The sequence below is a fragment of the Bacillus paranthracis genome (assembly GCF_024296885.1).
GTDB classification, from domain to species: Bacteria; Bacillota; Bacilli; order Bacillales; family Bacillaceae_G; genus Bacillus_A; species Bacillus_A paranthracis.
Genome location: NZ_CP101135.1, coordinates 2,796,305 through 2,853,975 on the forward strand (window position 1 = coordinate 2,796,305; position 57,671 = coordinate 2,853,975).

Sequence of the window (57,671 nt, forward strand, 5' to 3'; positions counted from 1 at the left end):
TGGTTCAATCTTTCCTTCATATCATCTACTAAATGCGGCGTGCTTCGGTTTGTCCAAACGATATCCGCTGGGAATGTCATTGCTGCATATAATGAGTACAGTTTCCAAAAATGAAGTAATGGTTCCCCTCCGCAATAACCATGGACTTGTCCAACCGCAAATGGTTTGCTTATTCTTGTAGTAAAAATCGCTACGTTATAAAAATCGTGTATCGGATCGCCAAAATCATATCCACCAAAATCGATAACGATAAATTCCTTATTATGAATCATACTATTTGCTGGATGGAAGTCATCGTGTAAAAATGTGATTGGACGATTTTTTAATAAGTCTTTATGATTTTCTACAAAGGTTAATACTGGCTTCAAATCTATAAAATTCACTTCGTAATCTGCTAATGCCTCTATGTATTTTTCGTATTTATTCCATCTAGATGTTTCCCATTTATCACTTGCACTTTCTCTTTCAATTGAGTGAATTCGCTTTAATACTTCTCCAGCTTTTCTTCCTGCATGATACTGTTCTTCCGCCGATAGCTTACTTAAGCCCTCTTCACCATTTACACCTTGGGCCCATTCAAATACTTGAACACATTTATTTAATTCCTCAAGTTTTATGAAATGAATTAACTTAGGCGTTGGAATATGTAATGACTCTAATTGTTTCATATACGTATATTCTTCTTGTTTACGTTCAAAATGAACTGCATCACATACTTTTACAAAATATGTTACTTTGTTTTCTAATTCTATTTTATATTTCTCTTCATGTGAGAAACCTTTTGAAATAGCTGTACACTTTATAATACGAGGGCATTCTAGTTTTCTCTCTATCTCTCTAAGTATTTCATTCACAACGTTCACCTCTATTAATATATGTACAAACTACCTAACACTTCATGCTCTCGTTTATTTTCTCCTTTACATTCCACTGCAAATGGATATTCACCATAATTCTTTATGTATTCTTGTACTAGACCTTCTCCAATCGGTTCACAAAACTGTACTTGAATGTCACCAAACGATACACTTTGACACTCCGCATTCCATTCTTCATTTTTCATGACTGGAGTTGCAGTTAGCTCCATGACTGCTTTCCATTTCCGTACTGTTTCTCGAACATTTTTCACTGCGTAATGAATCGTTTCAATTTGTTGTACTTTGTTTTTATGTTCAGTGATCGTGCCAATGTTACGTAAATCATTTCTTCTTTCTTCGTCCGTTTCATTCCACTGTATAAAGAAAGGTAATTTCGGTCCGTTCTTATCTTGCTTTACAAATAACATTTTCCATTCTAAAAGACGGCCATCTTTTCTCATACGTTTCCCTTCAAATGGTCCTATCGTATGTAAACCGTGCTTACTAAACTTTACTGCTAGCTCTTCAATTGCATCTGTTCGAATTGCGATTTGAAGCATACCCTCACCGTCTTGTAATTTCACTACCGTTTCTTGTACTAATGGATTATCTGCTTTCTTCGCTTTTTCTTCATGTTGAACTGCTAAAAATTCTATATATGATAAATCAAAATAACATAAACTATTCCAAGTACCCCAAGTAGTATGCTCTCCGCCTAGTGCAGTATGAAATCCACGCTCCTGCATTTGTTTTGCCGCTTCCTCCGGTGTACAGTTCACTGCATGTACGAGGTGATCAAATAATAACATGTCTTTCTCCCCTTTCTCTCCATCCTTTTATTGTATATTTTATTTTTCTTTCATTCAATTCAAAAAACTTTAAAACCTAGTTGATTTATACGATTAATGTGTATTATAATGAAACAAATTTCATTATTGCTGATTGGAAAAACCAAAGGCACTTTTCTCACACGGGAAAAGTGCCTTTTTCATTTACTATTACAGGGGGATTATTTATGCAGAAATTAATTGTCTTTGCTATTATTGGATTTTTCGCTCAATTGATCGATGGAGCACTTGGAATGGCGTACGGGGTAACATCTACCTCGCTTTTACTAATGTTTGGTATCGCACCAGCTGTCGCTTCCGCTTCTGTTCATTTAGCTGAAGTCGTTACAACCGCCGCTTCTGGTGCATCTCACATCAAATTTGGAAACGTTGATAAATATACTGTTTCCAGGCTTACATTACCAGGAGCAATTGGCGCATTTATTGGAGCATGTTTTTTAAGCAATTTACCTGGGGATGTAATTAAACCGTACATTTCTGTATTTTTATTTACTTTAGGGGTTTATATTTTATTACGATTCATTATTCAAAAACAAGTTGTTACTTCAAAGAAACGTATGTCTGCTAAACAACTTGTTCCGCTTGGCTTATTCGCTGGATTCGTTGATTCAACTGGTGGTGGTGGCTGGGGGCCGATTACGACACCTGTACTTTTAGCAAGAGGAAATGAAGCTAGAAAAGTTATCGGATCTGTAGATACGAGTGAGTTTCCTGTTTCACTCGCTGCAACAATTGGTTTTTTCATCTCACTCGGTTGGGAACAAGTAAGTTGGGTTTGGGTATTTTCGTTAATGCTTGGCGGTATTGTCGCAGCTCCAATCGCTGCATGGTTAGTGCGCATCGTACCTTCTCATTTACTTGGCGTATTAGTTGGTGGCCTTATTATCTTTACAAACATTCGTACACTACTTACTACATTTAAAGTGGATCCAACGATTATTTCCCTTTCTTACGTGGCAATTGGTCTTGTCGTTATTATTTCTATTTTCATTGCTGTTCGTAATCATTCCAAGCATTCTAACACACCGACAGCCGGATATCCGAATGATCAAAAACAAATGCTACCTTAACGATAAAAATACCGCCCGATATACTTCGAGCGGTATTTTTTATTTTTCTATTTTCCAATTAATCATTGTTTCTGTAGTGCCAGTTCTCTTCATATGTAATTTCTCTAATACACGAATCGAGCTTTCGTTTTCAAGAAGTGTCTCCGCAATAATTGTTTCTACCTCTCCAGTTTGAAAAGCCCAATTTATTAGTTCTCTTACAGCTTCTGTCGCATACCCTTTATTCCAATATTTCTCAATAAAACCGTAACCAATTTCTACTGTATGCTCCTCATTTGGTTTCCCTTTAAACCCTATATCACCTAGAACGATGTCATCTTCTTTTCGAATGACATACCACGCGCCCCAAGGTAATAAATCCTTATCCTGTTTTACATTTTCTACATGCCCTACAACATGAGGACCACTATTATATCCTTGCTCGTTAGCAACGTGAATACTCTCTTCTGTACACGGCACTATATAGAGCCTTTCTGTTTCTAATTTCATTTTGATTTCCCCTTTTTTACTTACACGTTACTCTAATTATATCAAAAAATATGACCTGATTATGAATGTCGAATTATATTTTCTGAATTTTCTTTTAATTTTTGAAGGGTTTTTCAATATTTTTTGCGAAACATTTGTATAACAATTTTTTCTTTGCTTATTGTTACATAATAGTAGGTTCGGGTGGAGTTTTGCAAGCGTTTCCTATACAATAACCGATATTTTTTGATTTTTTCCTACAAAATATCTTGCAATATATTCAGAAACTCATTACAATTGCCATATATTAAAAATCTTAGCAATATATCAAATCCTCATCAATCCGATGAGGTAGAGGTTGCGACTTTTAAGAGTAAAACGGACGAGACACAGAGAAAGTCACCGACTCCGTTTGAAAGGAAAAGTTGCCGAAGTTTATATTTCTTCTCTGGAAATATGAGCTGGGGCTGTCTCCGAAAGGAACAGAACTGTCACGTTTACAAAATTACCGTGTAAACGTGGGGTGCTATCTTAACGGAAGGGTATGATGGGGTGGTTATTTGTGAAACGTTCCGCCAAATTCCTTTGGCGGTTTTTTGTATTTTTCTCCCCCGCTCCTTCCTATCTTACAAGAAAAGGAGTGTTGAACATGAATAGCGCAACGAATCAAGCTACCTCTAAAACAGAAGCTACAAAAGGAAAAGGTGAATTAAGACGCGGTCTAAAATCAAGGCACCTTACGATGATTTCTCTCGGCGGTACAATTGGTACCGGACTATTTCTTGCCAGCGGTGGTGTCATCCATTCAGCTGGACCTGGCGGGGCATTAATTGCATACGCCGCAATTGGAATTATGGTTTACTTTTTAATGACAAGCTTAGCTGAACTCGCAGCTTACATGCCTGTTACTGGCTCTTTTAGCACGTACGCAACAAAATTTGTTGATCCATCACTTGGCTTTGCACTTGGATGGAACTATTGGTATAACTGGGCCATTACGATTGCTGCTGAACTAGCTGCAGTAACATTAATTATGAAATTTTGGTTTCCAGATACTCCTTCCCTCATTTGGAGCGGATTATGTTTAGCTATTATTTTCCTTTTAAACTACTTATCTGTTAAAGGATTTGGTGAATCTGAATATTGGTTTGCACTTATTAAAGTAGCTACGATTATTATCTTTTTAATTGTCGGGTTTATGATGATTTTCGGAATTATGGGCGGCGAAACGGTTGGATTTAAAAACTTCACTGTTGCAGATGCACCATTTAACGGTGGTATCATGGCAATTATCGGAGTATTTATGGCAGCTGGTTTCTCCTTCCAAGGAACTGAATTACTTGGGGTAGCTGCTGGTGAAACTTCTGATCCAGAGCGTAATATTCCGAAAGCAATTCGCTCGATCTTTTGGCGTATCCTTTTATTCTATATCCTTGCCATTCTCGTTATCGGTTTATTAATTCCTTATACAACTGAAAGTCTTGCCGCAAGTGATGTAACAGTAAGTCCATTTACACTTATTTTTGAAAAAGCGGGCGTTGCCTTCGCTGCTTCTGTTATGAACGCTGTTATTTTAACGGCAGTACTATCTGCTGGTAACTCTGGTATGTATGCATCAACTCGTATGCTTTGGGATTTAGCTCGCCAAGGGAAAGCACCGAAGTTTCTTGGTAAATTAGATAGCCGCGGCGTACCTGTTAACGCATTAATCGTAACATCGATTGTCGGTAGTATCGCTTTCATTGCTTCTTTATTCGGTGACGGTGTTGTATACATTTGGTTATTAAATGCATCTGGAATGTCTGGCTTTATCGCATGGGTTGGAATCGCAATTAGTCATTACCGTTTCCGTAAAGCATATATCGCACAAGGAAAAGATTTAAATGACTTACCTTATAGAGCAAAATGGTTCCCATTCGGACCAATCTTCGCATTTGCACTTTGCGTCATCGTAATTTTAGGTCAAAACTACGGCGCATTTATGGGTGAATCAATCGATTGGAACGGCGTACTCGTTTCTTACATCGGTTTACCACTCTTTTTAGTACTTTGGTTAGGATACAAATTTACGAAAAAAACAAAAGTCATTCCACTTGATAAATGTGAACTGAAATAAAGGGAGACGAGCAAACAAATTTGTTTGCTCGTTTTTTATTGCAAACCTCTTTGCTTCCCTATTGCCCCTGTTTTTGCAATAATAAAGGAAATATAAATAAAGGTTGGGATACAATGAACATTCGCATTACTGATGAAGCAATAGCAGCTATACATAGATTAGAACGTGAAGATAAAAAAATCATTCGCATTAGAGGGACAATGACAAACTCTTGTAGTATTTTCGTTGATGTCGATTTAATTTGGGATACATATGTTGCAGATGATGTTGTATATGAAGATGCAGACCTTATCGTACAAATGGATTCATTTACGAAAGACTACACTGGTGATACGGTGAAGCTTGATTATAAAACGACAGGTTTTAGTATTACGACTCCGAGTGAGACTTTAGTTTATGGATTGTCGATTAAAAAATAAAACTTGTTTTCAACTGATCACTGAGGTGAAAAAATGGGTAAATATGTTCCGCTAAAATTTTTATTTAACGAAGAATTAGCAGAAAAAATGGCTGATTCTATTTATAAACACGATCCTACTTTCTCTAAAAGAAACTTTGTGTCTTCCGTAACATGTAAAGTTGAAAATTTAGAGTTAAAGCAGCGTATTGAAGTATTGGCAGATGAATTACACAATGCTTTACAAAAAGATTTTAATGAAGCAATACATATATTACTGAAAACATTAGGACCAGAAAATACAACAGAAGTAGGCACATTTACAAACGGATATATGTACATGCCTATTGCAAAATACGTTGAAAAATATGGGCTTAACGATTTTGAAACCTCATTCAACGCCATGTATGAAATAACGAAAAGGAATACTGCTGAATATGCCATTCGGCCTTTTCTTCAAACATACCATGAAGACACACTAAACATATTACAAAAGTGGATTCATGATGAAAACAGTCACATTAGAAGATTAGTTTCTGAAGGTACGAGACCTAGACTTCCTTGGGCTAAAAAAATAGGAGCTCTGAAAGGTGACTTTCAGTACAATTTACAGCTTCTTGAGCCTTTAATGAATGACCCTTCTAAATATGTTCAAAAATCTGTAGCCAATCATATTAACGATATTACGAAAGAAGATAAAGAATTCGTTTTTCAATGGTTGCAGCAATTACGTGATAAACAGCATCCAGTTAATCCTTGGATTATAAAACATGGGTTAAGAACGGTAATAAAAAATGATACTTTACCAAAAGATTTTTATTTTTGAGTATTTTAAACAAAAACGCGTATGCTTCAAAAATAAAGCATACGCATTTCTTTCTTTTGAATAAAGCAATAACAAACATATTCCCCTCCTTCAATGAAAGGTCTATAGCATTATTTCGATGAAGCTAAACACTCATAAAATCTATTCCTATTCCATTTCTACTTGCTTCATATAATATTCCATCGCTTCATTAAGCCATTTTTGTTCATCTTCTGTGAAAGGCGAGGGTATCATATTTTCAAGTTCTTGCATATCCAGTTCTTCCACACTAGTATTAGCTAATTTTTGTATCAAATCTTCACTAAGAAATGAAAAAGACTCTTCTATATATTCCTTTACCATCTCTTGTACTTTCAAATCCTCGACTGGTTTACCATATAATTGCTTAACCTTTTTAGACAATTGAATAAACGTTTGATCCAAAGCAATTTTATCTTCTTCTGATTTCTTTGATATTTCTTCCACGATATCCGTTAACTTATGGCGTTCCGTCCATTCTTTGTGTGTATGTTCAGTATTCATACCGTAAATAAGACTAAATAATACAGTACTATCTACCTCTTCTTCCTCTTCGACTAACTTCATTACTCTTTTAATTACTTGCATTGATTGCTCAATTTGTTCTTTTTCTCTTTCTAACACTTGCAAATGGAGAGACAAGCTTTCATTCAGATCAACGCTAAAGCTTGATTCATGTAACAAATTAGCGACTTTATCTAGACTATAGCCTAGAAATTTTAAACTTATAATTTTTTGTAAGGTTATAATATCTTGATATTTATAAATGCGGTGCCCTGAAGAAGGATTCTTTTCTGGTTGTAACAATCCAATTTCATCATAGTAATGCAAAGTAGGAATTGGTATGCCCGTTTTTTTCGAGAATTCTCCAATAGAAAACTTTTTATCCGTATTCATGTAAATCCCCCTATTAAAAATATAAATTCATTATAAAACCTAAAGTAACTAGAGGTTCAAGAGGATAATTCAAGAAAATTCAAAAACGTTAAAATTCATGTAATCAATACGTATTGCACTATTTCATTTAATGGCCCAATTATTGAAGAGCATAACCTTCCCTCACAAATTCAAAGGACTTTCACTTACTTATCCCGAATATATAAATAACCATTCTTACAAGGAGCGAATTTATATGAATCTATTCGAACACAAAACGTAAAACCGTTCCCCTTTCATAAGAGGTCCTCCTTTTTTCTTTTCTCACCATATCATTTACTTACAAAATAGGAGGATACAATTATGAAACGTGATCCATTATTTTTAACTTTATTAGAAAGTGCTAATACAAATTTTAGCGGTTGGGATTTTTCTTTTATTTCAGAAACGGGTCGAATGAAGAGCGAGCCTTTATCATGGTCGTACGGTAGCACTGCTTATCAGCTTATGCAACGTGTTAAATCAATGCTTGATATGGGTACTGGCGGCGGAGAGTTTTTATCTATGTTACAACCATTCCCGCCAACTATTTATGCGACTGAGGGTTACGCTCCAAACTTGCCAATTGCTCGGAAGAAATTAGAGCCTTTAGGAGTTACAGTCGTCGAAGTGATTAATGATACTGCTTTACCATTTCCAAATGGTCAGTTTGATTTAATCATGAATCAACATGAATCATATGCTGCCTCTGAGGTAAACAGAATTCTTTCTCCTAATGGAATGTTCCTTACACAACAAGTTGGTGGTCTCGATTGCGCTGAACTTAATGAACAGTTTGACACACCACTAAATAGTGAATTTGCAAGTTGGTCGCTTGAAGCGGCATGTAATGAACTACAGGAAAATGGATTTACTATCTTAGAAGCAAAAGAAGCATTCCCTTTCCAACGCTTTTATGATATTGGCGCTATCGTCTATTATTTAAAAGCAATTCCGTGGCAAATTCCTGATTTTACTGTCGAAAGATATTATGAGGAATTATATCGTATACATAAAGTCATCTTACAAAAAGGGTATTTTGATGTGACGCAACATCGTTTTCTGATTAAGGCGATTCGCAGTTAATCATGGAGCATATGAAAAAGAGATGGATCTACCATCTCTTTTTCCCCGTTTATTTTTAAAAATTTTGTGGTGGTTTCTAGATTGTTAAGTACGTCCACGTCTTGCAATCACATCAGCTAATGTAATAAGTTGCTCGTGCGTTATCTTTCCGGATACCTTTTCTTTTATAATTTTTTCCATTTCCTTTGTAACAGTCATGCCTTCTATTTCTAGACTCGCTTTGGCCGCCTCGAAAGCTTTATTTAGTTCTTCCTCGTTTTTGAATGTCATAATTTGAGTTACTCCCTTCAAATCATTTTTTTACTCTTTTAATACAAGAAAGGTAATATCATCCCATTTCCTCTCTAATTGTAAAGTAGTCTTTTCAATACTTCCTCCTGTTAACAAATCATATCCTTCAATCTCAGCTACCAATTGTTTCGTTTTACTCTTTGGATTCATATCTTTGTATAAGATGTATAACTTATTACCATGTACTTGTATATCCGAAATCCCTTTGTCCTCTCTAGCGATTTTTGTATCACTCTGCAGGGAATATGTACGTATGCTGTTCAAGTTCTCATCTAGCTCTTTCACTTTTTCATCATTATTTAAAATATACACCTTATCTTCAATCACCTGCACTAGAACAGGTATGAATTGTTTTTCGTCTAATATTGTTTCTTTTTCTACTACCCTAGTCTTTGTATTTACCATAATTAATTTAGGTGGTAACTTTTGATTTACATTATCACTTAGTACGAACAATAATTTATCTTTATACTTTTGAAAAATTATTTTTTGAGCAGTTGGTGCAAAATACACATTTTCATTAGGAATTTCAAATTCGTTTGTTTTTTTATTTGTGACCAAATCTATTTCTGAAATATATACTTTATCTAGCGTTTGTGAAAATGCGTATATATGATTCTCAATAATATGCGCACCTTGAATCGTTCCCTTTAGTTCTACACTCTCTTGCCTTTTGTCACTATCTTTCCAATATACAAGTTCACTTGTATATCCCTTCTTTTCGTCTACCAATCCAATATTCACATCATAATATACATATCCTTGTTCTGCATGGATGAAATATGCCCCTGCGTTTACATCTTGTAATTGTTTCGGTCTACTGATTTCTTGCATCTTACCAGTCTTATCAATTGCATAATGATTGTTATTTCTATTTGATGAAAAGTAGTATCCCTTTTCATCTTTTGCATTGCTCATCATACTTTGACCATCTACTTCCATTTTACTAATCGTATTTCCTTTCTTATCATATGCATATATGTAACCACCATCTTTCATTGCATTTGAATAGGATACGAGGTAATCTGCTTTTTGAATGTCTTTAAGTTCTGTATCACTTTTAGAACAGGCTACAAAAAGGAACATCGTACATATGACGATTATGGTCAATGAATTGTATTTCTGAAACATATCTTTCCCCCTTATATATAATGAGAGCAATCAACATAAAAATGCTGATTGCTCTTTGAAATATTTTATTAACTTGAGTATGAGAGAGTTTTTTTTACATGCCGTTTGTTCGCATCATCTTCTGTCAAATATGAAGTTGTGTAAGTAATAATATTCCCGTTATCATATGTGAATATATGCTCTAACTTATTTTCTTCTGTTAATACTATTGGTAAGTATTTTAGTAAATTGGTAACTACACCTCTATTATCCTTATTTAATATCCAATCAATTTCTTTCCATTCTAATAATCCTTCCGTCGTACTTAATGGCGTGTCCATATGTACTCCATCTGGCAGGTCAGCAAGGAATACATACATTCCTTCACGCCCCTGAGACTCGTCCTTACTTTTAAAAACGACATTCCCCTTATACGTTACACTTGGAAGATCTATGCCTGTTTCTTCAAGCGTTTCTCTAATTATCCCTTCATATGGCGTTTCATTATCTTCAATTTTTCCACCAACACCATTCCACATTCCCATATTTGGCTTTTTATTTCTATTCAATAAGAGTATTTTATTTCCTTTTCTAATGAAACAAATTGTGTACTTATACATACGTTTCTTTCCTTTCTTTTTCCCCTCATCTAAAAATTTAAACAGCATTTTGATTAGACTTGCTGCATAAAAAAATTCTTATTATACAAACAACTGGTTTTTTAATGAGGTATTTTGCTCATTTTTATTCAAAAACATTCTCCTTACAATCATATCTCACATAATATATTGTACAACTTTCGTTTCCAGAAAGGAGTGTTCAAAATCGATAACATAAGCAGCGAATTTTTAAAACAATTTTACGATAGTCGCGTCTGGTTATATGATACACATTGGCTTGGAGTCCCCATTCTCAAACTTCCTTCTGATCTTTTTTTGTATCAAGAAATGATTTACGAATTAAAACCCGATTTAATTATTGAATGTGGCACTTGTTATGGTGGTAGCGCACTGTATTTAGCTTCCATTTTAGATTTAATTGGAAAAGGTCATGTTCTTACTATTGATATATTTCCACAACCAAATCGTCCATCCCATGATCGTATTACGTATTTAACAGCTTCTTCTGTTTCAGTAACCGCTGTGCAAACAATATTAAGTATGCGCAAACCTGATGATGTGATTTTAGTTATTTTAGATTCTGATCATAGTAAAGAGCATGTAGCAAAAGAATTGTTGCTTTATAAATCTATCGTTACTAAAGGCAGTTATATTATAGTAGAAGATACATCTATTAATGGAAATCCTGTTTCTCCTGATTGGGGACCTGGCCCAATGGAAGCTGTTGAAGAGTTTTTAGCTACAAACAACAATTTCATAATCGATGAATCTAAGCATAAGTTTTTCATATCGTTTAACCCAAAAGGTTTTTTAAAGAAGATAAAGTGAAACGTTAATAAGTGGGGATAGAGAAACCCCCACTTATTCTATGATCTTCATTTTTGAAAAAGGATAATATACAAATTCCACTTTGCCTATTATATTATCTTCTTCAATATATCCTAAACCGTTTCGACTATCTCTACTAAGTTCACGATTATCTCCCATTACAAATAATTTATTTGGTGGGATTTTTGTCTTTTGAAAGTTATAAAACACTTGCGTATTATTGAATAAATCTTTATTTGTATACGGTTCTTCTTGTTTTTTATCATTCACATATACAGATCCATCCGTTATGTTAATTACGTCACCAGGAAGCCCTATTACTCGTTTTACATAATATTTTGACTCATCCTCTTCCTTTATAATGACAATTTCTCCATGCTCTAAATCAGAAAAGTGTACGGCTGCTTTATTTACAAATACGTAGTCTTCTTCATATAAAGTCGGTTGCATCGATTTCCCTTCCACTTTACATAAAGTAAAAGAATGATAGGCTATTACCAAAACAAACACGAAGAGTATGTATTTCCCCCAACCTCTTTTAATCTCCTGTTTCATATCCATTCCCACCTTATTCAAACGCTTTTTAAATCAAAAAATATATCACTGCACCATATGTCTCAATGCAGTGATATGATTTTTACTGGGCCTTGTTCGGCTGCTCTACTGGGACTGGATTTCCACCTGCTCTTTTCGCTTTCAATTCAAAATACGCATCCAAAATCTCTTTACCAATTGCGGAATTAATTCCTGATTTGTCATCATTTACCCATGGTACAACAACTGAAAAAGCTACTTCCGGATCAGCATCATACGGCGCATAACCGGCAAGAGTTAAATTATAACATTTTTTTCTATTATTGTTTTCATCTCTTCCAATTTCACTTTCTCCACCATACACAGTTTCAGCTGTCCCTGTTTTTCCAGCTGGTTTATACGGTAATCCTTTAAACGTTGCAGTACCTGTTCCGTCATTCTCTTGAAAAACCCTTCTAAATCCTTCTTTTACATGATTAATGTATGAAGTGTTCATATCCACTCGATTTAAAATAACTGGTTCAATAGATCGAATAACTTTTCCAACATCCTCTGGTCTATGTGGTTGTTCTCTCACTTCTTGCACAATTTGCGGTTTCATTCTGTAACCACCGTTTGCAATGGTTGAAATATATTGAGCAAGTTGAAGCGGCGTATATGTATCGTACTGTCCAATCGCATAATCAAGTAAAAAACCAGGTACGTTATCCGTTCTACCCATTTGACCAATCGATTCATTCGGCAAGTCAATACCAGTCGGTACACCTAAACCAAATTGTCTAAAATAGTAGCGCATTTTATTAAATGTCTCTTGTTTAATGTCTAATGGATTGTTTGGCACATAATTTATACCTGCCATCTTTAATGCTGTATTAAACATATATACGTTTGATGAAACTTGTAAAGCTCTTAAATCATCAATATCACCAAAGTCTTTCCACGATTTCTTCGGCTTAGAGCTTCCTTTAAAATACATAGGTGCATCAAAGAAATGTGTATACGGCTTAATTGTGTCAGTTTGATAGCCGGCTAATAATGTAGCCCCTTTCACAGTTGACCCTAACTCATAAGAACTTGTCATTGTCCCTAAAGCATAGTCCTCTATTTGCATCCCGCCATCTTTATTTACAATTTTCTTTCCTGCCATCGATAAAATTTGACCGTTTTTCGGGTTCATCATTACAACGAATGCACGATCCATCATCGGCTCTGCAGAATGAAATGCTCGTAAATTCTTTTCAAGACTTTCCTCTACTTTTTTCTGTAACTCCATATCTACTGTTAACATTAAATTATTTCCACTTTTTCCTTCGGTCACTTTTTCTGTCCGGATTATATTTCCTGCTTTATCTGTAATGCTTCTAGATTGCTCTTTCGTTCCATGTAATGCGTCTTCATATTGCTTTTCGATGTAACTCTTACCAATGCGGTCATTTCGGTTATAATCACGCACTAAATAATAATCTAATTGTTCCCTTGGCAATCCTTCATTTTCAGTAGAAACGCTACCAAGAATAGAACGAAGTATTTTATCATTTGGGTATTCACGTTCCCAGTCTACTGTCGTATCTACTCCGGGCAAGCTTGCCAATCTTTCACTTACGACTGCATATTCATTTTGACTTACATCTTTTTTAACGATTTGCGGCGTCATTTTATATCCCGCATTCATTTTGCTTTTAATAGCTAGTACTTCTAGGTCTTCTTTTGAAAGTTCGCTTAATTCTTCTTGTGTAATTCTTTCCCTACGTAACTCTTCCACTTTTTTATCTAATTCTTTCCCTTCTATCTCCTGCTTCCTAAATTTACTCTCATCTTCTTTCGTTACTTTTTCTGCTGCCCGCTTTTCATTTAACTGCATCCAAAAATCCTTTTTATCTGTTTCTGTTAACTTGTCTATATCCTCTGGCGACATTTCAATTAACTGGGCTAACTGTCTTGCTACTTGTAAAACTTCTTTCGAATCTACTCCTTTCATTTTCGTATATGTAACGGTTCGTAGTGGTTTATTATTTACAATCACCTGACCTTGTCGATCAAACATTTTCCCTCTAGGAACAGGTGTACTTACCGTTACATCTTCCTTTTTGTTCACTTCATTTCTATACGTTTCTCCATCAATGATTTGTACTTTACCTAATTGAATTATAATAGCTGAAAATAAAAGAAAGACGATAAAAAATAGTACATTTAACCGAAAAGGAATATGAGTCTTTTTCTTTTTCGATTGTTTCTTCTGCTCCTTTTTCTGTCTCATTTCGCTCCCTCGCTTCATTCTATTAACATTTCTACATGGAACCATTATGTATCAAATTTATTTATATGATATATATAGAATTTTATATTAATTATAAAAGAAATAAAAGATTTAATTTTCAGTTTTTTAATTTTATATCCTATTTATTACCATTCCCTTAATGCACAATAACATGAATATTATTCTAAAAGAACAATGGTACAAATTTATTTTTATACCATTAGTTTACATTTATTTGTATACTAAAGAAATAAATTCATAAAAGACATTACTTAAGGAGAGAACGAAAATGACAGATTCATTTACAATACATACTAATGCGCCCCATTGTTTAAACTTTATGATTTATATTCAAAATATTTATCTCAACCAAAAAGAGAAAAAGGAAAATTTAAAATTTCCTTACATAGCAAGACAATTCAATTTTTCTACTAACTTTGAAGCAAATTTCAAAGAATTATGGCATTCACTTCGCAAACAAATGGCTAATGACAAGTATGATTCGCAAATTTTTTATGATGAAAACCATATCTTTTATGAGAATCTTTTTGATAATCATTTATGTAATAAAGAATTATTCAAAGAATTAATATGTAGTTTTAAAGTATGGTGGACTAGCATAGCAGGTCAGCTTTCATTAGAATGGTCTGTAAGTGATTTTAGTAGACAACTTTACGAAGACTTAGTTTTATATATAAAACAACACCAAATAAAACCTTTACAACAGCTACAAATTAGCTTACTTTATGACGATTGTGTATTCGTTAAAAATAATACTACTTCTTACTCTGCTATTTTACCTACGAAACACTTTTTTATTAATTATAGAGATGTTGTTACTACATTATCGACATGTTTTCACGCTGCTTAGTATAACGATTACTCAAATAAAAAACTGAGGCGGATACCTCAGTTTTTTCGATAACTTATTTCCTTGAAGACAATCCTTCAACGAATTCACCAATCTTATTTTGAAAAACATAATCAAAGTTATATTCTTGTCCTGTTAACTCTTCATTTACTAAAATGGTTGTTGCTCCTACTTCTCTCTTTGCGATTTCTGGGAATGAAGCAACGGGTTGTACTTTTAATGACGTTCCCATAACGATAAGCACATCTGTTTCATATAAACGTTTTATCGCATTTTGATATTGCGGCAATGTATCTCCGTATAAAACAACGTCTGGATTTAAAATGAAATTACACTTCTGACAGCGCGGCACCTCATGATCAATCATATACTGCAAATCATATCCCGTTTTACACTTCGGACAATGTGCTGTTTGCAGTGTGCCATGTAAATCAATAACATGTTTACTACCACCTACTTGATGTAAACCGTCAATATTTTGCGTTAAAATCGTAATATCTTTTCCTTTTTCTTCTAATTCAGCTAAAAAGCGATGTCCACGATTTGGCTTATATTGATGAAACGTATTGATTTGAAATATTTCTTTATAATGCTTCCAAAATTCTTTCGGACTTCGGTTATAGTACCCTCTTGATAAGTACATTTCCACATTCGCATCAGCATACAATCCATTTGCTGAACGAAAATCTGGGATACCACTTTCCGTACTTGCACCTGCACCTGTTAATACTGTCATTTTCTTCGCTTTTTCTAAAATTGAACGTACTTCTTCAAATTGTTGCACAACAATCACCTCTATGTATTTTCCTATACTATATTATACCAGTTGTTTACAGGAGGTGTCGTACAATTCATTCTACTTAATGCGTCGTGCCACCAACCTCTACAATATCCACCTCAACGGTCGTCGTTACTTCAACTGCCAACTCTATCCCTTTACGAATAGTAGAAAGTGACATACTCGGTTGCCCTGGATAATTACTCGCTTGCTCTGGTAAAAATGGAATATGAACAAATCCACCTTTTACTTTGTGATTCTGTTTCTCTAGTTCATGCATGAGACCATAGAATAAGTGATTACAAACGAATGTACCTGCTGTTTGTGAAACGGAAGCCGGTATGCCCTCTGCTTGTAGTCTTTTTACAATTGCTTTCATCGGAAGTGTAGACCAATAAGCAGCTGGTCCTTCTTCTACGACTGGTACATCTACCGGCTGGTTTCCTTCATTGTCAGCAATTCTTGCATCATCAATATTAATTGCGACACGCTCTATCGTAATATCTGGTCTACCTCCAGCTTGTCCAATGCATATAATGAATTCCGGTGCTAGTTCTTCTATATACTCTTTTAATACACTGATTGATTTATGAAATACAGTGGGTACTTGTTTACTAATAATCTTGTATTCTCCGATTGTTTTTTCATGCAAACTTTTTGCGACTTCCCAAGCTGGATTGATACTTTCTCCACCGAACGGATCAAATCCTGTTAATAATACTGTTTTCATAGTTTTATCCTCCTAATTAGAAACGATATACAAGGCCGTACATAATAAACATATTAATAATGAAAATGGAAAGAGCAATTGGTACCTGTGCTTTAATAACGGCATTTTTATCTTTTAGTTCTAAAAGCATTGCCGGAACGATATTAAAGTTTGCTGCCATTGGCGTAAGTAGCGTTCCGCAATATCCTGCAAACATACCAAGCGCTGCCATAATCGCTGGGTTTCCGCCGTGCATTTGAACAATTAAAGGTAAACCAATTCCGCCAGTAATAACGGCAAACGCTGCGAAAGCATTTCCCATTACGACTGTGAAAAGCATCATTCCTAAACAGTACGCCATAACAGCAACGAACGGATACTCTGTCGGTAACACTTGGCCGACTAAATCAGAAACGACTTGTCCAACGCCAGATTTCGCGAAAATACCACCAAGTGCTGCTAACATTTGTGGTAAAATAACAGCCCAGCCGACAGCTTGTAATAGTCTGCTTCCTTCTTGCACAGGAGTTGTTATCTTCGATTTTGTAATGCGCATCGCCGCAACGAATGCAAGTAATGCTCCTAACGCTAATGCTACTAGCGTTACTTTATCTGGATCAACAAGGGAGACATTTCCCCATTTAATTTTTCCTAACGTTAACGTACCGATAATTGTAAAAATAGGAATTAATAGTGCAGGCATAAAGATTTTATTTTTTAATTTATCCGCATGTTTTACACGTTCTTGTACTGGAACTTCTTTCTCCTCTGATTTTGTTACTTTATTTAGTGAAGCTAACACAACCATAGCGAGTACAATACAGCCAACGTAAAACGAAGGGATTACATTTCCGAATAAAAATGTAACTGCAAATAACGCCCAAAATAGGCTAGAACCAAATCGATTTGGATGTTCACGATCGAATGCGATACGAACGGCGATAAAGGCAACGATTATACCTAATACATAGTAGATTGTATCCATTGTGATGATATTCATTTTATATCGCCTCCTTCTCTTCTTTTTCTTTTGATGTCATCGTTTTTGCTATATATTTATCAAACCTTTTAAATCTAATCCAGCTTACGATAAGTGCAGATATTGCAGTTGGAATACCCCAAAGCGCCATATCCCATACACCTACATGCATACCTACTGAATCAAAGAATCCTTTCATTAATAAAATAGCACCCGTTGCGATAAAAATGTCTTCTCCGAAAAACCAAGCAGTATTTTCCGCAGCCGCTGCGTTTGCTTTAATCTTTTCTCTTAACTTTTCAGGCAATTTACCGTATTTACCTTGCGCAGCCCCTTCTGCCATCGGTGCAACGAGCGGTCTTACTGTTTGTGCATGACCTCCAATATTCAGTCCAAGTGCTGCTGATGATTCTCTTATCGTAAAATATGACATTAATACTCTTCCAGTTGTTGCACCTTTTGATTTCGTTATAAGTGCTTCTGCTCTTTCTTTCAAACCGTAACGCTCTAAAATTCCGATTACCGGTAAAGTTAATATGATAGGCATAGACATATATCTATTTTCTATGAAAAATTTACCGAACATGCTGATCACATCATAAAAGCTTAATCCTGAAACCATCCCCGTAACAATACCTGCAACCATAACGACTAATAGTGTATTTAATCTAAATAAAAAGCCCACTGCAACAAGTAATATCCCGATTAATTTCACCAATTCCAACACTTCCCCTCATTATTTTATTTCGGTGTGCATATAGAAATCTCATTATTTTCGAATGTTCTGTATATTCTTCTCGCAAATTGTACAGCTTTCTCTCCATCACCGTGTAAACAAATCGTCTGCGCCTGAACGGCTACTTTCTGGCCGTTCACCGAATTTACATAGCCTTCTTTCACCATTTGAAGCACTTGCTTTATCGCTTCTTCTTCATTTTTTATAAGCGCATTTTCTTCCGTACGACTCGTTAATGTTCCATCTTGCTTATACGTACGATCTGCGAAAGCTTCTTGTACGAGAGTTATATTGTATTTTTCCGCAGCCTGTATAAACGCCTCGCTATTTGCTAATCCGTAAAGTAATAGACTTGGATTTATATGATATATTGCCTTTGCAATTGCATCTGCAATTTCCGGATTAGTTGCCGCCATATTATATAGAGCACCGTGTGGTTTCACATGATGCATCTTCCCGCCAGCTGCTTTTACAAAACCGTCTAATGCACCAATTTGATATAGAACATAATCGTATACTTCACTTGCTGGAACGTTCATGTTCCTTCTACCAAATCCAATTAAATCTGGAAATCCGGGATGTGCCCCTATCGCAACGTTATGTTGCATTGCCTTTTCAACTGTTTGTCGCATAACGGACGGATCACCCGCATGAAAACCACATGCAACGTTTATAGAGGAAACGAACGGAAGAATTTCATCATCATTTCCCATTTTATAAGCGCCAAAACTTTCTCCTAAATCACAATTCAAATCAATTGTAGTCATGATATTTCCCTCCTGCACTCAGCTTCGTAAAGCGATGAACTTTTTTAATAGATTCATATTTACTTCTTTTTCTATGTACAATTGTTCCGCTTCTTCAAGCGTAATATTCTCAAACGATACATAGTCCCCTGGTTTTAACTGGGCAAGAAGAGGTAAATCTACTGAAATGATATTTCCCATTCTCGGATAGCCACCTGTCGTTTGCCTATCTGCCATTAATATAATCGGCTGTCCACCATTTGGAACTTGAATGGTTCCAAATGTAACAGAACTCGATAAAATCTCTTTTTCAACGGCTCTATTTAAAATTTCTCCTTCAACCCTATAACCCATACGGTCAGCGTAATTAGATACTTTATACTCTTTCGTAAAAAATGCCTTTTTGCTTTCTTCTGTAAATTGATCATATTCAAAGTCAGCTATGACACGAAGCTTAGGATGTTTCTTATACTTTGGTAGTACGCTGTTGCTAATTGCCCATTTCGTTTTTATTCTCTCATCTTTTTGTAAGTCTTGAACGAAACGATTCGCCATTTCTGGTTGTACACCAATTTGGAAGTAGTCACCCTTTTTCAACATTCTTCCTTCTATACCTCCAATCGCAGCACGTATGTAAGTACTTTTGCTTCCCATCGTACGATCAATATGGATACCACCTGCAAAAGTCACATACGTTCTGCAACCACTTTTCACTTTTCCAAAGCAAAGCATACTACCTTCTTCCGCTAAAATGGGACGCCATAATGGTATACGCTCCCCATTTAGTAACGGTTCCATATCCGCACCGCCAATCGCAAGTAACGTCGTTTTCTTTATTAACAATTTCGGTCCCATAATCGTCATTTCGAGTGCCGCTTCATTCTCTTCATTACCAACTAACATATTGATCATCCGAAGTGCACTTTGATCCATCGCCCCGCCAACTGGCACACCGTATTGTTGATAATGAGATCGTCCTAAATCTTGGACTGTTGTAAACATCCCTGCATGCAAAACCTCTACATCCATTCTTTAGCCCCCTCAAGTGATACGTACTCTTCCTTCGTTATTGGGATAAATCGTAAATACATGCCGCTTTGAATAAAGGTTGGTGTTTCTTCTTCCGGATTAAATAAGGAGATTGGTGTTCGGCCAATAATATTCCATCCACCCGGTGTTTCAAGCGGATAAATACCTGTTTGATTTCCGCCGATTCCTACCGAACCAGGAGAGATTTGTAACCGCGGTATTTCTTTTCTAGGTGTTTCTAGTTCTTTTGATAGTCCTCCTAAATATGGGAACCCTGGTGTAAAGCCTAACATATATACAAAATACGTTGTTTCACTATGTATGCGAATGACATCTTCTACTTGTAAACCGTGATAATGTGCCACCTCTTCTAAATCAGGTCCATATTCTCCCCCGTAACAAACGGGTATAGAAATATGTTTCACATCTCGTTTCAGCTCTTCCTTATACGTATCTAACATTCCAGTTATATATTGGCATACGTAATCATATGGTCTTATCTTTCTATCATTTCCCTTCCATACTTCATACAAATTGTAGTAAACAGCTAATGAAGTAAACGACGGAACACATTCAACCATCCCTACAAACGGATGTTGCTGCAGCGCTTGAAATAATTGCTGCACTTTTTCATAAGTATCCATTCCAATTCCTTCACCAAATGTAACAATAATTGCTTGATCCCCTAACGCAGAAAATTTCATCCTACTCCCTCTTTCTATGCCAAAAAGCCGAGTTCTTTCGAAATGCGATTCGCTGTCTCTTTTACCTTCGCGATAAAATATGGAATGTTACTTTCGTTGTACTCAATTGCTAATCCTGAAATACTAATGCCTGCTACAACCGTTCCGTCGCTTGCGAAAATGGGCACTGCTATAGCTGCTGTATGATTTTCTAACTCCGAATAACTAATGGTATGTCCTTCCTTTTTCGCCATTTGTAACACTTCTAACAATTGTTTCTTATCTACGATTGTTCCATCTGCAAATTGTTTTAAATCCGTTTCCTCTATGTATTTCTGTTTCTCTTCCTCTGAGAAATACGATAGTAAAATTCTCGGACATGCACCGGCATAAAGTGGCGCTCGTCTTCCAACCGCCGTATACACACGTACAGGCTGAACGCCTTCCATCTTTTCCACATAAATCGCGTCATTACCATCTTGAATAATTAAATTAACTGCCTGCCCTAAACTATCTCTAAGCTCTTTCATATATGGAATTGCAATATTTCTTACGGATAGTCTTTGTGAAACAAGTTGACCGAACCGTAAAAAAACGACTCCTAGACGATATTTCCCCTTTTCGTTTTTTTGTAAAAACTCCATTTCTTCTAACGAGCCAATTAAACGATAAACCGATGTTTTCGGCATACTTGTAAGCTGAACCATTTCTGTTAAACTTAGCTCTTCATGCTCATAAAACAACTGTAAAATATCCATTGTCTTAACTGCCGTTTTATTTATACTCATTCCATCTCCCTCTTATTCCGAATTTCGGAACTTAAATTCCATTTTTCGAAACAAACATATAATTTAAAATTATAAAATATTCTTTCAATTCTATCAACAAAAAAAGTATGGAAGAATATATATTCTCCCATACTTCTTTCTTTATAGCGCTCTTACTTGTTTCAACGGCCAGAAAACAGCTTGTCCTTTTCCGACAATTTCATCTTCTGAAATAAATCCAAACATACGACCGTCTTTAGAAACTTCACGATTATCCCCTAAAACAAATACTTGACCTTCTGGCACTTTCGTTTTTCCTGTGATTTGTTCTAACGTAAAGTCTGGAGTTAATACACGGCCTGCTGCTTTTTCTTTAAACTCTTTTAAATATGGTTCTTCCATCGCTTTTCCGTTTACATATAACACATCATTTTTATACTCAACTGTATCGCCTGGTAAACCAATTACTCGTTTTACTAAATCATATCCTTCTTTTCCGTGGAAGACGATAATATCAAAGCGTTCTAATCCACTTATACTGTAACCAATCTTATTCACGAGAACTCGTTCGTTATTTTCTAAAGTGGGCATCATCGATTCGCCTTGTACTAATGACGGTGTAAATAAAACACCGCGAATAATTGCGATTAATACAAGGGTAAATCCTATCGTTTTTGCCCATGAGAATAATTCTTTCTTCGTATTTTCCTTCATCGTTTCTCCTCTTTCTTAATTGTTTATTGTATGATTTGAACTAATTCTTGTACGAAATCAAGATCAATTTCAGCAAAACATGATTTCCCTTCTCTTACCGCTGTACCGACATGAGCTTGCGAAATTCCTGTTGCATCTAGCAATTGCTTTATATTTCCTTTCGTCACGCCAGCTCCAGCTACAAGCTGAATTTGACCATCACTTACCTTTTGCATTTCTGTAAGCACCGGAATATTCTCTACTATATTTCCTTGTCCACCTGAAGTTAAGACGTGAGTTACTTTATGAAACTTCTTTAAAGTTCTCATTGCTTCTACTGGATTTTCTGTGTCGTCTATTGCACGATGATATGTGACATTTATCCCATCTACCACAGATAATAAATCCGCTAGTTTCTCTTCATCTACTTCATTTCGTTCATTTAATACACCTAATACAACACCAGCTACTCCTAATTTCTGAGCAACTTCAATATCTTCTTTCATCATTTCAATTTCCTCTTCCGTATATGTAAAAGACTTTGCATGCGGACGAATCATAACGTGAATTGGTATATGTACTGCTTCTACCGCTTTTTTTATAAAAGCATAACTCGGCGTTAAACCGCCTTCTGTATAAGATGAAATTAATTCAATTCGCTTTCCGCCAGCTCGTTCAATTCGTTTTACATCTTCTAAACATGTTGCAATAACCTCTAGCATGAGATAACCTCTTTTCGTGCTTTTTTCTTATTATACAGTAGGTGAAATAAGAAGCATAGCATTCTCCTATAAAACGATAAAAAGAAGAATGAAAAGAAAGATTTTTTCAATTGATAACGTGTATTGGTAATCTTATATTTTTCATATTCTACAAAAAAGGAGTAACCCCCTAGAACGCCTGACTAGGTGTCACTCCTTTTCATTTTACAAAAACACTAAGTTTTCCCTCTATATTTAGTTATTTTTCTTAGTCACTTCATTATAATAGTGGCTAAATGCTTCTACTAATGCATCAACGGAAGCATATAATTCTTCTGGTGTATTATCTACCCCTCCCATTTCAATAAGTAATGCATTTGGGGAAAGGTCTTGATTATATACTCCATTGCCGCTTTTACGATCTTTAATAAAAATACCTCGGCTTAAACCGTAATACTTCTCGTCTAAATATGAATTTATTGCCGTTACTATTTTTTTATTTTTTTCATAGTTAGGATTTTCTCGTCCTAAAATAAAATAGAGTCGTGCATAATCCTTTCCATTAATCGTTTTCTTTGTAATATTTTTTCGGGCATCGTCCCTATGAAGATCAATAGGAAACATAATATTTTTATCTTGTGCTAATTTATCTTGTAATATTTGACGGGACCCTTTATAAGATTGAGCCCAATTTAAATTTTTACTTCGCAGAAAATCCCTCATATTCGTCGTATCATGTGAAACACCTATCCCTTTTTCTTCTAACTTTTGTTTTAAATAATTTCCAACAAACGTAATGTTCACTTCATTATTTGTACTAGAGGCATCATCAGGTATAGTAGCACCTGGAATGAGAGGAATGAACGACTCCCAACTATGTGTATGATAAATAAAAACTTTATTTTCACCGTTATTTTGTGTATTTGAATTGTTTTCTTTCTCACTCTTTGGGTGTTTAACAGCAGTACCTTTATCTTGAATATTCTCTAAAGGAATGCCGGATTCTTCAGGAATGTTCGTATAATCTGTTCCTTCTCCGGCAATTAATATTTCTGAATAAAATTGATTCATATTTGGAAGTTCTCGAGTTAATAAGCTCCGGAGGTCATTTACATTAATATTTGTAGAAAGTGAAAGTAAAAAAGATTCCAAAGACGCTCGTCCTTTTTCTTTATGAAATTCTTCGGCAAAATAACGATTTTCACTGCCTATCATATACATAAGACCTTTCGTAGAATTCGTTCCTAATAATTGATTAATATAATAAGATTTAAATACGTTTGAATTACTAGAAATGAAGAATGAAGTGAGAATACATATAATCGTGAATAAAATACATATCATGACATACTTTATATTAAATACTTTCAGTTTCACTTTATTCATTTTATATCTCCCTTCATTTACTATATTCTTACGCATAATTTTCAATGAATATGATTACTAATTTAATAGAATCGTCTCAACTACTATTTTTGCAGTTAATCTCTTTCCGTAAAGCAAACGAGGTTGATTTGCCGTGCGCAAATATCACTAAAGATTTTTAAAAGAAATGAAATAACCTGAGTCTACATTTGTATAGACTCAGGTTATTTCATTTCTTTATTTTCCATGTCAATGCCTAATTCGTCTTTCAAGAACTTCATACCTTTTCTTGTAAGATGGACAGCCCGATTCTTATCTTTTTTTGTAATCCATTCCTGTTCAAAAAATAGTTTTGCTATTGCAGATCCTAACCAACCAGAAATATGGTAGCGTCGTTCACTCCAATCAAGACAAGGTTTTGCAAATATTCTTCTCTTTATATTTGCCGTTTCAATATTTATTCCAAAATTCAGAAACCATTGCTTACCTTGTTCCGTTACAATGTATTCTCCTTTCTCTAAAATGATAAATTCCTTATCTAATAATTTTTCGGTTATCTCTACACCGAGTCTACCTGCAAGATGATCGTAACAAGTTCGAGCATAACGAATTTGTTTTAGTTGATCTGATTGTTTTAAAGAACGAACTTGAACTGTTGGTGCGATTGTTCCTAACTTTTCAAGAACCTCTGCTACCTCTTGATTAGCAAGTCGATAGTAACGATGTCTACCATGTTGTTCAACTGTCAGTAGATTCCCCTCTACTAATTTAGAAAGGTGAGAACTAATTGTTGGATGTGACACCTTTGCCATATAAGCCAATTCGCTAGCAGGTAGTGCTTGATTATTCATTAAACAATCTAAGATGATTGCTCTTGTAGGTTCAGCAATTAGTTTAGCTATATATGAGATATTCGGATATACATTCATATTTCGATGATACCCTAATTATCAATTTGATACAATTATCTTAAATCCACAAGTAAGGAGGAATTATTTGTAATGAATGCAATTGATCTTTGTATATTAAATTTAAAGGAAACAAGAAGGCGCTCTATCAAACTGTGGAGGTCACTTCCTGATAGCTTGCTTTCTTGGAAACCTGACAACGAAGCAATGACTTTTGGAGAGATGATTCGGCATGTATGGAGTGCAAGTTTCCATTATCATTTGCTCTTAAGAAACAACAGATCGATAAAGGCAGATATACATACTCCATACGATGAAGAACCAATCACTTCTGTTGAAAAAGAGATAGAGTTATCGCAATCGTATTTTTCCAATTTTATAGAATATGTTGAATCCATATCAACTGAAGAATTAGAATCGAGACTTATTGATAGAAGTGATGTAGGCTATCAACGATATTTGGGTGACATGCTTTTAAGAATTGCCTATCATGATGCCGTTCATACGGGTCAGTTTTTACAATACTTAAGAATGGTAGAGTTGGAAAGACCCCTTATATGGGATTAACCTTAAATAAAGATTTTGTGAGGAAAGCCCCATTGCCGTCAAGCTTAGATTAAGTAAAAAGGTTGTGGTAATTTGATGAATAATACGAATATTGTTGCAAACCGAGCACTTTCTCATTTTAGTGAAAAAATGGTAATCCTGACTGCTGGTATCGGAATGTTTTTATCCACTTTAGATACTGGTATTATCAATATTGCTTTACCATTTCTAGAAAAAGAATTTCACTCAACAGTAACTATAACGGCATGGAGTGTAACTATATATGTTATGGCACTTAGTGCCACTATCCTTTTATTTGGAAAACTTAGTGATCGCATAGGCCGAATCAGAATATGTTTGTGGGGGTTTGTTATATTTCTTTTCAGTTCTATATTATGCGGTTTATCTCAAGAAATGTGGCAATTGCTTGTATTTCGAGCCATTCAGGGCATTGGTGCTGCTGCTTTACAAGCTACATCTGCAGCTCTCATTACAACTCTTATCACCCCTGAAAATCGTAGTCATGCATTAGGTACCTTAGGAGTAATGATAGGATTAGGGCCTATTTTAGGTCCCACTGCAGGAGGATTTTTCATTTCACTTGGAAGTTGGCGATGGATTTTTTGGATTAACATTCCATTATGTCTAATTGGATTATGGGCTTGTTACAAAGTCTCTCGAGTTATAAAAGAAGAAATACATCCATCAACTATCGATGTATTAGGAAATATATACTTCACTTTAAGCGCCTTGCTATTTCTTTTTGGTTTCTCTCATGGATCAAGTGTAGGAATGAAAAGTATATCTACATGGGGATATATCATGATTTCAATTATTTTATTAGTTACTTTTATAATTCATGAATCCAAAGTAAAACACCCTATTATAGATGTACATTTATTCCAGCATTCAAATTTTATCGTTCCTATATTTGCAACAGTAGGTTTTGGGGTGGCCTCAGCAATTATTTTTATCATTCCACCCTATTTCCTACAAGCATTTACGCAATTAACTCCTTGGCAAACAGGATTTGTTTTATTATCAGCCCCGCTTGGTTTAGTAATATTTTCGCGAATAGCAGGAAAATACATGGAACGTTTTGGGCCAAAATTAATTATGAAAATAGGTTTATGTGTTATGTTTATAGCATTTGTTGGATTAAGCTTTATCCAAGCCCATTGGTCACCATATATAATGGTGAGCTTATTACTTCTATATGGGGGTGGAGGAGGAATTTTCCAGCCTGCTAATATTGCATCAATTATGACATCTGTATCTAAAGAGAAACAAGGTACGATTGGAGCTGTGCAACGTATGTTACAAAACGTTGCAATTGCATTTGGTGCCGCAGTTGCCGCAACATTTATGGATTCACAAGGCAATATGGAAACAGATGGGCTTATTCAAGCATTCCGATATTCGTGGTACTTTGCTGGAGGATTACTATTATTTAATCTTTTATGTTTTTTAGGCTATCGGAAATCTTAAAATGACCAAATATAATTTCTAACAATTAAAAGCCGAATTTATTCCAAGATAAATTCGGCTTATTTTTTCCGTTTTGGTGAACAATTAATTGCTTAAATTGAGGGGGCGTGTATAGTGACCCTTATGACTCTTTCTAATTTTGAAATATGTTCTTTATCGGACGATACAGCGTTGGCAACATATCGTGTAAGGGATGAAACTAGAATGCAGAATACTTTGCGAAGCTCCATTTGGAAACTGATAGATGAAAAATGGCAAATGTTTTTCCATCAAGGAACACTCACAAAATCATGATGATTATTTATATTTAAACGCTGCATTTCTAGTATATCAATCGAATAAAAAGCACGCGTTCGATTACTAATCAAACACGTGCTTTCAAAACAACTATATTGTACTTAAATAATAAAGTTCAAGCTAAAAAAACTACGACCGAAACGCCGCATCCGCCAACATAGATAGTGTTGCATCATCCATCGGCGGGTTGTGTAGTCCTGCTCTAACGTTTAAATAATAACGGTGAAGCGGATTTTTTTCTGATAAACTTTTTGCTCCTACGATGCGCATTGATTTATCCACTATGGATATCGCCGCATTTGTTACGGCGTATTTCACTGCCGCTAATTCTGCTTGCAGTGACAGTTTATCTTCTGCCTCATCGTATTTTTTCGCAATTTGATATAAAAAGACGCGAGCTTGCATAAGCTCGAGTTCTAATTCTCCAACTAATCTTCTAACATTCGGTAATAAACTAATAGAATGGTTTAAACTATTTGGTTTGTATGATCCCGCAAACTGAACTGCATAATTTCTTGCTGATTGTGCAATTCCTAAATAACATGCTGGTATATGTAGCAACCAGCCAATACCCTTTTGTTTCACTTTCCCGCCTTTTACATCCGTAAAAAAGCGGTTGTCTATCTCTACATTTTGTAAGACAAGGTCGTGGCTAGCAGTCCCTCGCATCGCAACGCTATCCCACGTTTCTTCAATGGATACACCGATTGTATTTCTTGGAATAACAAACTCACCAACTTCTTCACGGCCTTCCATACTCGCTGAAATAATAAAATAATCAAGTACTGGCGCCATCGTTGTAAAAGTTTTCCTTCCATTTATAACCCACTTCTCGCCTTGTTGAACCGCTATTGTTTCTGGTTTACCGCCACGCGTCGGACTCCCTGTTTTCGGTTCTGTTGCTGCCCTATTAAAGAGCGCCCCATTTCGCACTTCTTCGCAAAACCATTTAAACATCTCATCATTCCAAGAGCGATTTTCCGCTAGTTCTTTCACAATGCCAAGATGCCAGCCAATCGATAATGCAGTAGCCCCGCAGCCTTCCGCAATTTTCTCTTGAAATAGAACGAAGTCATATAAAGAAATCGCACTACCACCAAATTCCTTCGGTAACGTTAATTTCGTATATCCGATATCTTTCAAATCATTTATATTTTCATACGGAAATGATCCTAATTCACTTAGTTGATGCTCCCTTTCCATGAACTTCGGAATCAATTTATTTATTTGTTCAATAATGAAAGATTGTTTTTCTGTTTCAACAAATGAGAGTGCCATACTATAATCTCCTTTATGTTCGATTCATAAACCGTTCATTTTGTCATTATGATTATATGAAGCTACCTCTCTATTGTTTCACTATTCCGATAAAAATACAATGTTTTTGACTAATAAGAAAAGTTCCTATTTAAAGATAGGTTCTTTTCTTATTAGTCTCCCTTCAATGCCTTTAATGGCAACGAGGTTACATATCCAATATACGAGAATAATTCTTTAAAGAAGAATGGTATTTCTGTATCTAACGTTTTATATGCTGATGTCGGCGTTGGTGAAGCATACGCTTCAATATTAATATGTTTTGCGATTCTCATTGCGCGTTTCATATGAAGTGGATCACTTACAATCGTGTATGTGCGTATTCCGTTCTCTATTCCAACTTCCTTCGCATTCTTTAAATTTTCTTCAGTGAAAAGGGATTTTGTTTCAATTAAAATATCTTCCTCTTTTACACCTTGTTTCATTGCATATACTCTTGCAGTACGCGCTTCCTCAAGCTCTGCCTCGAACTTTGTACCACCTGTAAAAATAATCTTTTTAATATTTCCGTTCTTATATAAAGAAATCGCATGATTAATTCTTTCTTTAAATACAGGAGATGGTTTTCCATTCCAAGAAGCTGCTCCTAGTACGATACCAGCATCCGTTTTCACGCTATCATCTGTTTTAAAACGATAACTCCAAATATCGTAAGCTGCATAACTTACATATAAAATAGCAGAACAAATCATTAGTAAAAATACTTGAAAGATTCGCCTTTTCTTACTCTTCTTATTTTCTTTCATTTGTAATTGCCTCCGTACATCATCCATACTTCTATAAAAAAACATTTATATCAAATCGTTTTGTTTGAGTTTATTTAAAAGAAGGAACTTTACTTGTTATTTATGTATAAAAGGGTTTTCATTTAAAATTGAGGATTATCAATTCATTTTCATTTGCGGTTTTCATTACATGTTTTAAATTCATAAGTTTATTACCATACAACTACATTGTAACGAATTTTGTCTCAGAAGGGAACGATGAAACAAAAGGAATTAAAATAAAGTAGCATTTTGTAAGAAAAAAGGTATATTTTTCATGCCTTAAGAACAATATACCTTTCAAAACACGAATTATAGCTTTTCTTTATACAACTCTAATTTTTCTAACAATTGTTCTTTCACGTCTGGCCATTCACTTGAGATAATACTGTACACAACTGCATCTCTCACATAACCATTTGATAATTTTCTTTCATTTCTAAGCACACCCTCTTTTACTGCGCCTAACCTTTCAATTGCTCGTTGTGCTTTTTCATTTCTTGCATCCGTCTTAATTTGTACCCTGAGCATATGCAGTTTTTCAAAAGCATACTGGAGAAGCATATACTTACACTCTGTATTGATACTCGTACGCTGGACACTTGGATGATACCACGTTTGTCCTAACTCGACTGTTTTATCTTCCACTGAAATATTATATAGACGTGTACTCCCTACAATCTTATTCGTCTGTTGATCCACTACAACGAAAGGGATTTGCGTACCTTTTCCATAACCTTGTATCGCTTTTTGCACATATTGCTGCATATCTTGCATACTATCCATTTTAGAGATTAAATACGCCCAAATTTCCCGATTTCCTTCTACAATCGAAAACAAAGTTTCGACATCATTACTATCCATTAACCGTAGCTTTGCTCTTTCGTGAATGATTTCCATTTGTAAGCCCCCTTTTTCTTACTATATCACAGAAATAAACATTTAATTATATAGATATTAAAACATTAACACTAACTTTTAAATGCACTTAAAATTCAAGTTTTAATACCTTCTTACATAATAATCCGTAAAAGCCTGTAACAAATACCGTGTCCATCCCATTATATCAAGCTACATTTATATTGGTTTCATTTCATGTAAGGTTTTTCTTTTTCTAAAGGTCTAGTGTGCATTATTGAAAGATTTGCACACCAAAAACGCTATTATTTCTACAAAAAGATTATTTTTTCAATTTGGTAGTATGGATAATTCTGGATTACACCAAAAAAATACTATATAATAATAAAGTGAAAGTTTTACAGTTAATTCATATGGGGTAAATGGGAGGATATAAAAATGCTAGATCAAATTACTTGGGGAACGCCAGGCAGCTTATTATGCTTAGGATTCTTTTTTGCAGGATTAGGAATTTTCTTAAGAAGTATTACGTCATATTCGAAAAACAAATAAAACATCAAAAAAGTGTACATTTTAAAGTATTTACTTGATAAAAACACTAAACAAAAGAATCCTTCCTTTTATAGAAGGATTCTTTTTATACCTTTCCCCTTTTTAAAGCAACAAATAAGCAATCGGCGTAATGATAAGCAATGTTAATATCGTTCTTTGTACGTACAGAATAATAAGTTCTGATACTTTTAACGGAATATCTGTCGATAAAATACAAGGAATGGATGCTGAGAAAAACAATATAGATGATACCGAAACAACCGCAATGACAAACTTTGTCACAAGTGGTGCACTAACTACTAATAATGATGGTAAAAACATTTCCGCAATACCGACGGATGCCGCTTTAGCAGCTAAGTCTGCTTCTGGCAGTTGCAAAGCCCATGTAAAAGGATAAAAAATATAACTGATCCAATCAAATATTGGTGTGAACTTCGCTAAGACAATACCAATTAACCCTACAGACATAATAGATGGTAAAATTCCCATTGTCATAATAAAGCCGTCTTTTAAGTTCACTGCGATATTTTTCATAACGCTTGGTGCAGTTTTTGATACTTCTAATGCATCTTCCCAAGCGCGTTCTAACATTTTCTCTTTATAAACAGGCTCTGGGAACCCTTCTTCTGTTACATATGTATCTGGTTTTCTACTAAGGGGTGGAAGTCTTACGGTGATAGCAGTTACGATGAATGTTACAACGAGAGTCGTCCAAAAATAAACATTCCATAAATGCATAATATCTAATGTTTTTGCGATGATGATCATAAATGTTGCGGATACTGTAGAAAATCCTGTAGCGATAATGGCTGCTTCTTTTGTTGTATACTTTCCTTCTTTATAGACACGGTTCGTAATTAATAAAGCCAGTGAATAACTTCCCACAAAGGACGCAACCGCATCAATTGCTGATCGTCCAGGTGTTTTCCATAACGGCCTCATAATCGGACGGCAAAACGTACCGATAAATTCAAGTAATCCATACCCGACTAATAATGCTAAAAAAGCCGAACCAATCGGAACGAGTAAACTTACCGATATTACTAGTTTCTCATACAAAAACGGCCCAACATCTGGCGCAAAGAACCAAGCTGGCCCTACTTTCAAACAATATAATACACCGAAAACGACGCCAACCACTTTTAAAGTCGAAAAGCAAATATCTACGATAGATGTATTCCATTTTTTCGTATAAAACGGATAAATTGCACCCATTACCATAACGAGTAGTGCGTAATAAGGTACGACGCTCGGAACCGAAGCTCTAATCCACGACACGATATGATCAATCATTATGGAAGAAGCGCCATTTATCGTAACTGGTACGAAAAACATAAACACCCCAACGAGACTAGCGAGTATAAACCGAAGAATGATGCTCTTCTCACTCCCTGTCTTAATTACATTCCTTTTTAATTCAATTTCACTCAAAATTCGACACCCCCTATTTATCTAAATATTCTGTATAATTATATTAAATTCCTTCTTTTCATTTGAAAATGACACAAGCAATAATCTTACATTTTTATTGTCAGTCTCCAAAAATTATCATATAATATCTTTCATACATGTTACATATACTCATTCCAAACATACATTTTGTAACTAAATTATTTCTTTTTTCAATTTACTCTTTAAATTATCCCACATAAAAATAGAAGGAGAATGGAAATTTGAAAACAATAAAAATAACTATGGCAAGTGCGTTGCTATTTGGTGCTATCATCGCTCCATCTAGTTCTTTCGCTGTGAGTGAAACTGTAACACAAAAAAATAATGCGCAATTGGAGAATTACGAAGACGAAGACGATTACTACTATCAATTTCCTGATGTTATTGGCTGGGCAAAGCCGTCCGTTGATTATTTAGTAAAGAAAAAAGTCTTATCTGGCTTACCAGACGGTACATTTGGACCTAATCTTGAAATTGATAGAGCTTCTGCCGCAATTATCATGGCAAAAATATTAAACTTACAAATAGACCCTTCAGCAAAGCCATCATTTAAAGATTCCCAAAAACATTGGGCTACTCCTTATATTGCTGCAGTTGAAAAAGCTGGGATTATTAAAGGCGTCGGGAATGGAAATTTCGAACCTTCTGGAAAGCTAACGAGAGCTGCTATGGCCTCTATGCTTGTTCATGCATATAACTTAGACAAAAAAGCCACTGAAAAACTACCTACTGTATTCCGAGATTTAAAAGGGCATTGGAGTGAAAAATCGGCTAATCTTCTTGTTGCTCTTGGTATTTCACTGGGCTATGGTGGTAGTCATTGGTATCCAGATAACACGATTACCCGTGCAGAAGCTGCAAGTTTAGTTGCTCGCACAGACCAATCGAAAGATAAAGAAATTAAATTAAAGCAAGTTACTATGAAACAACATTATTTTATTTATCCTGAAACCTCTCTTCATTCAGGTATACTTGCTGAATATGCACCACAAACCGTTACTGTATTCGATGAATCTGAAAACGGATGGATTAAAATTGCGACGGATCATGGGTTAAAGTGGACACCATTAAAAGAGAAACAAGTCTACATTGATAAAAACTTTGTTACCTTTGATAGACCGTCAAGAACAGGATACGTGGTTGGTAAATATCCCCCTCAAACTGTAACAGTCGTTGAAGAAAATAGCATCTGGTTAAAAATTCGCACTAGCGAAGGGCTTCAATGGATGAATCCATATTTAAAAGAGGGTGAAGGAAAAGAACTAACATACATACCAAGAACATTTTTTGCTTACGATAGCCCTAATTTTTCTTCTAAAATATCTGGAAAGTATGCTCCACAAGGCGGCATCGAAGAATTAGCTATGGGAGATGACGGATGGGTACAAATTCGTACAGATAAAGGACCGAAATGGATAAACATGTCTTATCTCTTACGTCCAAAGCTCCTCTTAAATGTTCCTGCCATTAATCAATTGCCGGAACTACAAAAAGGAAGTGCAGTTGTTTCACTCCAAATGCTTTTAGAATACTATACAGGACGCTCATTAAATAAAGTAGACTTTGCTAATCAAATGCCATTTGATACAACTCGACGCCAGACTACAGGTGATGGAAAAATTTCAGTTTGGGGTGATCCAGACATCGGATTCGTTGGTGATGTAAGAGGAATAAATTATGGTTACTCTATTAACCCGGCACCATTGAAACAATTACTTGATAAACATGCAAGAGGTACAGATTTAACAGGACAGGATTTCTCTGTATTAGAAAGCTATGTACGGAATGGTAAACCAGTTGTAGCGTGGGTAGGAAACAAAATAACTGCTCCACAACTAGAACAAACTTGGAAAACACCTCAAGGAAAAACCGTAAATGGATACAGAAATGCACATACTATTATCATAACTGGTGTAGATGATCGTAACATTTATTATAATGACCCACTAGACGGTAAAAAAGACCAGCCAATGGTAAAATCCCGATTTGAGCACAGTTATAATCAAATGGGTAAAAAAGCTTTAAGTATCGATTAATCATATAAAAAAGCCTATTTTGATCGTATGATTCAAAATAGGCTTTTTCTATTACTGTCCATAATCATCTACAATTACTTAAATGACACGATACGATTCTTCTGCCACTATCTTATTACTACTCTTATTCGCATCATATGTAATTAACGCTTTCCAAAGTGCCCATCCTCTCGCTCTATTCCACGTTTCTTCATCTATTTGTAGTACTTCTTTACATATCTTTCTACTACTTTTATCAAAAAACATCCATAACATCGCTGCATCACTTGGCAATCTTACACTCATCCCCTAAGTGAAATGTTCTGTTATCATGCCCACTAAACTTTACAGGTTTCACCTCTAAATGTGTCCAGTCAGGAAACTGTTCCCCCTATTAATCTTTTAACTAAACCAGTATTAATTTGATTCATTTACTCTCCCCTTTTCTTTTGAAACTTACTAAATCCATCTGTACTGCCAACATATTCAAAACCATTGCTCTTATAAAAATCATTCAATATGCGATTATGCCCTACACAATCTAGTTTTAAAAACTCTTTGTCATGTTGTACATTCTCTTCTACCCACTGTAACATCCATTCTCCGATTCCGTTCCCCTTATACTTCCGATTCACCGCAAATCTATGAATATATAATGAATTAGAAACTTCCTCTTTACCAAAAATATATTCATCCCATTCATTTTGTTTAGGAGATACTGTAACTGTACCGATAATTTCATCTTCTTTCGTAACCACATATGTATATTTCTCTCTTATACCTTCTAATATTTCAGCCGTAGCTTCTCCTCCTAAAAGGTACTGCCACTGGTCCACTTCTTTATGTTGTAGCCATTGTGCTACTTCTTTTAATAGAGTAATAATGTTATCGCTTTCCTCTTCAGTAGCGGTTCGAATTGTATATTCTTTACTTATAGTTCTCTCCATATTGCGTTTCCCCTTTCAAATTCTTACTATACTGACAAACGTGTTCTACCGTCATTTTCGTCTGTAACATATTCTACATAAAACCCCTGATTTCGTGCGTTTTCATACATCAGTTCAATCGCTTTTTGGTCTTCCGCATAAATTTGTATGTATTGACCGTCCGCCACTAATACGACTATCTCACACTTACTTTCCATAAACTCTTCATATGTTTCAATATCTAGTACTATTTCTCCTTTGAGATATGCTTTTAAATCTGCAAAAATAAGATAATATACGTTGGCTTTAAATAACCTGTTCAAATCCGATCCTTCCATTACACTTGGTTCTTCTGGAAATAACGCTTCATCCAATCCACCACGTGCTACTAAGTATGACTCCTCACTCCCTACCCACCAATCATATGAAGGAATATGAATTGGCTTTAATACTTTCCAAAGTAAATTATTATATTCATTTGGAATTTCTACAAAGATTCCTCTTTTCATATGTTTACTCCTAACATATTTGTTTCCATTTTTGTTTCATACATTATATACGAAATTCAGCTACTATATATAACTTGTATTTCATCACAAAAACCGTCCCACTACTAGTGAAACGGTTTTAATTCCTTAAGCATTCACTTCGTCTTCACAAAATAATATAAAAACCACACCGCATGATTTTGTTCATCGGCAGCTATTCTACGCAGTAACTCTTTCAAATGTGTATCTGATGTCTCATCTGCAATTTCCAAGTAAAAATCCACTGTCTTCTGTTCATCTTGTATTGCGAATTCTAATCCTTGTAAGTACGTATTCGGACATTCTTCTGTAATTTGTGGTTTTGGCTGCTGACCAGTTAAATTTGTATAGATCTGTACAAACTGATGAAAATGCTTTATTTCATCGTTACGAATTTCAAGAATTTGATTTCGTTCTGCCGTATTTGGAGCCATGTTAGCTAATTTCGCGTAACAATTTATAGCACTAAACTCTCCGTTAATTGCTTTCTCAATATCACGAATCAGCTTATCATTTTGCCTATACCAATCATAATAATTCGAACTATACATCGTATCCCCTCCATTATTTCACATAACACTTTATGCAATTTGAAATAGTAAGAGCATGTATACAAAATAAACCGCAAATACGAACTCTTCATCTCCCTATAGACTAATAATCATTTCACCACAAAAAGAACGCTTCACTACGAGTGAAACGTTCTTTGTTCTAAGCGTTTAATTCTGTTGTATGTTCCTTTATTGCACTATGTTTGAAAGCAGTCGCTAAAATAATAACGATACTTACCGCACCAATCCAAATAAGCACAATAACAGGTGTACTCCAGCTTAACCCTTTTCCGAAGAAGAATATTTCTCTAAGTCCTTCAATCATAAATCGCATCGGCAACCATGTATACACCCAGTCTTGGTAAAATGGAGACAACATTTCAGGCGCTAATGATAATAACGGTGCACCAAAGAATAGTAAGAGAGCAAATATACTGATTCCCTTTAGTCCGACTATTGAAAGTACCGCCGATATCATTAAGAAGAAACTAAAGGACGTAATAGTTAAAAACAGTGCCGTATCAGTGAAATTTGAAATATTTAGTCCTACCATTCCATCCGCAATCCATGTAAGACCGAACCCAATGACAAATGCTGCGACAGCCCCTGTTATGATTTGTTTTAGTTTTAATATGAAGTTTTCTTTTCTTGTACCTACTGGCATTTTACTTATCGCAATAAAGATAATTGCTGCGCTCGCTAAACTTGCAATCCATAACGGTTGGAATAAAGAAATTGGCGAGTTACCGTTCGCACTGTTTTTGCCAATTTCATTTACATTTATCACTTTCTTTGTAATCGGTGTTACTACATTTGAAACTTGATCTGCTGTTAACGTAACTCCTTTTGCTTTATATCCTTCTAATAGTTGCGCGCGAACAGTATTGTTCATATTATCAACTACACCATTTAACATTTGCCCTGCCATAGTTGATGCTGCTGTATTCATTCCTTGATTTATAAATATTTCTACCTCTGGCGAAGATGGCTGTGGTGTTCGTAATGATGCTTGTTTTGTACTAAAGTCTTTCGGAATGACTAACGCTGCATAATACTCTTGATCATTTAAACCGTTTTGCAAGGTTTCCTCATTTTTCACTTCTATCCACTTCACCGCAGGTTCTTCTTCTGATTTTGATGTCTTTTTCATATTATCAACAATTGTTTGCCCCATATTCATCTTCGGTTGATTCGGAATTTCTACTCCTTGATCCTCATTTACAATTGCGATTGGCAAGTTTTTCGGCTGAGGTTGAACGGTTGGAAATAACGTTAATGAAAAAATAAAAACAACAAGTAGGGCAATAACTGGTGATAATAATAAAAGTTTATTTTTAAACATTTTCTTTTCTCCTCCTATCATTTGATTTATAATAACCAACAACGTGTTGTTTATTTATATTTGAATTATATGTTCGAGTTGAACCTTATACAATAATCAAAAATCGTGAATGTGTCGGTTATAAGACACTTTCTTGAAATGTGTTGGCTAAAATTAAGGAGGGACATGCTTTGCGCGATAGTAATTTAGATTTACGTGTTGTTCGTACGAAAACTGCCATACGAAATGCATTGGTGGAATTAATTGAGGACAAAGGTTTTGACGCCATTACAGTGAAAGATATTACAACGAAAGCAAACATTAATCGCGGTACTTTCTATACGCACTATCAAGATAAATTTGATTTAATGACAAAATGCCAAGAAGACATTATGTATGAGTTTTCTAGCATTGCAAAAAAGAGATTCCCAGAAGTGATTGCGGATCTCGGATCGAATCCTTCTCCAACAATGCCGTTTCTACTTATCACTTCTATTCTTGAATTTCTAAATGAAAATAGTGATTTTATGAAAGCTGTATTAAGCCCAAAAGGAGATTTATCTTTTCAAACAAAGTTGAAAGACTTTATGTGGAAAACATTATTTGAAGATACGAATGGTGCTCTCATTAATAAGGAAAATTTACTTGTTCCAAGCCAATATTTAGCTTCTTATATGGCATCTGCTCATATTGGTGTCATTCAGCAATGGTTAAATAGTGGCCAAAAAGAAACACCAGAGGAAATTGCTCGTATTTTATCAACAATCGCAGTTCATGGACCTTTTTATGCAGCTGGCTTAAAGAAGTGAGTTATTGCAAAATAAAAAGATCATCCACTATTTATAGCGGATGATCTTTTACTTCATTACAACACTTCAATATACCCTTCTGTTCCATGTACTCGTATTCGTTGCCCATCTTTTATTAATTTCGTAGCGTTCTCTACTCCAACGACTGCCGGTAATCCATATTCCCGTGCAATAACCGCCCCGTGAGTCATAAGTCCGCCGACTTCAGTGACTAGTCCTTTTATAGATACAAATAATGGCGTCCAGCCAGGGTCAGTAAAAGCTGTAACTAATATATCTCCCTCTTCTAAATTCGCTTCTTCCATGTTTAAAATAACGCGAGCTCTCCCCTCAACTACTCCAGAAGAAACAGGCAGACCTGCAATCGCGTCAGCTGGGAGGTTTTCTCGTTTATATTTACCTGTAATGATTTCTCCATCAGACGTCATTATACGAGGAGGCGTTAGTTTTTCATATAATTTATAATCATTTTTTTGTTTATGAATAAGCTCATAATTTAGTTTCTTCGTGCGAACAACTTCGTGAAGTTCTTCAAAAGTTAAATAGTATATATCATCAACTTCATGAATGACACCGCTCTGCACAAGTTGCTCAGCTTCTTTTAGTAACGCCTGCTTATATATGAAATAACGATTAATCATACCGTATTTCGGATATTCACGATAGCCGATAAAATTACGGATATTGCGAATCATTCGCTTCGTTTCTTCTACTTTTTGTTTTCCATCCGGCAATTGCTGCAATCGATCTACTAACTCTTCTTCTTTTTTCAAAGCTTCTTGCAGTCCTTCTTCAAATTTCCGTTTACTTGCACCATATTCAAAATCTCTTATATTATTTAAAATCATCGGGATAATGGTTGTTGGCTTCTCACTCCAGCGCGTTTTCGTAATGTCGATTTCTCCGCTACATCTCATTCCGTATTTATTTAGAAAAGCATCTATTGCCTCTCGAGCTTTTTCTCCGCCTTTAAACTGAACGAGTTCATCTAAAAAGCTATCATTTTCTACATGTTGTAAATACGCAATAACTTCTTCGTACGGCCGAATCACATCAGCAACTTCCATTAATGCTAAACCCATTTCCGACGTAATATTATTTTGCACCGATTGAGAAAGGGTGTCCGCTGCATTCTTTTCGCCCAGCCATTGCTCCATTTTTTCATTGATCCATGTTGAAGCATTCATACCTGCCATAATAACTGCTATACTTTGCGGATTAAACAATACTTTCTTTAATTGCTGAATATCTTCCAAAATAAAATCAAGTACGTCCACTCCTGATTTCAGTTGCATAGTTTCTTTTAACTCTTCAAGTGATGCTTCACTATTCTTTATTAATTCCGTAACGATTGCTGGATCATTTTCGATTTCTGGTTGCGTGCTTACAGGTGGCACACCTTTACCAACACTCTTTTCTTTTTCATCATCCGGCAACAATGTAATAAAATTATCTCGCTCGATTATAGTCGTTAATGCATCTCTTACGAGTGGATCTGATTTTCCTAACGTATTTATTAAATACTCTCTGCTAGCAGGTGAAGCTAATTGTTGCGTAGCATCAACAAACAGCCGTCCTCCCGCTTTACGCATTGGGGCACTTGTCGTTAACAGGAAAAAAGATAACCCTAATGGTTTCATCGCATCGATCATCATTTGTTGGTGACCAACTGATATATATACATGATTTTCCCCATCATTTTCTTCCGGAATTGGATATAAAGTCGTTATCGGCCTGCTTTGAACAATATAAAATGTATTACGGGCTAAACACCATTCAATATCTTGCGGACAGCCAAAATAAGCTTCAATCTGTCTCCCAATCTGTGCGAGTTGTAATATTTGTCGTTCAGACAATGTTTGAATCTTTTGCTGAGCTGAATCAATTTGTTTCGTCTCTGTTCCGCCCTCTTTTACAGCATAAATAGCTAATTTTTTAGTCGCTATCATCGTTTCAGTAATTTTACCTTCTTTTACTTTATAATTATCGGCAGAGACCAGTCCTGATACTAACGCCTCACCAAGTCCAAAACTGGCATCAATTGATAGCACCTTTCGGTTAGAAGTAACCGGATCAGCCGTAAATAAAATTCCCGAAGCCTGCGGGAAAACCATTTTTTGAACGACAACACATATAGAAACTTGATTATGTTCAAAACCATTTTGCATACGGTACATGACTGCTCGCTCTGTAAATAAAGAAGCCCAGCACTTTCTTACATGCTGTAAAATCGCTTCTTTTCCGATAATATTTAAATACGTATCTTGTTGACCTGCAAACGAGGCATACGGTAAATCTTCAGCCGTAGCACTAGAACGCACGGCATACGCATGTTCATTTCCAAAACGTGAGAGATAATGAGCTACCGCTTCCACTACATCAGAAGGGATTTGTACTGCTATAATGACTTCTCTAATTTCCTTACTCATTTCACCAATTTGAGCTCGGTCTTCAAGTTTCAACTTGGTTAGCTGCTGCAACAAAGTTTGAAGATTTTCATTTTGCTCGATGGCCTTTTCATATCCTACCGTTGTCACACAAAATCCTTCTGGCACCTCTATACCTTGAATGTTAGATAACTCCCCTAAATTCAAACCTTTTCCGCCGACGAGTGAAAGCTGCCCCTTTTCTATTTCCTGAAAATCGAGAACGAAAGAACTCATATAACATCTCTCCTTACTATGCATGTGTTCTTGATTGTAGCAGGAGTAAATGAGAAGAAATAGTCTATTTCGAATTTGATTTACATGATATAATTAAGTTAGGAAGAGATTAAATAATGCCCGAGTTGCATAATGAAGCAACTCGGGCTTCTTATTTCCTCTCAATTTTAAATTACAATTTGTTCACAACTAACTTCAATGTATTTCTGTTTTTTCCCCTTTATTATAGAAAGGCCATGAATTATCACTCACAATTCTTACCTCAACAAATGGTACATAACTCGAAATACGCCTTAGTTTAACCTCCTGTGAGCCTTTTCACAGGAGGTTTTATACATACATATATTATTTATAATTAACCCGTTCTCCTATTTTTCAAAAGCATATTTTGTGTCATAATAACGCTTTTTAGAATTTATATATACCTTCTAATTTTTCTAAAAAAGGATGATTGTATTGGAAATGAAAAAACTTCAAGGAATGTATGATGATGTTATTAGTTTAGGGGAAAATTGTTATACTGCTATTCATCTAAAAAAATATAAGCTGCGGAAATATTCAGGTCCTCTAGATTGGTTTGTATCACCGAATCTTTCTTCTATCAACACATTATTGAAAAATAATTTCGTAGACTTTATGGATTTAAAAAACATGCAAGCAATGCCGGAGCAAAATGTCGTGTTTAATGATGGCGTGATACAACCTGTTTTTTCTCATATTATAAAAGATACAAAATATAACGTAACATCTTATCACGATTTCCCTGTTATTCCGAATGAAGATTGGTTCATCACATACCATGATTTTAAACAAAAATTAGATCGAAGAATTGATAACCTTTACGAAAGAATTCATAATTCTCAATCCATTTTATTTGTTAGATGGGGCGGAAGCTTAACTGAAACGCTTGAATTACAAACCGTTTTATCAAATATTGTTAAAAATAATTTTAAGATCCTTTTACTCTATCCAACAGGACTTGAAAATGAAATAAACGAATTAGAATGGGGGCTTGATCATGTTTTTCCCGTTCAAGTTTCAAGTAATTATCAAAATAAAAGAACTTGGTATATCCTCTTAAAAGATATACACTTAAACTCCAAAAAATAGTATAAACTACGACTTTAAAATCAATATTCTTTGTTTACATTTTAAATGAATTAACATATCTCCCCCTTAATTCTAAGTCTAAGTTATTGTTTTTTGTAATCCCCCACTCATTCTTTTCTCAAATGCTCCAAAATGGATTTTCAAAATTAGGGAACTATAATGTCATATTGGAATAAATTAAGGGGGAGAAAAATTGGACAATGAAATGAATTATGGAAGTGATTACAAGTTTATTCCGGCAACTTCAATTGAAAGTGGTCATGGCATTGAAGTATTGCCTGATTTATTTTGTTACACGATTCAAATCGTCAACATCTGTTTTGTTGGACATCCCAAGAGCAATGATTTTGTTTTAATTGATGCTGGAATGCCTAAATGTGCAAATGAAATTATCTCTGTCACTGAGACGCGATTTGGTACAAATAGTCGCCCTAAAGCAATTATTTTAACTCATGGGCATTTTGATCATGTTGGGGGAATAATTGAACTCATCAAGTATTGGGATGTTCCAGTCTATGCCCATCAAATGGAAATACCTTTCCTGACTGGACTACAAAGCTATCCTGAACCAGATCCAACAGTTGAAGGTGGTATGGTAGCGAAAATGTCGCCTTTGTTCCCTAATGAACCGATTGATTTAGGAAATAGCATAAAAGTACTACCTGCAGATGGAACTGTTCCTCATATGCCAGAGTTTAGATGGGTGCATACACCAGGACACACTCCAGGTCATATTTCATTATTCCGAGAAAAAGACCGAACATTAATTGCAGGGGACGCTTTTGTTACAGTGAAACAGGAATATCTATATAAGGTAATTACTCAAGAACAGGAAATAAGCGGTCCGCCTCGTTATTTAACAACAGACTGGAACGCTGCTAAAGAATCCGTTATTAAATTAGAAAAATTAAAGCCTCTAGTCACTGTTACTGGACACGGAATACCAATGTCAGGTGAATTGCTATCAACAAGCCTTAAAACACTCGTTCAAGAATTCGATAAAATTGCTGTACCTGATTACGGAAAATATGTAGATAAAAAGATACATTAAGCACAAAAACTTTGGTTTTTATATTAAAGAATTAACATATGATACAAAATTAACACGTCAAAAAAATATTAAGTTTAATATGAAAATACACTGTACTTAATTAACATCTCTATCCTAAGAATAGAACTACCCTTTTGGAATAAAAATCGATCTTTCACACACACTATTTATAATAAAGTCTGCTTCTTACCCAGGCTTTATTTCTTACCATTAAAGAGCAGTCATAATAAATAACTGCTCTTTTTAATTTCATAGTATAAGCTTACATTTTTTGTTCATACTATATTTAACCATGATATAGTTATACTCCTTAAATTCATGGATGTAATTTTCTCGCTGCAGTTAGCTTTTGCTAGCTGCTTTTTATTTATAAATTTTAAAAATGAAAATAAAATACTGATTTTTATCAAAGTTTCTTTTAAGTACAGTATGACCAAATTGCATTTCAAAGTTTTTAATTTCAAAAAATCTAATAATTACCATGAACTTAATACATTATTACCTTTTGTTCTCGATCTGCTGCCCCTAGACCATTGCAAACAAAGTATAAAAATAAGAACAATATCAACGCAATCCCCACCATAATACATCAGCACGCCCCCGATTTCAGCTTGTTCAGTGACTACACCAGCAGGCGGATGAGCATATATGTATTTTGATAATATCCCATGACCAGCTGATGCAACTATTAAAATAATTGATCGGTATTTATAACTATATCTATGGGATATTGGATCAATATAAATCATTGATGTGGTAAACAAATATCCTGCAATAAAAACGTGGAAATGTATGAACAAATGAAGAAGTATACTTTTGTGCATCATCGAGTATAAATTAGTAGTATAGAGAATCCATAGCCCTCCTAGATTAAGCAAGGTTGCGATAATGGGATGAGTAAGGATTTGTAGCGGCTTACTCTTTAATACACTTGAAAGACGTCGCGCTACTTTCACATTGAGCGTTCGTAAAAAAAGAGTCATCGGAGCTGCTAATGCTATAAAAATTGGAGCAAGCATCCCAAGGAGTAAATGCACAAGCATATGTATTGTGAAGTCATTATGAGCACGATAAGCTAATGGCCCAACAACTGCTATTGCCGCACAAATAAGCCCTAAAACCCAGAAGACAATTCGATATAACGGCCATCGTTTGTAATGGCGATTTGATAAAATCGTGGCTACTATATAAATGATTAACATAATTAAAATGAATACGAATAGTAAAATATCCAGTGCATTCCATATTTCATGATGAAGATGGTTATTGTTCATTTAAGCTTTTACCTCTCAATAATCTTTCATCAGTTCTTGTCTGAAAAACTAGCAGAATGCCAAATAAGAGCATTACAGTCGCAATTATATTCCATATTACATCGTAGATAAGAACATTCTCTACGTATCGAATCTGGTGTATTTTCATTAGTTTATGTTGAATTATACCGTCATATAATTGAAACCCACCACTACCAAGCATTAATCCGCTCCACCACCTTTTCAACCAAAATGCATCTCTACGACGAAGATCAGCAACTATGAACAAGGAACCAATCGTTGCAAACCAACTAAAAGCATGAAAAAGACCATCTGAAATGAGTCCAATATCTGTTGTAGATTTATCATAGAAATGGTGCCAATGCAGCAGTTGATGAAAAATAGTTTCATCTATAAAAGCTACTAATCCTAGTCCAAACAAGATACCTGACCATAGATTACGGGTCAAATAAACAGAAGAGGTTAAATAGCTTGTATTATCGGTTTTGGTAACCATTAAATCCTATCCTTTCCACTAATGTATATTCTTATTTTTCCCAAAAGAAAAACGTGCTAAACATACTTAGTGCCAAAGGAAAATAACATTCAACTAGATGTATCATATAAATACTTATTCTCAAGAGTATTTAATATTTGATTAAAACTCACTAAAAAAACTTGAAGGGGTTCACCATTCTAAAACAGCGCTAGTATAATTTCTTTAATATTTTAGAATGAATCTATATTTTTAGCATTTAATCAATTTATTAACAATGGAAATTACCATTTAGTCTTAACTATTTGATTTTCTATAAATAAACTATAGTTTTCCTCTAAAGATAATTTCCATATCTTCATTTTAATATTGCATTTGTATTGCCTTTTGCACATTTTGAATATCATTTTTTAATAGTTGTTTTAAATCGTAAGCTGGATAGTAACCACGTTCGTACATAAAGTTAAAAACCTGCGCATGTAATTGTATAGCACCATTTATTTGACGAGTTAAAACTTCTCTCAGTCGGGGTGTTGCAGTTTCGGTAATCGCGATTGCATAATTTCGAACAGATGTCTTTGCTAATCCAAGTAAATCTCCAGCGTAAAATCCAGTGTCATCACGATGCTGCTGCGATTGAAATCCAGGAGCATACGGATAAAACTGTACTAACTCTTGCAGATTGTTTTGGATGACATTTATAGCTTTAATATATAACGATTGAAGTGCTTGATCAGGTACATTTCTAACTGACTTTTTTAATTTGATTAAGCCGTTCGCTTGAAATGCTACTAATTCATGTAAATCCAATGTTTCATGCCAAGCTAACTGATTAGGATAAGACATGTATGTTCCCCCTTAATATTCACTCATGCTACATTATGCAAAAAAATTCAAAAAGGGCCTATACTACATGAATTCATTTCAATCTAATTCATGATTACTTTTCATCCTTCTATGTTAATCACAATAAAGTATCCTTAATTCCTCTTCCCTACTTTTTTATATCCTTAATTTTGATTTTCAAAATGACTTCCTCGCCTTTACAATCTATAAATTTAATTTTTTCTTCCTTAAAAATCCCCATCATAATACATCCCTTCTTGTTTCGTTATAAACCATATTAGTTAGAAAATATAAATGTGAACATTGTACCTACATATTCCTTATATATTTTTCAAATTTTATAGCTACTTAAAATTTATACGTTATTAAAGATCAACTATTAAAGTAACTACATTGAAGGGGATTCTTCATTAAATCATTTTATTTTTATAGATTAAAAAATAATTATTCTATCCGTGTTAGTCACCTATTCTTAAATAATTAATAGGTTATATATTATGACCTAGGAGGGATAAAAAGATGACTATACTTTATGATAAAGACTCTTTACAAAAACATATTATTAACCTTCCACATTGGCAACAAGAAGCTTTCTGTTCTTTTAAATTAAAAATGACAGATAAAAATAAACCTTTTCCTTGTATCCCGGCTCAACACGGCTTTACAGCGAATCACCTCCGGTACGGATTCATTGATGATCCTAGAGATACGAATACTAGCGAGGACTTTGCTACATTACTTAAAGAATATACTGAATGTTCTAGAGATACAGGTCAATATGCCTCACTTATTGTTTTTATTCATACACCAATAGATTTAATGAGAGAAACTACAGTTAAAGATTTTGAACATATGTATTGGTCTCTACTTAATACAACTAGTCGTTTGGACGAGATGGAATGGCCTACGCATATCCCCAATGACCCTATGGAAAATACTTGGGAATTTTGCTTTCATAATGAATCATATTTCGTCTACTGTGCTACACCTGCCCATGTCAATAGACAAAGTAGACATTTTTCATGTATGATGCTTGCTTTAACTCCTAGGTGGGTTTTACAGGGAATTATGAATTCTGAGAAACGCAGTAGAAAACTAAAAAACTTAATACGTCAACGTCTAGCCGCTTATGACAAAGCCCCTATTCACCCTTCTCTTAAAGATTATGGTGAAAAAGATAATTATGAATGGCAACAATATTTTTTACGTGATGATGAAACAATTCCATCCAAGTGTCCGTTTTCTCGAATCATAAAATACTTGCATAAAAATAAGTAATCCACTCTACTTTTTATTATTTAGTTGTACAAACTTTAACCACTGAATAGATTTAATATAGATTAAATTTAGTGGGAGGAGCATATCATACGTGGGCATATTTTTAAGCTATGTTTTCTTAGGTTTATCATTATCTGCTCCAATGGGACCTATAAATGCTGCGCAGCTAGAAAAAGGTATTAGGAGTGGTTTTTTCCATGCTTGGATCCTTGGTATAGGAGCCTTACTTGCAGATGTTATCTACATGGCACTTATTTATTTAGGTGTCATTCATTTCCTCGAAAAAGATATTATCAAACTTTTCTTATGGTCTTTCGGCGCTTTTGTTTTAATCTATACAGGCATTGAAAGTGTAAAAAATGCGAATCAAATTAGCATTAGTAATACTAGAAATGATGATTCAATTATTAAAAGCTTTTTTTCTGGTTTTTTTATGTCTTTATCGAACCCATTAACAATTCTATTTTGGCTTGGCATTTTCGGCTCTATATTAGCAAAAGCCGCTTCTTCCTATAATAAAGAGCAGCTTTTGTTATATAGCTTTGGTACTATTTTAGGTATTTTTATTTGGGATATTACGATGGCAAGTACTTCTAGTATATTTCGTAAAATTTTAAATACGCGTATATTATCTCTTATAACAGTAATATCTGGAATATCACTTATTATTTATGGATTATATTTTGGTTTTCAAACTTACCAAATCATTTTTCAATAACTTCTATTATTTTGTTCTGACATACTATTCATGGAGTAAAAGAAAGATACTTCATATAGCTGTATTCCTTTTTCTTGAGACAAAATGAACAATTATAGTAACGATAATAACTATTCCTAAAAACAACAAGCTCACAAGGAAACCAAAACGCGTTGTTTTTTGCAATAGTGTTCCACTAACAGCTAGTGCAATCATAATAAGACCAATAATACTTTTTATCTGCATCCAACCTTTTGGATTCATTAATCTCCAAAAGGAAAGAAGAATTAAACTCCATGTATACAACAACATCAATCCAGCTGCAGTTGTTACATATTCATATATATTTTTCGGTAGTAATAAAGCGCTAAGGATAGAAGCACCAAGCCCCATTATGATAAGAATTAAAGCTGGAAAAGAGATATTCTTCTTGTTTTTTTTCGCAAACATCGCAGGTGCATCACCCTCTTCAGCTAAGTTCATTAATACACTTGTCACCGCAAATAATGAACCAACTAACGTTGAAAAGCCCGCTAAAATTAATACTACATTTAAAATAAATGGCACATACGGTAAATTATAGTCTTGTAACGCTATTACAAAAGGACTTTCTTTCGTATTAAACTGGTTTAATGGTACCATCATAATTGCCAACCCTAAAGAGACTACGTAAATAATCGTTAAAATCATTAACATTACTCTTCCTGATTTTTGTGCATCTTTAGGGTCTTTCAGTCTTATTGTCATTAACCCCATAATTTCGATTCCTCCAAATGCATAAAATGCATAAATTAGAGAGGACCAAGTGCCTTTTAATCCATTTGGGAACCAATCTTTGAAATTCCGCGGAATTTGTGCTTTATATAAACCACCCTTTATAAATCCTAAAATAACTAAAATAGCAATTACAATAAACCCCATAATAGCAGCGATTTTTATAATAGCCATCCATTTCTCTAAACGTTCGAATATCTTTACCCCTATAAAAATAATTAATATAGCCGCTACTCCATATATAGCAGCAAATATCCATAGTGGTATCTTAGGAAACCAGTAACGTGAAAAGATTCCTAACGCACTTAACTGGCTGCCCATAATAAGCAGTTCAGAACACCAATATGTCCATCCATGACTAAAACCCGCCCAATTTCCAAAAGCTTTTTTTGAGTATATACGAAAAGATCCTTTTTGCGGATCTTCTACAGCCATTTTTGCCAATGCTTCAAATACAATATAAGTAGTAAATCCAGTTAATATAAGAATAAGAATAATTGACGAACCACCTATTTTAATTCCTATACTGGATCCTAAAAAGAAACCGGTCCCTATTGTACAACCAATCCCAATAAGTGAGAGTTGCCACCATTTTAAATCTTTTTTTTCTTTCGTTTCGTTCTTAGCATCATGACAGGTCATATCACGATTCTCCTTTATTCATTTTGAGAATGCCCCTCATGATCACTTAAGTACTTCTCAGCAAGCTTTTCAACAACATCAGTGACATTATGAGCCTTTATTTTATGGTTTGCTACTAGTTCACTTCCTACAGAAATCTCAACTGTAAATAACGCTTCATATTTCATTTTCTCTGCCCCTTTCGCATCAAATATAATCTCTTATCTTTTATCCTTTATTTCACAAAAATTCATTATGTATGTAAAACCTCGAGAGTCTAAAAGTTAAACAAATAAAGTCGAAACGATTGTAACGCTACTAAGCTTATTTATTAAAAAAATGTATGAGAAAGGAGAGACGGCATGCCTCTCCTCTATATCCATTTCATATATAAAATTAACGAGTAACGCCACCGCCAAGTTGTTGCTCAGCTAATGATACAAGACGTTTCGTAATTTCACCACCAACAGATCCGTTTGCACGAGCTGTTGCATCTGCACCAAGTTGTACGCCAAATTCTTGAGCAATTTCATATTTCATTTGATCAAGAGCTTGTTCAGCGCCACGTACTAATAATTGATTGCTGCTTCCACTGTTATTGTTTGACATGTTCATTCACCTCCTTCTTTCTTTAATATGTTAAATTACATGCTAAAATATATAGCTAATTAATTGGTAATTACGACCGTGAATTCAAAGGTATAGTTGATCTTCTTTAAACTAAAAATAATCATGTATAGGAGAACGAAATACATCTTACGTGCCATGGGATATCATAAGTAGACCTCCATTACAACATAAAACGGGTTAAGCTATTTAACAGCATAACCCGTTTTTAATAAAATATTTTATTCCATATACGTTTAGACAATGGAGGAAAATAATGAAACATATTGTTGCTTTATTAATTAAATACACAGCGATAACTACAGTATTACTTATCGTACTTGGTATCTTTCAAGGTATTTCCATTCCTAGAGTATTGCTTATTTCTCTCTTCCTAACAGGAGTTGCCTATTTAATTGGCGATCTTTTCATTTTACCTAAATACGGAAATATGATTGCTACAATGGCAGATTTCGGCTTAACCTTCTTCGGAATTTGGCTTTTAACATCTTTATTTACTAATTTAGATACTACTCGTAATATTGGATTTTCTTCATTTATAGCCACATTAATTATTGGCGGAATAGAGATTTTCTTCCACATTTATATGAAGAGGTTAGTACTGCGTAACAACGATGAATTAAGAAATCACAATCATATTCACCATGATAAATACGCTATGGAAATGTCAGATGAATATATGGATTCTTCCACAATAAATAAATCCAAGCTTAAGGATACATCTAAAAAATAAAAAAGTGGCCAACGCCACTTTTTTATTTTTGTTTATTAAGCTTGATCAGAGTTTCTCACATGTAATGGAGGTGGAACCACCCATCCTTTTTTCTTACTTAAACGTAGCAAAGTTACACCTGCCTGCGCTTTTTTCATATGAAATTGTCCAAATAACATGCCTACATCTTCTCGAAGGCATTTTCCCATTACTTGACTACATGTCACAAGTCCAGCTGCTAATCCTGTAGAAACAGCTGCTGCAATTTCAACATCATTAATACGCGCTCCCGGAGGAATGTCTTCAATAGATGCTACTGGTCGTTCTGGAGGAGCAGGCGGTAAAGCAACCCCATTAACTTTTAAAAGTGCTTTTAATTCTTCTATTTCCGAGTTCATATCATTTTCAATTAAGCCTTCTAGAAACTTTTTCAAATCTTCATCACCTGTGTGATTCATAAATACTTGGTGACTTGCAATGGCACCTTGTGCAGCTAGAAGATAACTCCAAATATCAAATACTTCTCCGTAATGTAATGGTTCATTTTGAGGATTTCCACTTAATATACCCATTTTTAAATTCCTACCTTTCGAAAATATTATAATAAATATTGATTTCAATATTGAAATCAAATTTTTAAGTATGCTTTTTCCTGCAAAAGATTTTCTACTATGCATGGAAAACACCTTTCCAACACTGCGTGTTTATTGTTTAGGAAAGTAGTTTACAAATTAAATACCCAAAGATTATGAAAGAAGATTATCAATAATCTTTGAGTGAGAATTCATTTACTATAAGGTTTTGTTTTTATACATACACAAAAGAAATTGATTTACATATCTACTATATTTTATGTCAATTCACTTAACGGTTCGCTCTACCACCAAGTTGTTGTTCAGCCATTGCTACTAAACGTTTTGTAATTTCACCACCAACAGATCCGTTTGAACGAGCTGTTGTATCCGCACCAAGTTGTACACCAAACTCTTGTGCAATTTCATATTTCATTTGATCAAGAGCTTGTTCAGCACCTCGAACTAACAATTCATTACGACTTCCACTATTATTGTTTGCCATATTATTTCACCTCCGATGTTTTTAATATGCTTCAAGTTATGAAATAATAATTATCCTTTTTATGGGAATTAGATCATGAATAAATATTGAGTTTCTTCTTAAAATAGGGCAGAAGACATAAGAAAGAAGAGTTACTATAACATACTGTCATAACAACACTATGTATAGATTCCTCTTTACTAAAGATTTCTGTGTTGCCAAGAGGATACATATAAATTATGAAAAATGATTCCTAAGGAGAAATGAGATGAAAGCTGTAACCTATCAAGGACCAAACAAAGTACAAGTTAAACAAGTGGATGATGCAAAGTTAGAGAAAAAAGATGATATTATTGTAAAAATTACTTCAACCGCTATTTGCGGTTCTGATTTACATTTATATCAAGGCAACATGCCTTTACCTCCAGGGTACATTATTGGTCATGAACCAATGGGAATTGTTGAAGAAGTTGGTCCAGATGTTACTAAAGTAAAGAAAGGCGATCGTGTTGTTATCCCTTTTAATGTTGCATGTGGACATTGTTTTTATTGCCAACATGAAATGGAAAGTCAATGTGATAACTCGAATCCTCATTTTGATTCTGGTGGATACTTTGGTTACACAGAGAAATTTGGTAACCATCCAGGTGGACAAGCTGAATATTTAAAAGTTCCTTTTGGAAATTTCACTCCATTTGTTATACCAGAATCATGCGAACTGGAAGATGAATCCCTACTCTTTTTATCTGATGTTTTGCCAACAGCCTATTGGAGTGTAAAAAATGCAGGTGTTAAGCGAGGCGATACTGTTATCGTACTTGGTTGTGGCCCTGTTGGATTAATGACACAAAAATTCGCTTGGATGCAAGGTGCTAAACGTGTAATTGCAGTGGATTACTTAGATTATCGAATACATTATGCAAAAAAGATTAACAATGTTGAGGTATTTGAGTTTACAAAATTTCCTGATATGGGAGAACATTTAAAGGAAATTACGCATGGCGGTGCGGATGTAGTTATTGATTGTGTAGGCATGGATGGGAAAAAATCTCCCCTAGAATTTCTGGAACAAAAATTAAAATTACAAGGCGGTACCCTCGGTCCTATTCAAATCGCTACGAAAGCTGTAAGAAAATATGGAACAGTTCAAATGACTGGTGTTTATGGCGGTAATTATAATGCCTTTCCACTCGGGGCATTTTGGGTTAGAAATATTAATCTAAAAATGGGACAAGCACCTGTCATCCATTTTATGCCGGAATTATTTAAGAAAATAACAAACAAAGAATTCGATCCAAAAGAGATTATTACACACAAAATCCCCCTTGAAGAAGCAAGCTACGGTTATCAAATTTTTAATAATCGTGAAGATGATTGTATAAAAGTCATTTTAAAGCCTTGAACATATAATTCATCATTCTTAATGAAAAGATAAGATTACATTTCGTAATCTTATCTTTTTTATTAAAACACTAAGTATCTCCCCTATTTTCATCTCACATCGAAAATAGTTATTTCAAAAAGACTTTGCATTTTAAGGTAAAAGTTTTTGGTAAAAAAATGAATTTCAGTATTAAGTAACCAATTAACGCACACGATAACAATGTTAACTAACTTAAAAGAGGTGTACTTCATGTTTTATTATAAAGAGGAAATAATTAATATGATTAAGCCGGACAAACCAGATCCTGCTGCTGCAAAAGTTTTACAAGAAATATTAGGTGGGCATTATGGTGAAATGCGTACAATGATGCAATACTTTTTCCAAAGCTCAAATTTTAGAGGTAAAGAGAAGCAATATCGTGATTTACTTCGAGGTGTTTTTTTAGAGGAAATAAGTCATGTAGAACTTGTACAACATACAATTAATCAACTATTAACTGGATCTGGTGAACCTACGCCTGGAAATGCTGGTATTGACACAGCACCACTTGACGAAGCGGTTAAACATGCAAATCCTCATCACTTTATTGTAGGGGCTCAAAGTTCATTACCTGTTGATGCAGCTGGCAACCCATGGAATGGATCTTGGGTATATAGTCATGGAAACTTAATTAGCGATTTACTAGATAATGTTGTACTTGAATCTACAGGTGTACTTCAAAAAACTAGAATTTATGAAATGAGTTCTAATCAAACCTTTAGAGAAACACTTGCATTTTTAATTGTACGTGATAATGCACATCAAAATGCTTTCGCAAAAGCTTTAGAAACATTAGGGGTTGAATGGGGCAAACTCTTCCCAGTGCCGAACTATGATATTAATAAATATCCAGAGTGCAGAAAGTATGTAGACATGGGATTCCATAACGCACAATTTAATTTCAGCTTAGATTCAACAAGAATGGGAGAAATATTCCAAGGTGAATCACCAAGTAGAAACAAAGGAACATTAGCAGTAACTGACCCGCCAAAAGGTTTTCCTGTACCAGAGCTTCCTGAAATGCCAAATGAGCATAGTCCTGGATTAAAAGATATGGATCTTTAAGATTATTGTGGCCAACTATTTATTCATGGTTGGTCATAGTTATTTATAAAGATTCATGTAAACTTGTTGTTAACATGATAGGATGTTTTAATAAATCCTCTTTATTTAAAAGTGATGTTGATTATATTGCTGCTCCTCTTAATTTTGTTTCTATGAACCATTAAACGCCACTGTATACTTACTTATAACCTCCCTACCTCTATTCACATATAACATCCCTATATTGTAAAAAAAAGAGGAGGAGCTTGTCCCCCCTCTTCTTTTAATTTTTCTTTAAAAGAGTTGCTCCTGCAATCCCTGGGTGCGTCATTTCGAATGGATCTAGAATTAACTCTAAGTCTTCTTGTGACAGTACACCATTTTTCACACAAAGTTCTCGAACGGATTGCCCTGTCGCGATTGCTTCTTTCGCAACGCGAGCTGCTGCTTCATAACCGATATGAGGGTTCACGGCTGTAATAATTCCTACACTCTTCTCAACATACTCTTTTAAGCGATCTTCATTCGCTTCAATTCCTTTTAAGCAATTATCTGTAAAGGCACGGAAACCGTTATTCATAATGCTAATTGATTGTAGTAAGTTGAAAACAAGTACTGGTTCCATCACGTTTAATTCTAATTGACCTGCTTCTGAAGCAAGACAAATTGTATGGTCGTTACCAATTACTTGGAATGCAATTTGATTAATTACTTCTGGCATAACAGGGTTTACTTTCCCTGGCATAATAGATGAACCTGGTTGACGAGCCGGTAACATAATTTCTGCTAAACCAACACGTGGACCTGATGCCATTAAGCGAAGGTCATTCGCAATTTTAGACATATTCATCATACATACTTTAAGTGCTGCAGATACTTCTGTGTATGCATCCGTATTTTGCGTTGCATCTACTAAGTCTTCTGCACCAACTAGTGGTAGTTCACTAATTGCAGCTAAATGTTTTACAACTGCTTCAATATATTCTGGGTCTGCATTTAAGCCTGTACCAACTGCAGTTGCTCCCATGTTCACTTCATATAAGTGTTGACGTGATTGCTGAATTCGTTTCATATCACGTTCAAGTACACGAGAGTACGCTTTAAATTCTTGTCCAAGGCGAATTGGCACAGCGTCTTGTAAATGTGTACGACCCATTTTAATCACATGATCGAACTGTTCTGCTTTTAATTCAAATACATCGTGCATATAACCCATCGTTTGTAATAAACCTTCTAATGCGTTTAATGTAGCGATATGAATCGCCGTTGGGAATGCATCGTTTGTTGATTGCGCCATGTTTACATGACTATTTGGACTAATATAGTGATAGTCTCCCTTTTCCATTCCTAATAATTCAAGAGCACGATTGGCAATGACTTCATTTGCATTCATGTTCATTGAAGTACCTGCTCCGCCTTGGATTGGATCTACGATAAAATGATCATGCCATTTCCCGTCAAGAATTTCTTGAGCAGCTTCTGCGATCGCGCCGCCCTTGTTCAATTCCAATCTTCCTACATCTGTATTGGCAAGCGCTGCAGCTTTTTTTACAACTGCGAACGCTTTAATTAAACTTTCATGGATTTTATACCCTGTAATCGGGAAATTTTCAACAGCGCGTAAAGTTTGAATTCCGTAATATGCCTCAATAGGTAATTCCTTTCCTCCCAAAAAATCATTCTCCACTCGCACGTTCTTGTTTGTCATTGCCATTTTAATTTCTCCCCCATATTAAATGTAAAACCTAAATAAATCATATGAAGTCCTTACCAATCCTTATCAGATTTTATTGTTAAATCGTAGGCTAAAGGCTCTTCAATAATTTTTTTAATCTCTTCTAATTTATTAGTTTTTCCAAGCGCCCACATCAATTTTGCTATGATGGCTTCCGTATTCATATCTCCAGACAATATTACTTGATGTTGTGCCACTTTCCGTCCTACTTCATAGAGAAGTATGTCTTCTCCTTCTTCCAGGCATTGAGTAGTAATCACTACAGCAATCCCCATTTCAGTCAACTCTTGAATTTTCGAAAGCAAGTTCCTTCCTTCAAAAGGTAATCCACCGTTTCCAAAACTTTCAATAATAATCCCTTTATACAAATCTTTTAAACAATCAAATATCTCTGGCTTTGTACCTGGATACAATTTCATAAGAAAAACATCCGTACATAAATTAGTATTTATTGAAAGTTCATTATGTGAGGAAGTTGGCTTCCAATGATATTTCACTTCATCTTCATTTACTTCAGCAACATATGGAGAATTCACACTTTCAAATGCATCATAACTTTTTGTTCGCATTTTAACTGCTCTCGTCCCAATAATCACCCTACTATCAAAAACAATAAACACACCGCCAACACTCTCACAGGCAAACCTAAGAGCATCAGCTACATTTTTCTTTGCGTCTGTCTTTTTAAAACTAATAGGTACTTGTGAACCTGTTAAAACAACTGGTTTTCTTAAACCTTGCAGCATATAAGATAACGCAGAAGATGTATAAGCTAACGTATCCGTTCCATGTGTAATCACAAACCCGTCATAGTCATCATAGTGATTAAAAACAGCATTAGCTATTTCTTTCCAGTGCTCAGGTTGCATATTGGTACTATCAATATTCATTAAGATTTTGCAATCTATTTCTAAGTTTCGAGAAGACTTCGAAAAATAATTCAATAATTCCTCAGCGGACAATCCTGGAACAAGCCCCTCATTCCCCTCCACAGATGCAATTGTCCCACCAGTTGCAAGTAATAAAATTTTCTTCATACACAACCCCTCCATAAAATAAACAACGATATATCGTTCGCGTAATGCGTATTTATATTTATCATTATAGAACTTAATTTGAATTAATCAAGATTTTGTATTCAATACGCGTACTTTTTTTCTATTCTTGATTCTTTTTCTATGTTATAATTAATTTAATAAAAATAGATGGGGTATGAGACGAATGCTGGAACGTTTATCTGAATTAAGAAAAAATCAAAAGTGGTCCTTACAAGAGACAGCAGATCGACTTGGGATTGCGAAAAGCACCTATGCCGGGTATGAAAATGGTTATAGATTACCTTCCTTACAATCTTTATCTAAAATAGCCGATTTATTTGATACATCTGTAGATTATATATTAGGTCGAATTGAACATTCACATCAAAACAAAGATGTAATTGATATTACAAGACTCCTAAACGATCCAGATCCAACACTTTTAATAGATGGAGAAGCACTGTCAACAGAAGAGATAATAGATTTTATTGCTTTTGTGAGAAGTAAACGAGAACTAAGTTCCAAGAGAATAGAAAATATTGAACCAACATGTAAAAATTGATTCAATAAAAAACGAATACCCTGCACTTTTAAACTAAAAAATACTTAGACACTTAAT

The 57,671-nt window shown here is 34.8% G+C and carries 59 protein-coding genes, 1 pseudogene and 1 riboswitch (1 of these 61 cut by a window edge); of the genes and pseudogenes, 19 read left to right on the forward strand and 41 right to left on the reverse strand.

Annotation, left to right across the window (positions count from 1 at the left end; translation table 11 throughout):
* Both NLJ82_RS14400 and NLJ82_RS14405 read right to left on the reverse strand, forming a co-directional pair.
* Positions 1-854: the 5' portion of an aminoglycoside phosphotransferase family protein gene (locus tag NLJ82_RS14400; protein ID WP_001002791.1), read on the reverse strand. Its footprint begins 73 nt before the window's first position; only the first 854 of its 927 coding nucleotides appear in the window; the start codon lies at positions 852-854; its stop codon lies off the left edge, out of view.
* 14 nt (positions 855-868) lie between these two features.
* Entirely contained in the window at positions 869-1,666 is a 798-nt protein-coding gene (locus NLJ82_RS14405) for a VOC family protein (protein ID WP_000923852.1), read from the reverse strand.
* Positions 1,667-1,872: 206 nt separating this feature from the next.
* Here NLJ82_RS14405 and NLJ82_RS14410 point away from each other — a divergent pair, with 206 nt between their 5' ends.
* On the forward strand, positions 1,873-2,775 hold the full coding sequence (locus tag NLJ82_RS14410; RefSeq protein WP_001170731.1) for a sulfite exporter TauE/SafE family protein: 903 nt from the start codon (positions 1,873-1,875) through the stop codon (positions 2,773-2,775).
* Between the two features lie 39 nt (positions 2,776-2,814).
* On the opposite strand, the gene NLJ82_RS14415 is transcribed toward NLJ82_RS14410, so the two are convergent.
* On the reverse strand, positions 2,815-3,264 hold the full coding sequence (locus NLJ82_RS14415; protein WP_000764628.1) for a GNAT family N-acetyltransferase: 450 nt from the start codon (positions 3,262-3,264) through the stop codon (positions 2,815-2,817).
* Positions 3,265-3,587: 323 nt separating this feature from the next.
* A riboswitch (Lysine riboswitch) is annotated at positions 3,588-3,780 on the forward strand.
* Between the two features lie 112 nt (positions 3,781-3,892).
* Between NLJ82_RS14415 and NLJ82_RS14420 the strand changes: the two genes are divergently transcribed.
* The 3 genes from NLJ82_RS14420 to NLJ82_RS14430 all read left to right on the forward strand — a co-directional run bounded on the left by NLJ82_RS14420 (position 3,893) and on the right by NLJ82_RS14430 (position 6,582).
* Entirely contained in the window at positions 3,893-5,359 is a 1,467-nt protein-coding gene (locus tag NLJ82_RS14420; RefSeq protein WP_001083374.1) for an amino acid permease, read from the forward strand.
* A gap of 113 nt (positions 5,360-5,472) precedes the next feature.
* Positions 5,473-5,778, forward strand: coding sequence for an iron-sulfur cluster biosynthesis family protein (locus tag NLJ82_RS14425; protein ID WP_001026161.1), 306 nt, complete (start codon positions 5,473-5,475; stop codon positions 5,776-5,778).
* Between the two features lie 33 nt (positions 5,779-5,811).
* Positions 5,812-6,582, forward strand: a complete 771-nt coding sequence (locus NLJ82_RS14430; RefSeq protein WP_000521730.1) for a DNA alkylation repair protein — start codon at positions 5,812-5,814, stop codon at positions 6,580-6,582.
* 147 nt (positions 6,583-6,729) lie between these two features.
* Here NLJ82_RS14430 and NLJ82_RS14435 read toward each other — a convergent pair whose 3' ends face one another.
* Positions 6,730-7,497: a MerR family transcriptional regulator gene (locus tag NLJ82_RS14435; RefSeq protein ID WP_001090705.1), complete on the reverse strand. Its 768-nt coding sequence runs from the start codon at positions 7,495-7,497 to the stop codon at positions 6,730-6,732.
* A 342-nt stretch (positions 7,498-7,839) separates the two neighbouring features.
* Here NLJ82_RS14435 and NLJ82_RS14440 point away from each other — a divergent pair, with 342 nt between their 5' ends.
* Positions 7,840-8,601: a class I SAM-dependent methyltransferase gene (locus NLJ82_RS14440; RefSeq protein WP_000817595.1), complete on the forward strand. Its 762-nt coding sequence runs from the start codon at positions 7,840-7,842 to the stop codon at positions 8,599-8,601.
* 84 nt (positions 8,602-8,685) lie between these two features.
* On the opposite strand, the gene NLJ82_RS14445 is transcribed toward NLJ82_RS14440, so the two are convergent.
* The 3 genes from NLJ82_RS14445 to NLJ82_RS14455 form a co-directional block, all read right to left on the reverse strand.
* Positions 8,686-8,871, reverse strand: coding sequence for an antitoxin VbhA family protein (locus tag NLJ82_RS14445; protein ID WP_000143190.1), 186 nt, complete (start codon positions 8,869-8,871; stop codon positions 8,686-8,688).
* Between the two features lie 30 nt (positions 8,872-8,901).
* Positions 8,902-10,023 carry a hypothetical protein gene (locus tag NLJ82_RS14450; RefSeq protein ID WP_000487040.1) on the reverse strand — a complete coding sequence of 374 codons (1,122 nt, stop codon included), beginning with the start codon at positions 10,021-10,023 and terminating at the stop codon, positions 8,902-8,904.
* A 68-nt stretch (positions 10,024-10,091) separates the two neighbouring features.
* Positions 10,092-10,622 carry an NUDIX hydrolase gene (locus NLJ82_RS14455; protein WP_012644459.1) on the reverse strand — a complete coding sequence of 177 codons (531 nt, stop codon included), beginning with the start codon at positions 10,620-10,622 and terminating at the stop codon, positions 10,092-10,094.
* 195 nt (positions 10,623-10,817) lie between these two features.
* Here NLJ82_RS14455 and NLJ82_RS14460 point away from each other — a divergent pair, with 195 nt between their 5' ends.
* Complete coding sequence (locus NLJ82_RS14460; RefSeq protein ID WP_003161750.1) at positions 10,818-11,450, forward strand: cephalosporin hydroxylase family protein; 633 nt, start codon at positions 10,818-10,820, stop codon at positions 11,448-11,450.
* 33 nt (positions 11,451-11,483) lie between these two features.
* Here the strand turns inward: NLJ82_RS14460 and lepB (NLJ82_RS14465) are convergent, their stop codons facing one another.
* Complete coding sequence (gene lepB, locus NLJ82_RS14465; protein WP_000806876.1) at positions 11,484-12,005, reverse strand: signal peptidase I; 522 nt, start codon at positions 12,003-12,005, stop codon at positions 11,484-11,486.
* An 82-nt stretch (positions 12,006-12,087) separates the two neighbouring features.
* A complete protein-coding gene (locus NLJ82_RS14470; protein WP_001249210.1) occupies positions 12,088-14,241 on the reverse strand; it encodes a peptidoglycan D,D-transpeptidase FtsI family protein in 2,154 nt (717 codons plus the stop codon).
* Between the two features lie 289 nt (positions 14,242-14,530).
* Between NLJ82_RS14470 and NLJ82_RS14475 the strand changes: the two genes are divergently transcribed.
* Complete coding sequence (locus tag NLJ82_RS14475; RefSeq protein ID WP_000132274.1) at positions 14,531-15,112, forward strand: hypothetical protein; 582 nt, start codon at positions 14,531-14,533, stop codon at positions 15,110-15,112.
* A 55-nt stretch (positions 15,113-15,167) separates the two neighbouring features.
* On the opposite strand, the gene NLJ82_RS14480 is transcribed toward NLJ82_RS14475, so the two are convergent.
* From NLJ82_RS14480 to NLJ82_RS14535, 12 genes are all read right to left on the reverse strand, one after another.
* Positions 15,168-15,896, reverse strand: a complete 729-nt coding sequence (locus NLJ82_RS14480) for an NAD-dependent protein deacylase (RefSeq protein WP_001183812.1) — start codon at positions 15,894-15,896, stop codon at positions 15,168-15,170.
* A gap of 76 nt (positions 15,897-15,972) precedes the next feature.
* The gene (pcp, locus tag NLJ82_RS14485; protein ID WP_000859735.1) at positions 15,973-16,620 is read right to left on the reverse strand and encodes a pyroglutamyl-peptidase I; all 648 of its coding nucleotides are present in this window, start codon (positions 16,618-16,620) and stop codon (positions 15,973-15,975) included.
* A gap of 16 nt (positions 16,621-16,636) precedes the next feature.
* Entirely contained in the window at positions 16,637-17,599 is a 963-nt protein-coding gene (locus tag NLJ82_RS14490; RefSeq protein ID WP_001021655.1) for a DUF979 domain-containing protein, read from the reverse strand.
* 1 nt (position 17,600) lies between these two features.
* Positions 17,601-18,296, reverse strand: a complete 696-nt coding sequence (locus NLJ82_RS14495; protein ID WP_000239801.1) for a DUF969 domain-containing protein — start codon at positions 18,294-18,296, stop codon at positions 17,601-17,603.
* A 23-nt stretch (positions 18,297-18,319) separates the two neighbouring features.
* A complete protein-coding gene (gene pxpA, locus NLJ82_RS14500) occupies positions 18,320-19,081 on the reverse strand; it encodes a 5-oxoprolinase subunit PxpA (protein WP_000207335.1) in 762 nt (253 codons plus the stop codon).
* Positions 19,082-19,099: 18 nt separating this feature from the next.
* A complete protein-coding gene (locus tag NLJ82_RS14505; protein ID WP_000382221.1) occupies positions 19,100-20,089 on the reverse strand; it encodes a 5-oxoprolinase subunit C family protein in 990 nt (329 codons plus the stop codon).
* Positions 20,080-20,793: a 5-oxoprolinase subunit PxpB gene (gene pxpB / locus NLJ82_RS14510; protein ID WP_000672295.1), complete on the reverse strand. Its 714-nt coding sequence runs from the start codon at positions 20,791-20,793 to the stop codon at positions 20,080-20,082. The genes NLJ82_RS14505 and pxpB overlap by 10 nt, the downstream gene beginning before the upstream one ends.
* Before the next feature lie 14 nt (positions 20,794-20,807).
* Positions 20,808-21,560, reverse strand: coding sequence for an IclR family transcriptional regulator (locus tag NLJ82_RS14515; RefSeq protein WP_000026403.1), 753 nt, complete (start codon positions 21,558-21,560; stop codon positions 20,808-20,810).
* Positions 21,561-21,701: 141 nt separating this feature from the next.
* Positions 21,702-22,253 (reverse strand): signal peptidase I, encoded by a 552-nt coding sequence (lepB, locus tag NLJ82_RS14520; protein ID WP_000662493.1) that lies wholly within the window; start codon positions 22,251-22,253, stop codon positions 21,702-21,704.
* 23 nt (positions 22,254-22,276) lie between these two features.
* Positions 22,277-22,954, reverse strand: coding sequence for a copper homeostasis protein CutC (locus tag NLJ82_RS14525; RefSeq protein ID WP_000895075.1), 678 nt, complete (start codon positions 22,952-22,954; stop codon positions 22,277-22,279).
* Between the two features lie 234 nt (positions 22,955-23,188).
* A complete protein-coding gene (gene spoIIP / locus NLJ82_RS14530) occupies positions 23,189-24,319 on the reverse strand; it encodes a stage II sporulation protein P (protein ID WP_001045267.1) in 1,131 nt (376 codons plus the stop codon).
* A gap of 203 nt (positions 24,320-24,522) precedes the next feature.
* A complete protein-coding gene (locus NLJ82_RS14535) occupies positions 24,523-25,227 on the reverse strand; it encodes an ArsR/SmtB family transcription factor (RefSeq protein WP_001103799.1) in 705 nt (234 codons plus the stop codon).
* 72 nt (positions 25,228-25,299) lie between these two features.
* Here NLJ82_RS14535 and NLJ82_RS14540 point away from each other — a divergent pair, with 72 nt between their 5' ends.
* Entirely contained in the window at positions 25,300-25,773 is a 474-nt protein-coding gene (locus NLJ82_RS14540) for a DinB family protein (protein WP_000991251.1), read from the forward strand.
* A gap of 75 nt (positions 25,774-25,848) precedes the next feature.
* A complete protein-coding gene (locus NLJ82_RS14545; RefSeq protein ID WP_001066465.1) occupies positions 25,849-27,240 on the forward strand; it encodes an MFS transporter in 1,392 nt (463 codons plus the stop codon).
* Positions 27,241-27,666: 426 nt separating this feature from the next.
* Here the strand turns inward: NLJ82_RS14545 and NLJ82_RS14555 are convergent, their stop codons facing one another.
* The 4 genes from NLJ82_RS14555 to NLJ82_RS14570 all read right to left on the reverse strand — a co-directional run bounded on the left by NLJ82_RS14555 (position 27,667) and on the right by NLJ82_RS14570 (position 32,459).
* Complete coding sequence (locus NLJ82_RS14555; RefSeq protein WP_001218386.1) at positions 27,667-28,815, reverse strand: acyl-CoA dehydrogenase family protein; 1,149 nt, start codon at positions 28,813-28,815, stop codon at positions 27,667-27,669.
* Positions 28,816-28,967: 152 nt separating this feature from the next.
* Entirely contained in the window at positions 28,968-29,600 is a 633-nt protein-coding gene (locus NLJ82_RS14560) for a YdcF family protein (protein WP_000662223.1), read from the reverse strand.
* A gap of 330 nt (positions 29,601-29,930) precedes the next feature.
* On the reverse strand, positions 29,931-30,518 hold the full coding sequence (locus NLJ82_RS14565; RefSeq protein WP_000402596.1) for a GNAT family N-acetyltransferase: 588 nt from the start codon (positions 30,516-30,518) through the stop codon (positions 29,931-29,933).
* 612 nt (positions 30,519-31,130) lie between these two features.
* Positions 31,131-32,459: a YjiH family protein gene (locus tag NLJ82_RS14570; RefSeq protein ID WP_001289406.1), complete on the reverse strand. Its 1,329-nt coding sequence runs from the start codon at positions 32,457-32,459 to the stop codon at positions 31,131-31,133.
* A 242-nt stretch (positions 32,460-32,701) separates the two neighbouring features.
* Between NLJ82_RS14570 and NLJ82_RS14575 the strand changes: the two genes are divergently transcribed.
* Positions 32,702-34,516: an S-layer homology domain-containing protein gene (locus NLJ82_RS14575; RefSeq protein WP_000848939.1), complete on the forward strand. Its 1,815-nt coding sequence runs from the start codon at positions 32,702-32,704 to the stop codon at positions 34,514-34,516.
* 78 nt (positions 34,517-34,594) lie between these two features.
* On the opposite strand, the pseudogene NLJ82_RS28910 reads toward NLJ82_RS14575, so the two are convergent.
* From NLJ82_RS28910 to NLJ82_RS14600, 5 genes and pseudogenes are all read right to left on the reverse strand, one after another.
* Positions 34,595-34,780 (reverse strand): annotated as a pseudogene (locus NLJ82_RS28910) (aminoglycoside phosphotransferase); the annotation flags it as partial.
* A 146-nt stretch (positions 34,781-34,926) separates the two neighbouring features.
* The gene (locus NLJ82_RS14585; protein ID WP_000442524.1) at positions 34,927-35,442 is read right to left on the reverse strand and encodes a GNAT family N-acetyltransferase; all 516 of its coding nucleotides are present in this window, start codon (positions 35,440-35,442) and stop codon (positions 34,927-34,929) included.
* A 26-nt stretch (positions 35,443-35,468) separates the two neighbouring features.
* Positions 35,469-35,930, reverse strand: coding sequence for a DUF2691 family protein (locus NLJ82_RS14590; protein ID WP_000820158.1), 462 nt, complete (start codon positions 35,928-35,930; stop codon positions 35,469-35,471).
* Between the two features lie 134 nt (positions 35,931-36,064).
* The gene (locus NLJ82_RS14595; protein ID WP_000287397.1) at positions 36,065-36,499 is read right to left on the reverse strand and encodes a ferritin-like domain-containing protein; all 435 of its coding nucleotides are present in this window, start codon (positions 36,497-36,499) and stop codon (positions 36,065-36,067) included.
* Positions 36,500-36,659: 160 nt separating this feature from the next.
* The gene (locus NLJ82_RS14600; RefSeq protein ID WP_170930444.1) at positions 36,660-37,862 is read right to left on the reverse strand and encodes a YhgE/Pip domain-containing protein; all 1,203 of its coding nucleotides are present in this window, start codon (positions 37,860-37,862) and stop codon (positions 36,660-36,662) included.
* A gap of 149 nt (positions 37,863-38,011) precedes the next feature.
* Here NLJ82_RS14600 and NLJ82_RS14605 point away from each other — a divergent pair, with 149 nt between their 5' ends.
* On the forward strand, positions 38,012-38,629 hold the full coding sequence (locus NLJ82_RS14605; RefSeq protein WP_001205689.1) for a TetR/AcrR family transcriptional regulator: 618 nt from the start codon (positions 38,012-38,014) through the stop codon (positions 38,627-38,629).
* A gap of 56 nt (positions 38,630-38,685) precedes the next feature.
* Here NLJ82_RS14605 and ppsA read toward each other — a convergent pair whose 3' ends face one another.
* Complete coding sequence (gene ppsA, locus NLJ82_RS14610) at positions 38,686-41,292, reverse strand: phosphoenolpyruvate synthase (protein ID WP_000094164.1); 2,607 nt, start codon at positions 41,290-41,292, stop codon at positions 38,686-38,688.
* Positions 41,293-41,739: 447 nt separating this feature from the next.
* On the opposite strand from ppsA, the gene NLJ82_RS14615 reads away from it, so the two are divergent.
* Together NLJ82_RS14615 and NLJ82_RS14620 are read left to right on the forward strand one after the other, a co-directional pair.
* Positions 41,740-42,402 carry a DUF1796 family putative cysteine peptidase gene (locus tag NLJ82_RS14615; RefSeq protein ID WP_002027960.1) on the forward strand — a complete coding sequence of 221 codons (663 nt, stop codon included), beginning with the start codon at positions 41,740-41,742 and terminating at the stop codon, positions 42,400-42,402.
* Positions 42,403-42,595: 193 nt separating this feature from the next.
* Complete coding sequence (locus tag NLJ82_RS14620; RefSeq protein ID WP_000368268.1) at positions 42,596-43,453, forward strand: MBL fold metallo-hydrolase; 858 nt, start codon at positions 42,596-42,598, stop codon at positions 43,451-43,453.
* Positions 43,454-43,929: 476 nt separating this feature from the next.
* Here NLJ82_RS14620 and NLJ82_RS14625 read toward each other — a convergent pair whose 3' ends face one another.
* The 3 genes from NLJ82_RS14625 to cotF form a co-directional block, all read right to left on the reverse strand.
* Positions 43,930-44,727, reverse strand: coding sequence for a cytochrome c oxidase assembly protein (locus tag NLJ82_RS14625; RefSeq protein WP_001063488.1), 798 nt, complete (start codon positions 44,725-44,727; stop codon positions 43,930-43,932).
* A complete protein-coding gene (locus NLJ82_RS14630) occupies positions 44,717-45,223 on the reverse strand; it encodes a DUF2243 domain-containing protein (RefSeq protein WP_000256784.1) in 507 nt (168 codons plus the stop codon). The genes NLJ82_RS14625 and NLJ82_RS14630 overlap by 11 nt, the downstream gene beginning before the upstream one ends.
* A gap of 342 nt (positions 45,224-45,565) precedes the next feature.
* On the reverse strand, positions 45,566-46,048 hold the full coding sequence (gene cotF / locus NLJ82_RS14635; protein WP_000121380.1) for a spore coat protein CotF: 483 nt from the start codon (positions 46,046-46,048) through the stop codon (positions 45,566-45,568).
* Between the two features lie 519 nt (positions 46,049-46,567).
* Here cotF and NLJ82_RS14640 point away from each other — a divergent pair.
* Both NLJ82_RS14640 and NLJ82_RS14645 read left to right on the forward strand, forming a co-directional pair.
* Entirely contained in the window at positions 46,568-47,326 is a 759-nt protein-coding gene (locus NLJ82_RS14640; RefSeq protein ID WP_000154279.1) for a YqcI/YcgG family protein, read from the forward strand.
* A gap of 91 nt (positions 47,327-47,417) precedes the next feature.
* Positions 47,418-48,044: a LysE family transporter gene (locus NLJ82_RS14645; RefSeq protein ID WP_000510853.1), complete on the forward strand. Its 627-nt coding sequence runs from the start codon at positions 47,418-47,420 to the stop codon at positions 48,042-48,044.
* 51 nt (positions 48,045-48,095) lie between these two features.
* Here the strand turns inward: NLJ82_RS14645 and NLJ82_RS14650 are convergent, their stop codons facing one another.
* The 3 genes from NLJ82_RS14650 to NLJ82_RS14660 all read right to left on the reverse strand — a co-directional run bounded on the left by NLJ82_RS14650 (position 48,096) and on the right by NLJ82_RS14660 (position 50,027).
* Positions 48,096-49,439 (reverse strand): amino acid permease, encoded by a 1,344-nt coding sequence (locus NLJ82_RS14650; protein ID WP_000128209.1) that lies wholly within the window; start codon positions 49,437-49,439, stop codon positions 48,096-48,098.
* Between the two features lie 14 nt (positions 49,440-49,453).
* The gene (locus NLJ82_RS14655) at positions 49,454-49,606 is read right to left on the reverse strand and encodes a hypothetical protein (RefSeq protein ID WP_000872949.1); all 153 of its coding nucleotides are present in this window, start codon (positions 49,604-49,606) and stop codon (positions 49,454-49,456) included.
* 208 nt (positions 49,607-49,814) lie between these two features.
* Positions 49,815-50,027, reverse strand: a complete 213-nt coding sequence (locus NLJ82_RS14660; RefSeq protein WP_000069660.1) for an alpha/beta-type small acid-soluble spore protein — start codon at positions 50,025-50,027, stop codon at positions 49,815-49,817.
* A 274-nt stretch (positions 50,028-50,301) separates the two neighbouring features.
* Here NLJ82_RS14660 and NLJ82_RS14665 point away from each other — a divergent pair, with 274 nt between their 5' ends.
* Positions 50,302-50,778 carry a YndM family protein gene (locus NLJ82_RS14665; RefSeq protein ID WP_000680688.1) on the forward strand — a complete coding sequence of 159 codons (477 nt, stop codon included), beginning with the start codon at positions 50,302-50,304 and terminating at the stop codon, positions 50,776-50,778.
* A 35-nt stretch (positions 50,779-50,813) separates the two neighbouring features.
* On the opposite strand, the gene NLJ82_RS14670 is transcribed toward NLJ82_RS14665, so the two are convergent.
* Positions 50,814-51,329: a DUF3231 family protein gene (locus tag NLJ82_RS14670; protein ID WP_000512122.1), complete on the reverse strand. Its 516-nt coding sequence runs from the start codon at positions 51,327-51,329 to the stop codon at positions 50,814-50,816.
* Positions 51,330-51,621: 292 nt separating this feature from the next.
* A complete protein-coding gene (gene sasP / locus NLJ82_RS14675) occupies positions 51,622-51,834 on the reverse strand; it encodes a small acid-soluble spore protein, SasP family (RefSeq protein ID WP_000002841.1) in 213 nt (70 codons plus the stop codon).
* 247 nt (positions 51,835-52,081) lie between these two features.
* On the opposite strand from sasP, the gene NLJ82_RS14680 reads away from it, so the two are divergent.
* Both NLJ82_RS14680 and NLJ82_RS14685 read left to right on the forward strand, forming a co-directional pair.
* Positions 52,082-53,215, forward strand: a complete 1,134-nt coding sequence (locus NLJ82_RS14680) for a zinc-dependent alcohol dehydrogenase (RefSeq protein WP_000649061.1) — start codon at positions 52,082-52,084, stop codon at positions 53,213-53,215.
* A 231-nt stretch (positions 53,216-53,446) separates the two neighbouring features.
* Positions 53,447-54,301 (forward strand): manganese catalase family protein, encoded by an 855-nt coding sequence (locus NLJ82_RS14685; protein WP_000500346.1) that lies wholly within the window; start codon positions 53,447-53,449, stop codon positions 54,299-54,301.
* Positions 54,302-54,563: 262 nt separating this feature from the next.
* Here the strand turns inward: NLJ82_RS14685 and aspA are convergent, their stop codons facing one another.
* Both aspA and ansA read right to left on the reverse strand, forming a co-directional pair.
* On the reverse strand, positions 54,564-55,994 hold the full coding sequence (aspA, locus tag NLJ82_RS14690) for an aspartate ammonia-lyase (RefSeq protein ID WP_001251914.1): 1,431 nt from the start codon (positions 55,992-55,994) through the stop codon (positions 54,564-54,566).
* A gap of 53 nt (positions 55,995-56,047) precedes the next feature.
* Positions 56,048-57,052 carry an asparaginase gene (gene ansA / locus NLJ82_RS14695; protein WP_000722306.1) on the reverse strand — a complete coding sequence of 335 codons (1,005 nt, stop codon included), beginning with the start codon at positions 57,050-57,052 and terminating at the stop codon, positions 56,048-56,050.
* 184 nt (positions 57,053-57,236) lie between these two features.
* On the opposite strand from ansA, the gene ansR reads away from it, so the two are divergent.
* Positions 57,237-57,614, forward strand: a complete 378-nt coding sequence (gene ansR / locus NLJ82_RS14700; protein ID WP_000893555.1) for an HTH-type transcriptional regulator AnsR — start codon at positions 57,237-57,239, stop codon at positions 57,612-57,614.
* Positions 57,615-57,671: the final 57 nt, after the last annotated feature.

What these genes read in the sequence shown, in the direction of transcription:
- NLJ82_RS14405 (WP_000923852.1), bottom strand. Translation starts at nt 1,666, where the DNA reads ATGTTATTATTTGATCACCTCGTACATGCAGTGAACTGTACACCGGAG.
- NLJ82_RS14410 (WP_001170731.1), top strand. Translation starts at nt 1,873, where the DNA reads ATGCAGAAATTAATTGTCTTTGCTATTATTGGATTTTTCGCTCAATTG.
- NLJ82_RS14415 (WP_000764628.1), bottom strand. Translation starts at nt 3,264, where the DNA reads ATGAAATTAGAAACAGAAAGGCTCTATATAGTGCCGTGTACAGAAGAG.
- NLJ82_RS14420 (WP_001083374.1), top strand. Translation starts at nt 3,893, where the DNA reads ATGAATAGCGCAACGAATCAAGCTACCTCTAAAACAGAAGCTACAAAA.
- NLJ82_RS14425 (WP_001026161.1), top strand. Translation starts at nt 5,473, where the DNA reads ATGAACATTCGCATTACTGATGAAGCAATAGCAGCTATACATAGATTA.
- NLJ82_RS14430 (WP_000521730.1), top strand. Translation starts at nt 5,812, where the DNA reads ATGGGTAAATATGTTCCGCTAAAATTTTTATTTAACGAAGAATTAGCA.
- NLJ82_RS14435 (WP_001090705.1), bottom strand. Translation starts at nt 7,497, where the DNA reads ATGAATACGGATAAAAAGTTTTCTATTGGAGAATTCTCGAAAAAAACG.
- NLJ82_RS14440 (WP_000817595.1), top strand. Translation starts at nt 7,840, where the DNA reads ATGAAACGTGATCCATTATTTTTAACTTTATTAGAAAGTGCTAATACA.
- NLJ82_RS14445 (WP_000143190.1), bottom strand. Translation starts at nt 8,871, where the DNA reads ATGACATTCAAAAACGAGGAAGAACTAAATAAAGCTTTCGAGGCGGCC.
- NLJ82_RS14450 (WP_000487040.1), bottom strand. Translation starts at nt 10,023, where the DNA reads ATGTTTCAGAAATACAATTCATTGACCATAATCGTCATATGTACGATG.
- NLJ82_RS14455 (WP_012644459.1), bottom strand. Translation starts at nt 10,622, where the DNA reads ATGTATAAGTACACAATTTGTTTCATTAGAAAAGGAAATAAAATACTC.
- lepB (WP_000806876.1), bottom strand. Translation starts at nt 12,005, where the DNA reads ATGAAACAGGAGATTAAAAGAGGTTGGGGGAAATACATACTCTTCGTG.
- NLJ82_RS14470 (WP_001249210.1), bottom strand. Translation starts at nt 14,241, where the DNA reads ATGAGACAGAAAAAGGAGCAGAAGAAACAATCGAAAAAGAAAAAGACT.
- NLJ82_RS14475 (WP_000132274.1), top strand. Translation starts at nt 14,531, where the DNA reads ATGACAGATTCATTTACAATACATACTAATGCGCCCCATTGTTTAAAC.
- pcp (WP_000859735.1), bottom strand. Translation starts at nt 16,620, where the DNA reads ATGAAAACAGTATTATTAACAGGATTTGATCCGTTCGGTGGAGAAAGT.
- NLJ82_RS14490 (WP_001021655.1), bottom strand. Translation starts at nt 17,599, where the DNA reads ATGAATATCATCACAATGGATACAATCTACTATGTATTAGGTATAATC.
- pxpA (WP_000207335.1), bottom strand. Translation starts at nt 19,081, where the DNA reads ATGACTACAATTGATTTGAATTGTGATTTAGGAGAAAGTTTTGGCGCT.
- NLJ82_RS14505 (WP_000382221.1), bottom strand. Translation starts at nt 20,089, where the DNA reads ATGGATGTAGAGGTTTTGCATGCAGGGATGTTTACAACAGTCCAAGAT.
- pxpB (WP_000672295.1), bottom strand. Translation starts at nt 20,793, where the DNA reads ATGAAATTTTCTGCGTTAGGGGATCAAGCAATTATTGTTACATTTGGT.
- NLJ82_RS14515 (WP_000026403.1), bottom strand. Translation starts at nt 21,560, where the DNA reads ATGAGTATAAATAAAACGGCAGTTAAGACAATGGATATTTTACAGTTG.
- lepB (WP_000662493.1), bottom strand. Translation starts at nt 22,253, where the DNA reads ATGAAGGAAAATACGAAGAAAGAATTATTCTCATGGGCAAAAACGATA.
- NLJ82_RS14525 (WP_000895075.1), bottom strand. Translation starts at nt 22,954, where the DNA reads ATGCTAGAGGTTATTGCAACATGTTTAGAAGATGTAAAACGAATTGAA.
- spoIIP (WP_001045267.1), bottom strand. Translation starts at nt 24,319, where the DNA reads ATGAATAAAGTGAAACTGAAAGTATTTAATATAAAGTATGTCATGATA.
- NLJ82_RS14535 (WP_001103799.1), bottom strand. Translation starts at nt 25,227, where the DNA reads ATGAATGTATATCCGAATATCTCATATATAGCTAAACTAATTGCTGAA.
- NLJ82_RS14540 (WP_000991251.1), top strand. Translation starts at nt 25,300, where the DNA reads ATGAATGCAATTGATCTTTGTATATTAAATTTAAAGGAAACAAGAAGG.
- NLJ82_RS14545 (WP_001066465.1), top strand. Translation starts at nt 25,849, where the DNA reads ATGAATAATACGAATATTGTTGCAAACCGAGCACTTTCTCATTTTAGT.
- NLJ82_RS14555 (WP_001218386.1), bottom strand. Translation starts at nt 28,815, where the DNA reads ATGGCACTCTCATTTGTTGAAACAGAAAAACAATCTTTCATTATTGAA.
- NLJ82_RS14560 (WP_000662223.1), bottom strand. Translation starts at nt 29,600, where the DNA reads ATGAAAGAAAATAAGAAGAGTAAGAAAAGGCGAATCTTTCAAGTATTT.
- NLJ82_RS14565 (WP_000402596.1), bottom strand. Translation starts at nt 30,518, where the DNA reads ATGGAAATCATTCACGAAAGAGCAAAGCTACGGTTAATGGATAGTAAT.
- NLJ82_RS14585 (WP_000442524.1), bottom strand. Translation starts at nt 35,442, where the DNA reads ATGGAGAGAACTATAAGTAAAGAATATACAATTCGAACCGCTACTGAA.
- NLJ82_RS14590 (WP_000820158.1), bottom strand. Translation starts at nt 35,930, where the DNA reads ATGAAAAGAGGAATCTTTGTAGAAATTCCAAATGAATATAATAATTTA.
- NLJ82_RS14595 (WP_000287397.1), bottom strand. Translation starts at nt 36,499, where the DNA reads ATGTATAGTTCGAATTATTATGATTGGTATAGGCAAAATGATAAGCTG.
- NLJ82_RS14600 (WP_170930444.1), bottom strand. Translation starts at nt 37,862, where the DNA reads ATGATAGGAGGAGAAAAGAAAATGTTTAAAAATAAACTTTTATTATTA.
- ppsA (WP_000094164.1), bottom strand. Translation starts at nt 41,292, where the DNA reads ATGAGTTCTTTCGTTCTCGATTTTCAGGAAATAGAAAAGGGGCAGCTT.
- NLJ82_RS14615 (WP_002027960.1), top strand. Translation starts at nt 41,740, where the DNA reads ATGATTGTATTGGAAATGAAAAAACTTCAAGGAATGTATGATGATGTT.
- NLJ82_RS14625 (WP_001063488.1), bottom strand. Translation starts at nt 44,727, where the DNA reads ATGAACAATAACCATCTTCATCATGAAATATGGAATGCACTGGATATT.
- NLJ82_RS14630 (WP_000256784.1), bottom strand. Translation starts at nt 45,223, where the DNA reads ATGGTTACCAAAACCGATAATACAAGCTATTTAACCTCTTCTGTTTAT.
- cotF (WP_000121380.1), bottom strand. Translation starts at nt 46,048, where the DNA reads ATGTCTTATCCTAATCAGTTAGCTTGGCATGAAACATTGGATTTACAT.
- NLJ82_RS14640 (WP_000154279.1), top strand. Translation starts at nt 46,568, where the DNA reads ATGACTATACTTTATGATAAAGACTCTTTACAAAAACATATTATTAAC.
- NLJ82_RS14650 (WP_000128209.1), bottom strand. Translation starts at nt 49,439, where the DNA reads ATGACCTGTCATGATGCTAAGAACGAAACGAAAGAAAAAAAAGATTTA.
- NLJ82_RS14655 (WP_000872949.1), bottom strand. Translation starts at nt 49,606, where the DNA reads ATGAAATATGAAGCGTTATTTACAGTTGAGATTTCTGTAGGAAGTGAA.
- NLJ82_RS14660 (WP_000069660.1), bottom strand. Translation starts at nt 50,027, where the DNA reads ATGTCAAACAATAACAGTGGAAGCAGCAATCAATTATTAGTACGTGGC.
- NLJ82_RS14665 (WP_000680688.1), top strand. Translation starts at nt 50,302, where the DNA reads ATGAAACATATTGTTGCTTTATTAATTAAATACACAGCGATAACTACA.
- NLJ82_RS14670 (WP_000512122.1), bottom strand. Translation starts at nt 51,329, where the DNA reads ATGGGTATATTAAGTGGAAATCCTCAAAATGAACCATTACATTACGGA.
- sasP (WP_000002841.1), bottom strand. Translation starts at nt 51,834, where the DNA reads ATGGCAAACAATAATAGTGGAAGTCGTAATGAATTGTTAGTTCGAGGT.
- NLJ82_RS14680 (WP_000649061.1), top strand. Translation starts at nt 52,082, where the DNA reads ATGAAAGCTGTAACCTATCAAGGACCAAACAAAGTACAAGTTAAACAA.
- NLJ82_RS14685 (WP_000500346.1), top strand. Translation starts at nt 53,447, where the DNA reads ATGTTTTATTATAAAGAGGAAATAATTAATATGATTAAGCCGGACAAA.
- aspA (WP_001251914.1), bottom strand. Translation starts at nt 55,994, where the DNA reads ATGGCAATGACAAACAAGAACGTGCGAGTGGAGAATGATTTTTTGGGA.
- ansA (WP_000722306.1), bottom strand. Translation starts at nt 57,052, where the DNA reads ATGAAGAAAATTTTATTACTTGCAACTGGTGGGACAATTGCATCTGTG.
- ansR (WP_000893555.1), top strand. Translation starts at nt 57,237, where the DNA reads ATGCTGGAACGTTTATCTGAATTAAGAAAAAATCAAAAGTGGTCCTTA.